Genomic DNA, 57,671 nt, shown 5'->3' with positions numbered 1-57,671 from the left:
ATCGCTACAACATTATTCTTGCCAACTCAGACCAACATGAAGATAAAGAGCTACAGCTGCTAGATACAATGCTAGGCAAACAGGTGGACGGTATTGTTATGATGAGTGATGAAGTAACAGAGAAAATGCAACAATCGATGGATCATTCGCCAGTTCCGATTGTTCTTGCAGGTTCTGTAGACGAATCACAAACAATTGCCACTGTGAATATTGATTATTTCCAGGCAGCGTATGAAGCGATTTCGTTATTGATTCAAAATGGACATAAACGAATTGGCTTTGTAACTGGCCCACTTACTTATACAATTAATGGCAAATTCAAGCTTGAAGCTTATAAAAAAGCATTGCAAGATGCAGGCTTAAGTATAGATGAATCACTAATTGCTGCAGAGGAATCTAGCTATGATATGGGCTTAGAGGCATGGGAAACGTTATCTGCTCTAGAAAATCCTCCAACTGCTTATTTTGCAGGAAGCGATGAACTCGCTATCGGATTGATTCATGGTGCGCAGGATGCTGGGAAAAATGTGCCAGAGGATATCGAAGTTATCAGTTTTGAAAATTCTAAGTTAGCTCGTATGGTGCGCCCTCAGCTTACAAGTGTAGCACTACCGCTATATGATATCGGAGCTGTTGCGATGCGATTATTGACTAAACTTATGAATAAAGAGCCTGTTGAGGACGAAGCGGTTATTTTACCACATCGCATTGAACAGCGACAATCTGTTAAAAGCAAATAACAAAAAACACGTAAATCTAATAGTAAGATTTGCGTGTTTTTTTATTGAAGTGAATTGTTTTAGAATTGTTTGGGTGACTGGCACCGCGGCTTAACTGCGCTTTTCAGTGCGAATAATATGTAGCGCTTTTTCTAACATTTGCGCGTTTTTTTCTTCAATTTCTGCCTTTCGTGGAATGGGCTCATAAAGAGGATTTGGGTCCTCCCATGTAGGAATAAACGGCACGGGTGCCTCTGGTTGCCAGCGCTCTAACCATGCTTGTGGTAAGGGACCTGATGGTTTTTCTTGATCGGTCATTTCTAACCATAGCATAGACCATGCGCGTGGTACAACCCGCCAAATATCGTAGCCTCCACCACCAACCGCAATCCATTTGCCATCACAATATTCGTGCGCTAGCTTGTGCGCTAACTTAGGAATTTCCTTATAAATATTCATTGTACCGTATAAATGTGTTAATGGGTCAAAATAATGTGCATCTGCACCGTTTTGCGTTAATACAACATCGGGTTTGAAAAATTCAAAGACTTCGCGCATTGCCTGTTCATATATGTCTAAGAAACTATCATCCTCGGTAAATGCATCGATTGGAAAGTTAAATGAAGTTCCATAGCCTTGCCCATTGCCTCGTTCAGTTATATTACCTGTTCCAGGGAATAAGTAGCGACCTGTTTCATGAATCGATAATGTACAAACATCGGGGTCATCATAGAAACTCCATTGTACGCCATCACCATGATGGGCATCCGTATCAACATATAGCACCCGCGCTTTGTATTTGTCCTGTAAATAACGTATAGCTACAGTACTATCATTATAAATACAAAAACCTGAAGCGCGCCCACGGAAACCATGATGTAGCCCACCGCCCAGATTTAGCGCATGTTCGGCTTTTCCTTCCATCACATAATCGACAGCAGTTAATGTGCCACCTACAAGTTGGGCACTTGCTTCATGCATATTTTTAAAGATAGGTGTATCCTCCGTGCCTATACCATAGCTTGCACATTGTGCCTCGCTGAGTTTACCATGCCCTGCATTTTTTACAATTTCAATGTATTTTGGATCATGTGCGAGCAAGAGTTCTTCTTCTGTTGCAATTCGTGCAGGAACGATATCAACATCATCGAGCGCCCCTATATTTTTTAGTAAATCCATCGTTAGCGTCAAGCGTTTGTGATTGAAAGGATGTGTATCTGAAAATTTATATCCGAGTTGTTCTGGCGAATAAACAAAGACAGCCTTTTTCATTATAATGAAACACCTGGTAGATTAGGCCATAACACGTCGAAACCTTCTTTGCGAAGATTCTCAATGATAGCAAGTGGGTTTAGTGTTTTTACTCGGACGCTTAAAATTTTATTTTGTGTATTTTCAGAATCAGGATATACTAAGACGCTTTGGACATTTGCATGATGCAGATTAAAAATCTTTGTAATTTCAAATAACACGCCCGGTGTATCACACACGCGTATTTCAATTTTAGAGCCGGGTTCAGTTGCACCGGTTAACTCAATATATGTGTAGAGCAAATCGGTTGTAGTGACGATACCGACAAGTTTTCCCCCAGAGACAATTGGTAAACAACCGATCTTCGTTTCATAAAAAGTGAGTGCAACTTCCTCTACAAAATCAAGAGGATGACCGACAAGTGGATTTTTTATCATAATATCTTCTACCTTGGCACTAAAGACAGGAGAATTCGGCTCATCCTTCAATGGCGAAGGCAGTGCTTCTTTAATATCTCGCTCTGTAATTACACCGAGAACGTGGTGTTCATTGTCTATAACAGGTAAATGACGCACCTTCTTCTCACGCATCAATTTCAGCGCTTCTAACACAGTATTTGTAGGAGCCAGTGTATAAGGCTCATCATTCATAATTTCTTCTACAATCATATACTCATCCCCTTTGTGTTGGTTTTAATACATGAAGCGATTTCTAAAACGGAGCCTATCGAATCTTTCCATCGTTTCAGGAGGCACTCGTTTGCCTTCCCGAGCCATTAGGCAGTTAGCTGGATGCGATGTAATTTCAGGATCATCTGTAGCAAAATATTCGAAACCAGCCGAGCTCATCATTCGTTCCATCATTTTGCGGTAATCCCATACATTTAACCCAGTCCCTTTTAAGTCCCAATGCCAATAATATTCAGTTGTAATAACAAGGTAATCCTCCATCTCATCCCCCATAAAGGACACCGAAAGCAAGGCTTTACCAGCCCCAGTCCCACGATAGTCAGGAATTACCTCAATGGCTCCTAACTCAATCATATTATCAATGCGGTCCTCTGCCCAACGTTCAAGCGGATCGGGATATAAATAGGTGACGTAGCCTACAATAATGTTGTCTTTTCGAATGATAATAATGCGACCTTCAGGAAGCCCTGCGATTTCTATAATGGCTTGCTGTTGTTGTTTAGGAGGTCTAAAGGCAACTAATCCCTCGTGGAATGTATACGTAGCTAATTTTTCTGGAGGAACAGGCCTTTCCACATAAACAGTACCATGCTTTGTCTCCTTTGTAACAGAAAAAAAAGTCTTTTTATGTTCCATAATTACACCACCTGAGTTTAATAATTCCATTATAGCTGATTTAAAGCCGAAAAACGCTTAAATTTGCGAAATATAACTACATTTTCGGAAAAATAAAAATATTGAGACATTCTTGAAAAATTCGTGTAAAATAGATGTATATTGCAACTGTTATTTAACAGATGAATGTTGTATTGTAAGCATTGTTCATATTTATAGCGCATAAACTGTTCTATAACAATTGCTACATAACGTATTTGTCTTTGGAGAAAGTAGCGAATTTTAATAGCATTCAGTAGCTGTTTTATATGGCGAAATTGTTTCAATTGCCATTATTAAATTTAATTTTCCATATGGGGATGGAGGTTCTCTTTTTATCCTTTATAAGAGGCTTCAAGGGAAATTATATTGCACGCAAGCAAAATGCAAACGATGTGACAGGCAGCTACGCGTACGTCAAGGCCTAATTGCTAGGGGTATCGTGAGTACGATTTGAAATTTGCTTACGAATGGACTAAAGCAAAAAAGGAAGGGGTAATTTCATGGGGATGAAAACAATGGAGAAATTGAAGGCAATACCAGGGCACTATCATTTGCCAAATTATGAGGAGGCAGCAGCGAATCATAATTGGGCAGAAACTGAAAAGGCATTTAGTTGGCATAAAACAGGATTAGTAAACATGGCTTATGAGGCTATTGATCGCCATACAGAAACGGCTAGAAAAAATAAAATTGCACTGTATTACACGGATGGAAAACGCAAAGAAGCCTATTCTTTTAATGAAATGAAAAGGCTGACAAACAAGGCTGCCAATGTTTTTAAATCAGCGACAAACTTAAAAAAAGGCGATCGCTTATTTATTTTTATGCCGCGTTCACCAGAGCTTTATTTTTCTTTATTAGGCGCATTAAAAATGGGGGTTATTGTAGGGCCTCTATTCGAAGCATTCATGGAAGGAGCGGTATATGACCGTCTTTCAGATAGCGATGCAAAAGTGTTAGTTACAACGCCTGAGTTACTGGGTCGAGTACCGTTAGATAAACTGCCTAACTTGCAACATGTATTTTTAATAGGGTCTGATATAGAAGAAACACCGCAAATTTTAGATTTTAATAAGCGTATGAAAGAGGCCTCTGCTACATTTGATATTGAGTGGATGGACCGTGAAGACGGTATGATTTTACATTATACTTCTGGCTCGACAGGTGCACCAAAAGGTGTGTTACACGTGCATAATGCAATGATTCAGCACTATCAATCTACACAATGGGTACTAGATTTAGGCGACAATGATATTTATTGGTGTACAGCAGATCCAGGTTGGGTAACGGGGACATCTTATGGCATTTTTGGTCCATGGTTAAATGGGGTGACTATGCTGATTGTTGGTGGTCGATTCTCACCACAAGCATGGTATCAAGCAATCGAGGATTATAGTGTTACAGTTTGGTATAGTGCGCCAACAGCTTTCCGTATGTTAATGGGAGCTGGTAGTGGAATGTTAGAAAATTATGATTTATCATCATTACGCCATGTATTGTCTGTTGGAGAACCCCTTAACCCTGAAGTGATACGTTGGGGATGTGACGAATTAGGGCATCGTATTCACGATACGTGGTGGATGACAGAAACCGGCGCGCATATGATTTGTAACTATCCAAGTATGGATATTAAACCGGGTTCAATGGGCAAACCATTGCCTGGCGTTTATGCGACAATTGTAGATGATGCGGGAAATGAAGTACCACCATTTACTATGGGCAATTTAGCGGTACGTCGAGGTTGGCCTACGATGATGCGTCAAATTTGGGGTAATCCTGAGCGATACGAATCATACTTCCTAAAAGGTGAATGGTATGTGTCGGGCGATTCAGCTTATATGGATGATGAGGGGTATTTTTGGTTCCAAGGTCGAGTAGACGATGTCATTATGACAGCTGGAGAACGTGTAGGACCATTCGAAGTAGAAAGCAAGCTACTAGAACATCCAGATGTCATTGAAGCAGGTGTAATTGGAAAACCAGACCCTGTTCGTGGAGAAATTATTAAGGCATTTGTATCTTTGCGTGAAGGTGTTGAACCATCTGATGCTTTAATTGAGAATATTCGCGAGTTTGTCAAAAGGGGATTATCAGCTCATGCGGCCCTGCGTGAAATTGAGTTTAAGGAAAAGCTACCGAAAACAAGAAGTGGTAAAATTATGCGACGTGTGTTGAAGGCATGGGAGTTAAATTTACCAACTGGTGATCTTTCGACGATGGAAGATTAAGAAGGGGCAATAGGCAATTTATTTTTATTCAATTAGAAAACATATAGAGGGTAGGAATTCATTCGACTATGAAAGAGTTCCTACCTTCTTTTTTCTGAATTTATCGTAGCCAATCTGTATTCCTGAAATTTATAACAGAAGATTAAGAAAATACTAGGATTAAATAAAAATTCAGTTGACTTAATATTTATGCAGACGTATACTATTTTTAACTTATTTTAGAGGTGAGTAGAATGAAAGTAGGAATTGTTGGTGCAACAGGTTATGGAGGGTTAGAATTAATTCGTTTTTTACATAATCATCCAGTGGTTGAACAGATAGATTTATTTACATCTTCTGAAGAAGGTGTCGTTTTTTCTTCGAAGTTCGGACATTTAGTAACAATTATAGATTCGCCATTGCAAAAAATAGATTATGAAGCATTATCGAAATTGGATGTCGTATTTGCAAGTACGCCTTCGGGTGTGACAAATGAGTTATTACCACCTTTAGTTGGAAAAGGTCCGAAGTTAATTGATTTATCAGGTGATTTTCGTTTAAAGAATCCAGCAAGCTATGAACAATGGTACGGGAAAAAGGCAGCACCACTAGAAATTATTGAGCAAAGTGTTTATGGCTTAACAGAGTGGAATGCGCATAATGTCAAAAATGCCTCTCTTATTGCGAATCCAGGATGCTATCCAACAGCTGTTCTGCTGTCGTTATTACCTTTATTAAAAGCGCAATTGATCGACCCGAATTATCTCGTTATTGATGCGAAAAGTGGTATTTCTGGTGCTGGCAATAAACCATCGCAAACAACGCACTTTAGTGAAGTGAACGAAAGCTTCTCCATTTATAAAACAAATACACATCAACATATTCCAGAAATTGAGCAAGCCATTTCAATGTTTGCCAATGTGGAGACGACCATTACTTTTAATACACATTTAGTTCCAATGACACGAGGTATTTTATCGACAGCGTATGCACCCGTAATGCCTGGCATTACTGAGGAACAATTAGTGACTTGCCTACAAACAACATATGAAAAACATCCATTTGTCCGAGTGATAACAGATATTAATAGCCTTACTACAAATCGTGTGAAGGGCTCTAACTATTGTGATATTTTCGTAAAAGTTGATAGCCGTACAAATCGAGCAACCATTGTTGCAGTTATTGATAATTTAGTTAAAGGTGCTGCTGGGCAAGCGATTCAAAATATGAATGTACAATTGGATTTACCACAAACAACAGGCCTATATGTCGTGCCATTGTTCATTTAAGTGCCAGTCACCTAAACTATTTTGAATATTTAGAATTGTTTTGGTGCCAGTCACCAGTCACTCTTGAAACTAAGGAGGAATTAGTTTATGACATTAACAGCGTCAACAAACGTTATGAAAAAATTATCAAGTAAAAACATCGTATCGCCCAAAGGGTTTAAAGCAGCGGGGTTACATTGTGGATTAAAGCATAAGAAAAAAGATTTAGCTATTTTAGTTAGTGACGTACCAGCAAGTGTAGCTGGCGTATTTACTACAAATGCGGTTCAGGCAGCACCATTAAAAGTAACGAAAGAAGTTGTTTACACAACAAAAAAAATGCAGGCAATGATTGTCAACTCCGGTAATGCGAATGCTTGTACGGGTAAGCAAGGTGTAAAGGATGCGCAAACAATGCAAGCTTTAACAGCTGAAAAGTTAGGGATTGCAGCAAATTTAGTTGGTGTGTGCTCAACGGGTGTAATTGGTGAAATTATGAATATGGAGCCAGTAGCTAGCGGGATATCGCAACTACAACCAAAAGATTGCTTAGAGAGTGCAATTGATTTTGCACAGGCCATTATGACAACTGATACTGTTATGAAAAATACAAGCTATAGCACAATCATTGATGGCAAAGATATTATTATTGCAGGTGTAGCGAAAGGTTCGGGAATGATTGAACCTAATATGGCAACAATGCTAGGTTTTATTACAACAGATGCGAATATTGAATCGCATGTATTACAAGCAGCTTTATCAGATATTACGAACCTAACATTTAATGCCATCACAGTGGATGGCGATACATCGACAAATGATACGGTCGTCGTGATGGCAAACGGTGTAGCTGGCAATAATTCTTTAACATCAGCACACCCTGATTGGCATAACTTCTACTATACCTTAAAAACCGTGGCACAAGACTTAGCCAAAATGATTGCAAAAGATGGAGAAGGTGCAACGAAACTAATTGAGGTGGAAGTAGAAGGTGCTATTTCAGATGACGAGGCACGTAAAATCGCGAAAACAGTAGTTGGGTCGCCACTTGTCAAAACAGCTGTATTTGGTTGCGATGCGAACTGGGGACGTATTATTGCAGCGGTTGGCTATAGTGGCGCGACAGTTGACCCTGACAAAATTACCATTCAAATTGGTGGCGCAACAATGGTTGAAAACGGAGAGCCAATTGCCTTTTCAGAAGATGAATTAATCCAAATTTTAAAAATGCATGAAGTTAAAATTCACGTGTCACTTGGCATAGGTGAAGGCAAAGGGCATGCTTGGGGATGTGACTTAACGTATGACTATGTTCAAATCAATGCATCATACCGCTCGTAAACGCATGGTGATTAAGCTAGGTGGTAGTACGCTTGAAGGCTTAAATGACGATTTTTTTGACAATTTTAAAAAGCTACAAGAGAGTGGCGTTGAACTTATTATTACACATGGCGGCGGCCTTGCTATTAATCGGGAGCTAGCTGCACGAGATATTGAATCTCATACATTAAATGGTATTCGCGTAACGAGTGAAGCAGCAATGGATGTTGTCCAGTCTACATTAATCGGGAATGTTAATCCTGCGCTAGTACACGAGTTAACAACAGCGGGGATTGCGGCAGTCGGTTTAAATGGCTTTGATGGGCAATTACTTGTAGCAGACTTTTTAGACAAGGACATATACGGCTTTGTAGGTGAGATACAATCCGTGAACACATCGCTGTTAGAAGCATTAATTGCTGCTGGAATTGTGCCAGTCATCGCGTGTGTTGGGGCGAATCTAGAGGGTCAAGCGCTTAATATTAACGGAGACACTGTGGCGAGTGAAGTAGCTCTCGCTGTGGGAGCGGAGAGTTTACTTCTTGTTACGGATGTCTCCGGTATTCGTATTCAAGGCGATTATCAAACAGAAGTAACGCCTTTATTAATAACACAGTGGATTGAGGAAGGGCATATTTACGGTGGAATGATTCCAAAAGTGCAAGGGGCAATCGATTGTCTAAATGCAGGAATTCCATCAGTGCAGATTGTTGGAGATACATTAGTAGGTACAACGATTTTGCCGTAAGGGGAAGGGATGGACGTCATGTTGTGGAGATGACGTCCTAAAAAATAACTTGGGGAGCTGATAGAATGAGTGCTTTATTTGGAAACTATGGCAAACGTCGTGCACAAATCGTAAAAGGGCAAGGAACTGTTGTGGAAGATGCTAGTGGCAAAAAGTATTTAGATTTCACAAGCGGCATTGCTGTTGTTAGTCTTGGGCATGCACATCCTGCTATTGTTAAAGCGATTCAAGAACAAAGTGAAAAACTTTGGCATATATCGAATTTATTTGATATACCTGGGCAAGAAAAAGTTGCTCAAAAATTAGTAGCAGATACACATTTGAAGTATGCGTTTTTCTGTAATAGTGGTGCTGAAGCTAATGAAGCGGTCATCAAACTAGCACGTAAGCATACTGGAAAACATCATATCATTACTTTTGAAAAATCATTTCACGGTCGCACGTTTGGCGCAATGTCAGCAACTGGTCAAGGTAAGGTACATAATGGATTTGGACCACTTGTCGATAAATTTACAACACTTCCATTCAATGATGTAGCGGCACTTGAGGCAACCGTTGACGATTCAGTTGCAGCCATTATGCTGGAGATGATTCAAGGTGAGGGTGGTGTTAATAGTGTAACGCCTGAATTTGCAGCTGCTATCGCCAAAATTTGCGAAGACAAAGGTGTTTTATTAATTGTCGATGAGGTGCAAACTGGTATTGGAAGAACAGGGACGCGCTATGCATATGAGCAAACCGTGTTACAACCAAATATTGTGACATTAGCAAAAGGCTTAGGCGGAGGATTCCCAGTGGGAGGAATGTTAGGTACAGCAGAGTTCTATGACACATTCGGTCCAGGGACGCATGGTACAACATTTGGTGGGAATCCATTAGCAATGCATGTTGCGGAAACGGTCCTTGATTATGTATTTGAGCCAAGTTTTTTAGAAAATGTGCAAGACTTATCTTCATATTTTGTGAAGCAATTGCAAGCCAATTTACCAACAAGTTATACGGTACAAGGGCAAGGATTATTACTTGGAATTGGTTGCGGTGAAGCAGAAGTAGCGCCTTATATTACAGCAGCGGAGGAAAAGGGGTTACTACTGGTAGGCGCAGGCTCAAATGTCATTCGACTTTTACCACCGCTTACAGTGACTAAAGCAGAGATTGACGAAGCTGTACAAATTTTAAAAACAATTTTACGATAATCTATCGTTGGCTTGTAAACTACTATAGATAAAACGAAAAAAGTGTTAGGTTGACTGCAATCAATCTAACACTTTTTTGCTTTGCTATCCGTTCTATGGCGGTTGTTTTCTGGAAGTTTTCCTAGCGATTCACTAGCAAGTGGAGCGATATTTTATTGGAGTTGTTTCACTAATGTCTTAACAAGACTCGGAAGCCAATCGTTTAAATGGCTGAATTTAAAGCCTGCTACTTCTGCTTTTGCATTCGACATATACCAATGTGTTGGAATGCCATAAGGTGATTGTGATGTTTCATCACCGCCAATAAGTGATACTTTGGCTTGTTTTCCTGTTTCCTGCTCAATAAGTGCAAGTAATGCCTGTAAGGAAATAGTACCTGTTGCTGTGGCGTTATACGGACCTTCAATCTGTGCAGTTCCAGCAAAATATAAAAATGCTGCTGCTTCATCGTCGGTAATATAACTCATTTTTGCTTCAATATTTGGCATGGATATTGGTTGGCCATTTAAAATGCGCTCAACATGGAAATGTAACCGACGAGTATAGTCATGCTCACCAAGGACAATTGGGAAACGTACAGCGACAACTGGAAATGTTGCTTCTTTAAAAAGGACAGCTTCTGCTTGCCGTTTGCCTTCACCGTATGTGAAATCATCTCTATCGCCCATACGAATCTCGTAGTCATACGGATTAAAATCAGTTTCAGATTTCATCTTTCCATCTGCTTCATACGTCGAGAGCGTTGAGGTAAAGACGAGCTTTTTAGTTTTATTTTGTAATATCTGCGCAATTTTCTGGGCTTCATTTGGAGAGTAACAAATATTATCGTAGACGATATCCCATGTTGTAGTAGCGAGTGCTTTTGTCAATGCTTCAACATCATTGCGATCAACCGAAAGCTGTTGAACTTGTGCTCCAAAAGGATTGCCACTTTGACCGCGAGTTAAAATCGTAACGTCATGGTTATTCTCAAGGCAAAGCTCCACCAATTTTTTACCGAAAAAGCGTGTGCCCCCTAAAACTAGAATGTTCATGTTATCTACCCCTTTGTTTAGTAGTCCTCTTAATAATGACAAAAAAATAGGCTTACTACAATTGAAATTTCAATGTAGTAAGCCTAAATGATTATTCTGTAGGTGGTTCTGTAGGTGGTGTCGTCTCTCCGTTATTTCCTCCAGTAGAGCCAGAGCCAGAGCCATTGCCACTAGAGCCGGAACCATTGTTACCATTAGAGCCGTTGCCACTAGAGCCAGAGCCATTGCCACTAGAGCCGTTGCCGCCAGAGCCAGAGCCATTGCCGCCAGAGCCAGAGCCATTGCCACTAGAGCCGTTGCCGTTAGAGCCAGAACCATTGCCACCAGAGCCATTATTGCCAGAACCATTGCCGTTATTCCCATTGACTGGTGGAATAGGAACGTCTGGCGTCGTTGGTTGTTCGCCTTTATCCTCTTCTTCTGGTTTTGTCTCACTACCACCTGTTGACGCAACATTTGACTGTGGTGAAGTTAAACCAGTAATATCAACTGCTACAACTACATACGCTTGTCCGCTTGCGACGGTTATACTTTGCGTTGCTTCTAGCACCGAAGTAACTAGTGTGTTACCACCATTTGTTACATTATAAATTCGATAGCCTACCACATCATTAGATGAGCCACTCCAAGATAGTGTATTGCCTGAAATGGATGCTGTTACAGCCGCTGGCGGACTACCATCTGCTGGGAAGTCGACAGCTGATACAGATGAATTTGATAGTGATGAATTTTTAGGAAGTAGGCTTGCAGGGTTCCCACCCAGTCTACCTAACATCCGTTTAATAAAGGCTTGGTTAATACCAGCGCCACTAGATTTTACAAATTCTGCTGGTGTGTTTGGATGTGCATTATACGTTTTACCTTTAATTGTTACGACGCTTGATGAAGCGAGGCTATCATCAGGTCGTGACGGTAAAAATACTTTCGCGTTAAATAAATCTGAGCGTACCAATCCTGCATTTGCACAAGCGGCAGAAGGTGCTAGACCAGAAATACCACAGAATGAAGCAGTCACAACATTTTTTGGTGCCTTAAAGTTTGAAGGAGCATCAATTAATTTAGGATCTACATCATACATGGAATTCATTAAAGTACCCCATAGCTTGTTAATACGTACACTTGGTTGTAAATACGTATTATTAAAGGCATTAAGTGAGCGTTGTTTATCGTAGCCCATCCATACACCAAGTGAAACATTTGGATTATAGCCTACTAACCAGACATCGTTATATTTTTGGGAAGTACCTGTTTTAGCTGCAAAATCAGAAGAGAATTTTAATGTATTTTTTGCAACTGTACCTGTTCCTTTTGTTAAAACATCTCGTAACATATCCGTTACGATATAAGAAGTCTCAGGGCTAAACACTTGTACAGGTTCAACTTTATGTTGGTAAATAAGATTTCCATCTTGGTCTTCGATTTTTTCAATCATATAAGCATCGATAAATTGACCGCCGTTTGCAAAAGTTGCAAACGCATTTGTATTTTCTTCAACAGTTGTACCTATTTGTAAAGCACCAATCCCTGTTGAAGGATTTGTATAGTCTTCAGGTTTTAATTGTGAGAAGTCCATTTTTGCTAAAAATTCAGCAGGACGTCTATTTAAAATATCATAGTATAAGCGTAGCGCTGAAATGTTTGTTGAGTCAGCTAACGCTTCACGTGCTGGAATAAGACCACGCTCATCGTTCGTCAAATAGTTCGTTGGACTCCAATCGCCAATAGAGAACTTGACGTCAACTAATGGACTTCCTGCACCAATTACGCCATATTCAATGGCTGGGGCATAGACAAGTAATGGTTTCATAGTTGAACCGTTCGAGCGGTAAGCTTTAGTAGCGTGGTTTAATTGATTTATTTTAAAATCACGACCACCTAGGAAGCTTAAAATTCGACCTGTGCTATTTTCGATTAAAATACTACCAACTTGAACAGGCATTTGCACATCGATTTCCTCACCTGTTACAGGATCTTTGCCTTTACCCGTATATGTCTGACCGTAGTATTTAAAATTATCGGCTGCTTTTTGCATAGCATCAAACATATCCTTGTTGATAGTGGAATAAATACGATAACCTTTTGAACGAATGTCTCGGTCTGCCAAAATCGAATATTTTTCTTGTAATTTTTCTTCCGTTTTTAAACGTTCTGAATCAATACCATCTTCATTGGCTAGTTTTTCAGCAATAATTTCTTTTGCTCGTTCCTCTAGCTCAAACGTTAACCATGGATAACGATCCTCTGGACGTGCTTCTGGTGTACGGAAGTCTGCTGTAATGTCATATGCGAGCGCATCTTCATACTGTTTTTCATTAATGTAGCCAGCTTCATTCATGCGGTAGAGCACCGTTTTCATACGATCGATGCCTAATTTTAATGCTTCTTCACTTTTTAGCACACCTGTATTTGTAAATGGTGTGTAAGTATACGGTGCCTGAGGAATACCAGCTATGTAAGCGGCTTGAGGAAGCGTTAAATCCTTTGCTTTCACATTAAAAATACCTTCAGCTGCTGTTTCAATACCTGCGATATTACGCCCTGTTGCATTTCGACCATAAGGAATAATATTTAAGTATGCCTCTAATATTTCTTCCTTTGTCATAAAGTGCTCTAAGCGCATGGCAAGTAGCAGTTCCTTCGCTTTTCGCTCATAGGAAACTTCATTTGTTAACACTTGGTTTTTAATAAGTTGCTGTGTTAATGTAGAGCCACCTGTCTGTGTGGCAGAGTTTGTAACGTCTTGCAGCAATCCTCGAATAACAGCTTTTGGAACAATTCCATTATGTTCACGGAAATATTCATCTTCCGTTGCGAGTACTGCATTAATTAAGTCAGGGGCTACTGCGCTAAGAGACGTTTCACGACGTTCTAAATCTGTACGCAATTTTCCCATATAAATATCGTTGGCAAAATAAATTTCACTTGTTTCCTCATAGTTGAAGATAAGGTTTCGTAACTCTTCTTTCGAACGTAAAGGTTCTTCTTGTACAAGTGAGGCAAAATAGCCGGCGCCAACAGAACCAACAAATACAGTGCCTACCAATGCAAAGACTAAAAATAGTAAAAATAAGTTCCAGACGACGCTGCCTGAAATACGTAATGTCTTCATCCATTTTTGTTCGAGAAATGCATCGATCTTTACATTGATTTTCTCAATCCAATCCTTCAAGGTATCGACCTCCTAAAATCTTGTTTATTATAGCATATAATGAATTGTCTCGAACATAGTTATTGACATTGAAAGAGAATCGTATAGAATAATGCTTATAGTTTTCTAGTGATGAAGAGTTTGCAGTAGTATCTATATTCCCTGTTTAGAGAGCCAGCGGTTGGTGAAAGCTGGTCATAATGTAGAGACGAATTACGTACTTGGAGCTTAGACGTGCGCGCCTGCGATAAAGGCGGCTGAATGAAGAGGAAGATGGATGACATCTTCAAGCTGGGTGGTACCGCGTTAGTTATTAACGTCCCTGCATGCAATTTGTTGCGTGTAGGGACTTTTTTGTTTCTACACGCTAAAAGATGACAATTTAGGAGGAAGAAACAATGACAAACGAATTATTACAAGATTTAGAATGGCGTGGATTGTTGTACCAACAAACGGATGCTGAAGGTATGGCAAAACTTCTAGCAGAACAGTCTGTTTCTCTATACTGTGGGGTAGACCCAACCGCTGACTCAATGCACATCGGTCACATCGTCCCTTTATTAACGCTTCGTCGCTTCCAAAAAGCTGGCCACCGTCCAATTTTACTTGTTGGTGGAGCAACAGGAATGATCGGGGACCCTTCTGGACGCTCTGAAGAACGTCAGCTTCAAACAGTGGAGCAAATTGACAAAAACGTGCAAGCCATTCGTGGACAATTAGAGCGTATATTTGAATTTGCACAAGATGGAAATGGCGCGCAACTTGTTAATAACCGTGATTGGATTGGGGATATTAGTACAATTGAATTTTTACGTGATTACGGGAAATTAATCAATGTTAATTACATGTTAGCAAAAGATACAATTGCTTCACGTCTTGATACAGGTATCTCATTTACGGAATTTGCTTATACATTAATTCAAGGTATTGATTACAATCACTTGTACAACAATTACAATTGTCGCATTCAAGTGGGTGGCTCTGATCAGTGGGGCAATATTACAACTGGTTTAGAAGTTATTCGTAAAACACATGAAGAAGAAACAAAAGCATTTGGTATTACAATTCCGTTAGTAACAAAAGCGGATGGTACGAAATTCGGTAAAACAGCTGGTGGTGCTGTATGGTTAGATAGCAAAAAAACATCTCCGTACGAATTCTACCAATTCTGGATTAATGCTGCGGATGCGGATGTTATTAAATACTTAAAAATCTTTACGTTCTTAACACGTGAAGAGATTGAAGCATTAGCTGTGTCTGTGGAAGAGGAACCTCATTTACGTAAGGCACAAAAAGCTTTAGCGGAGGAAATGACACGCTTAATCCATGGTCAGGAAGCGCTAGACCAAGCTATTCGCATTACGGCTGCATTATTCTCTGGCGATTTAAAAGCACTTTCAGCACAGGAAATGAAGGATGCATTTAAAGATGTTCCTTCTATTGAAATGGCTAAAGAGGCAAAAAATATCGTAGATTTACTTGTGGAAGCAGGGATTTCATCTTCAAAACGTCAAGCTCGTGAAGATGTGACAAACGGTGCCATTAGCATAAACGGTGAAAAAATCACAGATTTAGAATACAACGTCGATGCAAAAGACCGTTTAGAAGATGCCTTTAGCATTGTACGTCGCGGCAAGAAAAAATACCATATGGTCAAATTTGTTTAGGTGTCAGGCACTCAAACAATTTTCACACAATTCAACCTCCCTTCGAATGGATCACTTCGAGGGAGGTTTTTGTTTTAACATTGTAAGAAATTAGGTAGAGTGATTTGCTGATAGCTTTCAGGGTGTAGCAGTTGAGCAAGTTTAAGTGCACCTTCCACTAATCGAGGGGATGGACGGCAATACAACCATTCCTCCATTACGTACACCTGTTGCATTTGAACCGCTTGTAGCTCATTAGCACCTGGTCGCTTTAATAAATGAGCTGGTTTAATTCGCTCATAGGCAACACCTACCCACGCCATCAGTATATAATCTGGATTACGTCGAACAATTTCTTCCCACTCTGTTTGGACATTCGCTAACTCGAAATCGTGAAATAAATTTTGGCCTCCAGCAAGTTTGCTAATTTCGGTTAACCAATTAACTTGACCAGGTGTGAAAATAGGATTTGGCCACCATTCCCAATATAAAGTAGGGTGAGTGGAAACCGTTTGTGCCACCGCTTGAAGCTGGGCAATAAATTGTAAATATTCCGTTGCAACTTTTTGGGCGTGCTCCGTTACGCCACAAGCAGCACCTAGTGTTAGAAGATCTTGCGCAATTTCGTTTAACGAGTTGGCATTAAAAACAATGTGGGGAATGTTCCTTTCCTGTAATGCCTCTATATTTTTTTCCATGCCTGGTACACTTAATGAGGCAAGTACTAAGTCGGGCTGCAATGCTTCTAATGCATCCATATCAATTGATAAATCGGGACCAAGCTTTGGTAATGCCTGCACAGATGAAGGCCAATCTGAAAAATCATCAACACCTACAAGTTGATGGGTCAATCCTAAGTAAGCAACAAGCTCTGTGTTGCTTGGACAAATGGAAATTAAACGCATATGTTTCCCCCATATCTTTTTAAGAAAAGTATAGCTGTCACTAGGCACACATACAACAGGGGAATGTTTTTTGTTCCACAGAAAAAGGCATGCCTCAAGGAGACACGCCATTGTTATTAATATTTTAAGACAGTGCAACCGCTTCAAGTGACTCTGTTGGTTTTCCTACAGGTCCCATTGCAGCAGTAATAATTTGTTTAATGTCCTCTAATGTTGCTTTACGAGGATTCGTTGCTGCACAAACGTCTAGCATTGCATTTTTAGCTAAAATTTCAATATCTTCATCCTTCGCACCTAACGCATGGAAGCCACTTGGGATATTTAAATCTTTTGATAATTTTTCAATGGCAGTAATTGCTTTTTCAGCAGCATCACGTTTGCTAATCCCTTCAACATTTTCACCTAATAACTCAGCGATTCGAGCAAACCGCTCAGTACGTGCTGTTAAGTTGAAGCGGCAAACATGTGGCAGTAAAATCGCATTACATACACCGTGTGGTAAGTTGTAGAAGCCACCTAATTGATGAGCAATCGCATGTACATAGCCAAGTGAAGCATTATTAAATGCCATACCCGCTAAAAATTGTGCATACACCATTTGCTCACGTGCTTCTAAATCAGCACCGTTTGCGTAGGCACGAGGTAAAAATTCAGGAACTAGCTGAAGTACTTTTTCTGCACATGCATCAGTAATTGGTGTTGCATTAGTCGATACAAACGATTCGATTGCATGTGTTAATGCATCTACACCAGTTGCAGCTGTTAGAGCTGGAGGTAAGCCAATCATTAACTCTGGGTCATTAATCGATACAAGTGGTGTCACATGTTTGTCAACAATCGCCATTTTTACTTTCCGAGCTGTATCTGTGATGATTGTAAAACGTGTCATTTCGCTTGCTGTACCAGCAGTTGTATTAATCGCGATTAATGGCACCAGTGGGTTTTCTGATTTGTCAACGCCTTCATAATCATGAATGCGTCCACCATTCGAAGCAATAAGTCCGATACCTTTTGCTGCATCATGTGCACTACCGCCTCCAAGCGATACGATAGAATCACAGTTTTCGGCATGATAAACAGCAATTCCATCTTCAATGTTTTGATCTGTTGGATTTGGTTCTGCTTTAGGGAAAATTGCAACATCAATTCCAGCTGCTGTGATGATGTTAGCAATTTGTTCTGAGAGACCTAACTTGTGTAAGCCCTCATCTGTTACGATTAATGTCTTCTTCACTTCTAAATCATTTAAGCGCTTACCAACTTCTTGAATTGCTCCAGGTCCAAATAAGTTTGTTTTTGGCATTACAAATTGCTTTAGAACGTCTGACATATTTCCAACCCCTTTGAAATAATTGTTATTGCTTGAATGATGGCGAACCACCTTCCGAAATCCATATTATTCTATTTTTTTTGAAAGTTCAATACGTATTTTTATTAAAATTGTTAATTTTACCACTGTTATTATTTCACAAAAAAGTAAGTTTGGAATTGAGATAGTAAAAGATAATAAGGAGTAGGAAGGTTGATTTAAATATGTTTTAAGAAATGCTATCGTATAAAAATAAAATATATTTTTTGGTATTTTGTTCTATTTTACACCTTGCTTGAATAGTAAATAACTGATATTTGATTGTTAATATATTAATAGTGTTTACGTTGTTTGGTATGGGAATAATTGTTATTTTAATGTACGGAAAAATAAGTGCTTTTTATTTAATGTAATATTTAGGATGGAACAGTAAGTAAATCTCGGTGCCAGGCACGCAAACAATTCTGATAATTCACTTCAATTTATGAAAAAACATTGAGTGGGTTGTGGGGAAGAAAGTCGCAAGTGAGAGAAATCTGACTTGCGGCTTCTTTGTATTTTTACTGCTAAACGTACATTCGGCAATTATCAGGTACAATGGGGCTTACCGTTGTATCCAGTGCTAGGTACACAAACAAAGTAATAGTTTTATAAAAACGCTGATGCGGCAACACTTATGCTATTACGCAGCTATTTCTATGCACATGTTTCGCCAGCTAGTCCCATTGTAGTCCCAACTTGCCCCCAATTAATGTTATTTTGTGCTCGGAATTGCATGAATAGATAAAAATAAGAAAAGCCCTAGAAACCTTTGCAACAAGGTTTCTAGGGCTTTTTGTGTTGCTAAATGCAACGAAGGTTTATTAACGAGAGTAGAACTCTACGATGAATGCTTCGTTGATTTCAGCAGATAGTTCAGAACGCTCTGGAAGGCGAGTGAATGTACCTTCTTTTTTATCTGCATCAAAAGTTAAGTAGTCAGGTACGAAGTTGTTTACTTCGATCGCTTCTGTAACTACAGCAAGGTTTTGAGATTTTTCACGAAGAGAAATCGTTTGACCTGGTTTAACGCTGAATGATGGGATATCAACGCGTTTGCCGTCTACTAAGATATGACCGTGGTTTACTAATTGACGAGCTCCACGACGAGTGCGAGCTAAACCTAAACGGTAAACTAAGTTGTCAAGGCGAGTTTCAAGAAGGATCATGAAGTTTTCACCGTGAACACCTTTCATTTTACCAGCGCGGTCGAATAGAGTACGGAATTGACGTTCGTTCATGCCGTACATGTGACGAAGTTTTTGTTTTTCTTGAAGTTGTAAACCGTATTCTGATAATTTTTTACGTTGGTTCGGGCCGTGTTGACCTGGTGCGTAAGGGCGTTTTTCGATTTCTTTACCAGTACCGCTTAGTGAGATACCAAGACGACGTGATAATTTCCAAGATGGACCTGTATAACGAGACATATTGTTGTCTCCTCCTTTAAATTTGGTTTTTTTGTTGTAAAACAAAAACCAGTAGTACCCATTCTTATACGCATTTTATTTTCATGTATTTTCGCCTATGCAGCCGTTAGGTTACACAATACACCATCTATTTTGCCACTGAGAGTTTTTGTGTAGTAATACTCAGTAAAATTGAGGAATAAAATACAGTAATAAGCTTATACCACTGCTGCGTTTATTTTACACAAACTTCATTGTAACTGCTTAGAGCGTAGACGTCAATTATTAGTATGGCTATTTTTAAAAAGAACTATAGTAGGAATTTCCTTGAGAGGAATTTAACACTAATACGAAATGGTTATTGATGCGGTAGTAAATGTAAAATGTAAAAGTAAGGTAGAATTACATAGTCAAAATGACACAAATTATGTATAATACATTATAAGTTAATAGTAATTGATTTGTACGTTATATAGAAAAGGTGATTTCATGACAGACCATTTACAAACGCTGAAATATATAAAATCTGATGTTTTGAGCATTTGGGTGAGTTCGAATGGAGGACTAGTCAGTTTTAATGAGTATTTTTATTCATTTAAACAGTGTCTAAAGAAGCACTTGAAAATTGAAAATGCGGCTTTTCTTAGTTTTGAAGGGAATAGTTTAATACCTGTAGAAGAATTGGCCTCTTTGACAATTGAAACAAAACTAAATGCTGTGTCATGGCTAATGATAGAAGCTAGCTTTTACCAACAGAAAGTAGTAAAGCTTCCTTATATATTAAAAGAAAAAACAGCCTATAATATGATGACAGATATGGTGCTTTTCCAGACGGAGGGCAAAGAGCCTATGGGTGTGTTACTTGTTGAAGCCACCGATACTTGGACGGACTTTATGACTTCGGATTACGGTGAAGAGTGTGTAGAAACGCTTACAAAAGTTTTACAAATGCTGATTGAAAATCTCGAAGTAAAGTTAAATGAAGACCAATATAGAAAACTTTATAACATGACCGATTTATTTCACTCAACAATGGATATTGATTTGATTTTAGAAAACGTTTTAAAAAATATTCGCGATAATTTTCCAGAATTCAATGTGGAACTTATATTATCTAACGATCAAGATCGCCATACGACTATCGATATAAAACTTTTTGATTATCTGTCTGAAAGACCGGCTACTATCGAAGCTTTTGTATCAGGAGAATTGACTACTGAACTAGCTGGAGACTTGAATTGTCGTTTATTAAACGCCCCTATAAAAGGGAGACAAGCTATTTATGGCATTTTGCAAGTGAGTGCACCAACCACATATCTTTTTTCAGCAACGGAAAAAGACTTTGTGCGCATGTTAGCACAAGCATCTGGAAATGCGCTAGAAAATGCAAAATTATATCATCAATCGCATCGCCTCGTAAGTGACTTACAACTCATCAATGAAACTTCGCATCGATTAAATATGCGCATTGATATTAATGAAATGTTACTTTTCCTACAAAAACAATTAATGAAGTCTTTCCAACCAATGGAAGTTTGTTTCGCTTTTAAAGATCATGCTACCTATGAAGTGACAGATGCTAGCACATCGTTATTTAAATCAGAAGAAGGTAATACTTATATTAGACATGTTGAACAACATTTTGAGCATACAAATGATCCACTCTTTATAGCAGATTTTAGCCGATTAACCCCAAATCAAATAGAATATCGTTCAATTATGGCGATTCCTATCTTAATGGAGGAAAAAATAAATGGCTTTAGTATCGTACTGCACAAAGAGCCCTATTTCTTTTCATTTGATAGCTTTAAGTTAATGCAATCTTTAATCCATCATTCTTCGTTAGCGATTGCCAACTCTATTTTACGCAATCAGCTACAAGAAATGGTTGACCGCGATCATTTAACAAAATTATATGCACGCAGTTATTTAGATCAATATGTAGAAAAATCCCTGAAAAAAGATCAATCAGGTATGTTCTTGCTTATTGATATTGACAATTTTAAACGCATCAATGACACTTACGGCCATCAAACAGGCGATAAAATTCTTGTGCAAATTGCCGTGAAATTAGAAGAAACAATAGGTGCTAGCGGTATTTGTGCTCGCTGGGGTGGAGAAGAAATGTCGGTGTATGTACCAAATGTTGGTGAGCAAGATGCCATTGAGTTAGCTTCAACAATAGTTGAAGTCATTCCGAATGCTACTGACCCTAAAGTAACGATTTCAGCAGGTCTTATAACATGGGATCAATACTATCGACCAGCTTTCCAATCGGTTTTTCTACACGCCGATACAGCTTTATATGAAGCGAAAAACAATGGGAAAAATAGATTTTGTATCCATGATCGGACGTTACAAACAAATGCATAATAGATGGTTTACTATAAAATGCCCCGAAATGATATATTTATAATCCATTTCAGGGCATTTTTTAGTGGCTATAAGATAATATTGCGAAATATTAAATATGAAGAAGTAGTGTTTCTACAAAATGTTCTAAGCCGGTTTGATCTTCTTGTGAAAAGCGATTTTTAATAGGGCTATCAATATCAAGAACGCCAATCACCTTCTCTTGTTGAATAAGCGGAATGACAATTTCTGATTGAGAGGCAGCATCGCATGCAATATGCCCTGGAAATGCATGAACATCTTTTACGACAAGTGTCTCTTTTTTTGTTACAGCTGTTCCACACACACCGCGTCCAATTGGAATTCTCACACAAGCTGGTAAGCCTTGGAATGGTCCTAAAACTAGTTCATCCTCTTGTAAAAGGTAAAAGCCAACCCAGTTAATGTCAGTAAGAAATTGATTAAGCAAGGCAGATGCGTTGCCTAAATTTGCAATGCGATCGGTTTCGCCAGTGAGTAATGCATCTAACTGTTTTGCTAATGTCTTGTATTGATCTGCAATAGATCCTTCGTAATTAATTTGTGTAAACATATGAGCACCTCGTTTAAACGTTATTTGTCTGGAAATAGAGTTTTATAATGCTGATGTAAATCGACAGCAGCATGAGCATCTGAACCGAAAACGATAGGTAAACCAATCGTTTTACTATAATCGATAAAGGCAAATGGTGGATAGGGTTCCTGACAATATGTTTTACTTAAGCCAGCACTATTTAAATCTAACTCATATCCTTTTTGCTGCATAGTAGTTAATACTTCTTGGATGCGGTCAGTGTCATCAACTGGCTGATGATGGGCTAGCTGAAATTTATGAATAAGTGTTGGATGCCCGATGCGCTTAGGTTTGTATTGTCCTAAGTCAGCTTCAATAGATTGTAGGACAGTATCATAATATAAATGATAGAGACGTTCAACAGAACCTACTTTTTGGGCAAAATTTATAAAACTTTCAGCAGAAAAATCAATGCATTCATACGTATTCTGCCATTGTAAAAAATGAACAGATAAAATGGCATCGTCTAAAAAATGTCCATATGTATCAAGAAAATGACGTGTTTCTTGCTCGAAGCCGACAATATAGTCGATCTCTAAACCGATGCGAATGCGAATATCCTGTGCATATTGTTTTTGAAGTCGTTGTAAGTCTTCCAAATAAGGCATTAAAAAATCTGGGCGCATACCACTATCCTGTTCAGGTGTAGGATCTTGGAAATTAGAGGGTAATGGTGCATGTTCTGTAAATGTAATATCGGTAAAGTTTTCAGCAATTGCTTTTTCAATATATTGTGTAAATGAATCAGATGACCCATGTGGGCAATAGGGGCTATGGATGTGCCCGTCTCTTTTCATACATTTTACACTCCTTTAACTATTAAAATGATAAATACATATTTACGCTCTATGTTCAATGACATAGGGGAAGCTGTCAATATGTAGGTCGTGAATACACTTTTCTGAAAATCACTTAAATTTTAGTACAAAAGGCGAAAACATAGTATATAATAAATACAACTAGCCAATTCGTTTATTGTAGAATAGGAGGCTTACGATGGAGTATATCATCATTCCGATTATCCTACTATTAATTTTAGCCATAGTAGGATTAATGATGCGAAGAAAACATACAACAATTATTGCACAACTTGAAAATGAAAAATTACAAATACAAAACAATCCCATAAATGAAGAAATTTCTAAAGTTAAATCTTTAAACATGAATGGCGAAACAGAGGAAATGTTTGAACGGTGGCGTAATAGTTGGGATGAAGTCATCGACGTACATATGACAAAAATTGATTCGCTTTTATTCGATGCTGAAGACCAAATCAATCGCCTTCGTTTTAAAAAAGCAACGTTGATTGAGCGTGAAATAGAAGATTATATTCGTAAGTGTGAAAAAGATAAAGATAAAATCTTAGAAGAACTTAATGAATTAATTGGCAGCGAAGAAAAAAACCGTATTGAAATTGAACAGTTAAAAGAATATTATCGATCAGCACGTAAAACATTGCTTGCACATCAGCACTCATTTGGCGTAGCCCTACCAGCACTTGAACAAAAACTAGAAGTGTTTGTACAAAAATTTGAAGAATTTGATGTACTCACAAGCGAGGGCAATTATTTACAAGCGCGTGAAATAGTAATTAGCTTAAATAATGAATCTCAGCAAACGTTTGAATATATTAATGATGTGCCAACTATTTTAACCGAACTACAAGTAAAATTACCTGGTGCAATTCAAGAATTACGCAATGGTCAGCGTGAAATGGAAGAACAATCTTACTACTTGCATCATTTAGAACTTACAGAGGCTTTGGACAAACTGGAAGAAGAGTTTGCTTCGTTAAAAGAAGAACTAGCAGAGCTGAAATTAACATCTGTGAAACCTCGTGTTGCTGAAATAAATGAAGAAATAGACCGTTTTTATGACTTGCTTGAAAAAGAAGTGATTGCTAAAAACTATGTCGACCAAAATTGTGAGCGCTTATTAGGATCGATTACGAATGTTATTAACTCCACTCGATTAGTAAGTGATGAAGCAACATTTGTCCAACAAAGCTACCACTTGAATGAAAAAGATGCAGAAATTCCAAAAGCGGCGCTAAAACAATTAGAAGCATTACAACGTCGCTATGATTTATTGGCGATGCGTGTGTCAGAGGAAAAATCGGCTTATTCAAGCTTACAAGAGGAATTAATTGAAATTAGTGAAGAACTGGAGCGCATACACGAAGAGCAAGGGCATTTATCGAATACAATGAAAAAACTTCGCATTGATGAAAATAAGGCTCGGACACAAGTGGACAACTTGAAAAAAACGTTACAAGAAACAGATCGTCTGTTAAATAAGGCGAATATTCCAGGTATTCCTGAAGAGATGGATGCGCGATTAGATGAGGCAGCGGAGCATATTTACGTTGTGATGCAAAGTCTACAAGAGGTACCGCTCAATATGGGAACTGTCCATAATAACTTAAATGCAGCGACACTTTGTGTTGAGGATGTTCACGCGAAAGCACATGAATTGATTGAAAACGTCATGCTTATCGAACGTATTATTCAATATGGCAATCGCCACCGTGCAACAAATCCAAAGTTAAATGCTCGTTTAAAAGAAGCAGAAGAGGCATTTCATCAATTCCGGTATGCAAAGGCTTTAGAAGAAGCAGGGACTGCAGTGGAGGAAATGGAGCCAGGTGCTTTGAAACGCATTGAGGCCATTGTTGCCGAAGAAGCGTTCACAAAGTCATAAAAGCTTTATGACAGTAACAAATAGACAATAACAAATGAATTAGCTGCCTAAAAAGTGAAGTGATCTTTTTAGGTAGCTTTTTTTACGACCGTACTCTTTTACTTGAACATTTTACTGGTTGTTTTGGGGATTTTATCCTAAATAAATGTTTTCCAAAATATTTTTCTATGGTGTGAAATCAGCTGAAATTCACAGCATATTCGCAATAAATAAGCGATGCTAAGCGGACCTAAAATGACGAAATTAGAATAATTAGTAGTCAATTGCGACAGATTGCGTTATGATAAATACCGTTAAATCAACGTTTTGAAAGTGTGTGAAAAATAATGAAAGCTAATACAATTTATCTTGATAATAGTGCTACTACAAAGCCTTATCAAGAAGTGATGCAAACATTTATGGCAGTAAATGAGCAATATTATGCAAATCCTGCATCAATCCATGCCATGGGTGTAGAATCAAATGCATTATTAATGCGTGCACGGGAGCAAGTAGCAGATATTTTGAAGACTGAAGCAAAAAATGTGCTATTTACTTCAGGTGGAACCGAATCGAATAATACAGCCATTTTAGGTTTCGCACGCGGTAATACGCATAAAGGAAAACATGTTATAACAACGGAAATTGAGCATCTTTCTGTGTTAGAGTCAGTCAAGCAGCTTGAAAAGGAAGGCTTTGAAATAGAATATTTACGTGTCAATAAACAAGGTGTTATTTCATTGGATGAGCTAAGAGCCAAAATACGGAAAGATACGATATTGGTTAGCATAATGCATGTCAATAATGAAATGGGAGCAATTCAACCTATTTCTGAAGCGGCTGCTATCGTTCATGCAGAAAGTAGAGCGGCATTTCATGTGGATGCAGTCCAAAGCTTTGGAAAACTTCCATTAACGTTTAAAGGTGAAGATGGGACAGATTGTATTACGATTTCTGGACATAAAATCCATGGCTTTAAAGGTTCTGGTGTCTTAGCTTTTCGTAAGCCAATGCAATGGCAACCTTATGCTTTTGGTGGTGGACAGGAATTCGGCTTACGTAGTGGCACAGTGGCTGTACCTCAAGCAGTAGCATTGGCAAAAGCGGCTCGTATGGCAGTCGAAACAATGGATGAACGTTCTGAAAACTACCGTAATTGGCAACAGCAATTACGTGCAGCACTAGCGCATTTTGGTGATATTGTGCATATAATATCTACTCCAGAGTGTGCAGCTCATATTTTATCGTTTAGTGTACGTGATATAAAAGGCGAGGTACTGATCAATGCTTTGCAAAAACATGGCGTGATTGTATCGACTTCGAGTGCTTGTTCTTCCAAACAAACAAAGACAAGCCATGTTGTCGAAGCCTTAAATATTGATGAACATTTTAAAAAAGGTGTTGTTCGTGTTAGTTTTGGTGCACATGTAACATCGGACGATATAACCCAATTAATACAAGTTATTAATACAGTATTGAAGGAACTTAAAGGAGAACTATTATTATGATTTGGAAAGAAATTTTAATTCGATATGGCGAACTATCGACAAAAGGACGTAATAAAATGGACTTTATCCGCCGTTTACGTGAAAATATTCGCTATGCATTTGCAGATTTAGGTCATTTACACATCCGCACAGAACGCGACCGAATGTTTATTGCCATTCAAGATGAAGCACAGATGGATGTTTTATTAGCAGGCTTACCGAAAATTTTTGGAATTCAATCATTTAGCCCAGTTGCTGCATGTGAAAAAGATATGGATGCCATGAAGCGACTTGCGCTTACAATCATGGACACATTTAAAGATCAACAGCTAACATTTAAAGTTGAAGTGAAACGTACAGATAAAACATTCCCATTAGATTCTCACAGCATTCAACGCGAAATTGGTGGGCATGTTTTACCACAATATCAAAACTTATCAGTAAAAGTGAAACATCCAGATGTAGAATTACGAGTGGAAGTACGCCACGATTCAACATATATGATGGCGCAAGTGATACCAGGCGCAGGTGGTATGCCAGTTGGCTCTAACGGCAAATCATTATTAATGCTGTCAGGCGGTATTGATAGTCCTGTTGCTGGGTATTTAATGATGAAACGCGGTGTACGTTTAGAAGCAATTCATTTCTTTAGCCCACCGTATACAAGTCAAAATTCATTGGAAAAAGTAAAAGTACTTGCAAATGAACTAACAAAATTTGGTGCAAGTATTCGCCTGCATGTTATTCCATTTACAGAAATCCAAGTACTTATTAAAGACAGAGTGCCGTCCAATGTGTCAATGACAACAACACGTCGCATGATGTTAAAGGTGGCAGATAAAGTACGTGAGGAAATTAATGCACTGGCCATTGTAACAGGTGAAAGTCTTGGACAAGTAGCAAGTCAGACGCTAGAAAGTTTAACGGCGATTAATGCTGTAACGAATACACCAATTTTACGTCCGCTTATTTCAAATGATAAATTAGAAATTATTGATATTGCAGAAAAAATCGGCACATATGAAACGTCAATTCAGCCATTTGAGGATTGCTGTACAATTTTCACCCCAGCTAGTCCGAAAACAAAGCCAAAGCTTGAAAAAGTAGAGCATTATGAAAGCTTTTCTGATTTTGATGAACTAATCGAACGTGCTGTGATAAACCGTGAAGTGTACATTTTCCCGAAAAAAGAACAGCCTAAAGATAAATTTGCAGATCTTTTATAAAAAATTTACGGATTTAAACTAAAAAGAATGTTCTTTTCTTATAAAGACCAATAACGACATTATAATAAGAAGGAAACCGTCTCAAATTTGTAATTTGGGACGGTTTTTTTATATTTTCTAGTCTTTTTCCTTTAGAGTTACATTTTACCTTTAAAATTTTCGTATTAAAAATCGAATATCGCACATTCTATATTCACAAGGAGGTGAGAGACATGACAAACAACAACAGTTCAAACAAGCTTGCAGTACCTGGAGTACAACAAGCGCTTGATCAAATGAAATACGAAATTGCACAAGAATTTGGTGTTCAATTAGGAGCTGACGCTTCAGCTCGTGCTAACGGTTCCGTTGGTGGTGAAATCACTAAACGTCTTGTACAAATGGCAGAATCTCAATTAAAAGGTATGCCAAAACAATAATTGCAAAAAAGCATTTATTGAACTTAAAACCAGTGACCGTAAAAGGCACTGGTTTTAGTTTGTTTATTTTTACTTTTTTTATGACTAGCGTAACTCGAATTATTCAATCAATACGATTTAAAGGTCTCAACGGTTTGGTGAATATTATGACTTTCACAAATTGCGGAAATAACTGCTACACCGTCTGCACCAGCTTTTAATACAGTTTCTGCATTCTGACAGTTAATGCCACCAATTGCTACAATCGGCAACTCGGGATAATGACGGCGTGCTTGTTGTAAAAATTCAGTACCACTTGGCGCTTTGGCATCGTTTTTAGAAGTGGTGGCAAATATGGGACCAATCCCTACATAATCTGCGCCATTTTCTATGGCGATTTGTAATTCATCCGCTGTATGAACCGAAACACCAAGTATTATTTCCTCACCAATTTTTTCTCTTACTAGTGAGATGGGACAATCATCTTGTCCAATATGAATACCGTCTGCCTTGAGCTTTAAGGCAAGCTCAATATCATCATTTACGATAAATGGAACATTGTAGTGATGACATCGTTTTTGGCATTGACGGGCAAAATGTTCATAATGTTCATCAGTTAGTGCATCTGTTCCTTTTTCTCGAAATTGGAACATCGTAATACCAGCTTGCAATGCTTCTTCTAGTATTGCTAATGGTTGTTTGATTTTGGCATTCGCTGTACCCATTATAAAATAGAGCTGCAAATCACTGCGTTTCACCTATGGTCACCTCGCAACTTTCTTTAAATTTTTGGTAAGCAAAATGATTTGTTGGTCCATTACCATGACCAATCGATAAGTTATGAGTAATTGCTAGTTGAATGAATTTCTTAGCCTCAATAATGGCTTGCTCTATCGGCATTTGACGGCCAATAAAAGCTGTTAATGCGGCAGAAAATGTACACCCTGTACCGTGTGTATTTTTGGTCGCAATTCGATTAGATTGCATTGAGAATGATTTGCCATTTTTAAAAAATACATAATCTACAGCAAAATCTTTGTTCGCTAGATGGCCACCTTTGATAATCACGCATTGAACACCTAGCTGTAGTAACGAATGCGCCGCAAGTCGAATGTCAGACACGGTTTCGATTTTTCTTGCAGCTAATGTTTCAGCTTCTGGAATATTTGGCGTTACAATCGTGGCAAGTGGTAATAAATTGTTTCTTAATGCCTCCACAGCTTCTTGTTGTAATAAAGTTTCACCGCCCTTTGCAATCATGACAGGATCAACAATAAGAGGGATGGTTAAATTCGTCATAGCTAGCGCAATTGTACGAATAATATCAGAGGAAAAAAGCATGCCAGTCTTAATGGCGCTAATTGGAAAATCCTCTAAGAGAGCATGAAATTGTTTATTTATAAAGGCTTTTTCAATGGGTAGCACATCCATGACACCTTGTGTGTTTTGGGCAGTTAAAGCTGTAATTACGGACGTTCCGAATACATCTAATTCTTGAAATGTTTTTAAATCTGCTTGGATACCTGCACCGCCACCGCTATCAGAGCCCGCTATTGTTGTAACAATGTGCATCAAATATCACCGTCCTTCGATAAACGATGCAATTCGTTTAAGACTGCTACAGCAAAATCACCATTGTATTGAGCAGCCGAATGAGCATGTTCAGCAATTTTTTTATAGCTCGTTAATGTTTCGCATAATTGAGAAAAAGGCTCATTGCCCGCCATATATGCAGCACAACAAATTGCGCTTAATAAACAGCCAGTACCTGTCACTTCTGTCATTCGAGTATGACCACCAGCAATCCATTGCGCAAGGTTCCCATCGGTTATAAAATCTTTTTCACCAGTTACAATCACGATGCAATTAAATTTTTTTGCTATTTCTTTTGCTTTATCCTCAACAGACATGGAACCAGTACCACTATCAACACCTTTTTGTTGCCATTGTACATTAGCAATCGCGGCAAGTTCGCCAACATTACAGCGGATAACAGCAAAATGAATCGAATCTAATAACTGTAGTACCGTTTGTTTGCGGTATGCTGTAGCGCCAGCAGCTACTGGGTCCAAAATTACTGGTATACCAAGGGCATTCGCTTTTTTTCCTGCAAGTAACATAGACTCTTTTGTTCGTGTAGTAAGCGTTCCGATATTGACTAATAACGCTGATGCGATGGATACCATTTCTTCGACTTCCTGCGGATCATCCGCCATTACCGGTGATGCACCAATTGCTAGTAAGCCATTTGCTTGAAAATTTGCCACTACATAATTGGTTATGCAGTGAATCAACGGTTGTTTTTTACGAATCGTTTGAAAAACCATTGTAGTCCTCCTCTTTTGGTGGACGTAAGCATGCAAAAAAAGCTCTTTTTTATTCGGGCACAAGGCACACGTAAAAAGAGCTTTTCATCAATAATAAGATGTGTATTGCTCCCTACGTCAGTATTAACTAACAGGTTCAAAGGGTCAGGTTTTACCTTCTCAACTCACAAGAGTCCCCCTGCAATCATGAAAATTTTAGTTGACCAAAATGTAACATACCTTTTCATAGTATTCAATAGCATTTTATCATTATTTGGAAAGCAGTGACTGATGCCATATACTAGACCATGATAATTGTCATGACTTTTTTAAAATAGGGTCCTTCCATTGAAAATCGTAAAAAATGAGTTTTATAATGAACCTAGTATTAAGGAGGAAGTTATGATGAAAAGACAGGATTTAATTGCACCAGAATGGTATAACATTGTGGAGGAAATTGAAAAGTATGCTCAAGATCCATCTAAAAATGCATTAATAGTTTATAATGACAACGAAGAAATTCAATATATTACATACGCAAATTTACTGGAAAAGGCGAATCAGGCTGCCCATGTATTTACTTCGCAGGGTTTAACGAAGGGCGATGTGCTATTAGTGATGGTTCCAAGATCTGTCGAAGCTTATATTGTTTACATAGCGGCACTGAAAGCGGGTTTAACTATTATCCCTAGCTCTGAAATGTTACGTACAAAGGATATTGAATATCGTATTACACATGCCAATGCCAAAGGTATTATCGCCTATGAGCCATATATTGAGCAATTTGACGACGTAACAAATTTAAAAGGAATTATGCAATTCGTTATTGGTCACGCGCATGCACCATGGCAACCATTGCTTGAAAAAATGAAGGAACATCCTACAAATTATACAAACCCTACACCGACAAAAAGTACAGATCATGCCTTTTTAGCTTATACAAGTGGGACAACAGGGAATCCTAAGGCAGCTGTTCATACACATAGCTGGGGTTATGCGCATTTACGTACGACAGCACCGAATTGGTTAGGTGTCCAAGAAAATGATATAGTTTGGGCTACTGCCGCACCCGGTTGGCAAAAATGGATTTGGAGTCCGTTTTTAGCAACTTTAGGTAGTGGAGCAACAGCATTTGTCTATAAAGGAAAATTTGATGCTTCGACTTACTTGTCATTGCTAGAAAAATTTAAAGTAAATGTGTTATGTTGTACCCCAACAGAATATCGCTTTATGGCCACACTTAACAATCTACAGGACTATAATTTAAGTGCCATCCGTCAAGCTGTATCAGCGGGTGAGCCGTTAAATAGTGAAGTCGTTAAAGTGTTTTCAAAAACGTTTCATATTCAAGTGCGTGATGGCTATGGCCAAACAGAAAATACATTACTTGTTGGGACACTAGTTGGCATGGATGCTCGCGTCGGCTCTATGGGTAAACCGACACCAGGCAATACAGTCGAAATTATTGATGATTTTGGAAATCCTGTTGCTGATGGCGTTGTTGGAGATATTGCCGTTCATCGTCAAACCCCAGCACTGTTTAAAAAGTATTTCAAGGACCCAGAACGCACTAGCATGCAATTCCGTGGAGATTGGTATATTACAGGTGACCGAGCATACAAAGATGCAGATGGCTATTTTTGGTTTGAGGGACGTGGTGATGATGTCATTATTTCGTCAGGCTATACAATTGGGCCATTTGAAGTGGAAGATGCCTTAATGAAGCATCCTACTGTTAAAGAAGCTGCTGTTGTGGCAAGCCCTGATGAAGTAAGAGGAAATATTGTGAAAGCCTTTATCGTCTTGCGTGAAGGAGTGACAGGTGATGATACGCTTATTCAAAAGCTACAAAACCATGTGAAGCTGATGACAGCACCTTATAAATATCCACGGGCAATTGAATTTGTTGAAGCATTACCAAAGACTGCATCTGGAAAAATCCGTCGTGTCGAATTACGACAACAAGAAAAAGGCCATTACACACACCAATAATTATTTCCTAGGAAATAATGTCGAAAAATCAAAGTTCATGCTTTATGATGAACTTTTGATTTTTTTTGTACATCCCTATTTCGTTTATGGCAAAATAATAGATGTGGGAAAAACTTTTACATAAAAATCACTTAAAAGTGAAACGTTTTGGACATTTAGACGTATAACGTGAAGAGGAGGCGATTAGATGAATACAAAAAGGTGGATAGCCTTAGCAGTTGCAGCTGTATTATTAGTGTTTTCATTAGGACTTAACACAATTATGGCGATTTTTAAATCAGATTTCTTTAGTAATTTTGATAGCGTGATGGCTGGCAAAAATTTAGATGTATACGAAACGATTATTGAAGGTGAAGATCATACTAAACGTATCGCATATTTGAAAGTGGATGGGACGATTCAAGATGTTGGATCGAATACATTATGGCAATCCATTGCTTACGATCATCAGTTTTTCTTAAATCAATTGGATAATATTTTAGCTGATGATACAGTACAGGGGATTGTACTAAGTGTGAATACTCCAGGTGGTGGAGTAAAGGAATCGGCAGAAATTTATAAGAAATTGTTAGAAATTAAAGAAGAGCGTCAAATTCCTATCTACGTGTCGATGGATTCTATGGCAGCGTCGGGTGGTTACTACATTTCAGCACCAGCAGATAAAATTTATGCACATCGTGATACAATAACAGGTTCTATTGGTGTCATTATGCAATCTATTAATTATCAAGAATTAGCCGAAAAAGTTGGCGTGAAATTTGAAACGTTTAAATCAGGGCAACATAAAGATATGCTAAGCCCTACGCGTGAAATTACTGCAGAAGAACGTGCTATGATGCAAGATATGATTAATGAATCTTATGAAGAGTTCGTTGATATTGTTGAAAAAGGACGAAATATGTCTGAAGAGGATGTAAAAAAGGTAGCTGATGGTCGAATTCTTGGCGGTACAAAGGCACTTGAAGCAGGCTTAATTGACGAAATTGGCGATGAGCAAGCAGCAATTGCAGCTTTACGACAAGATTTTGGATTAGAGGATGCAGTTCTTTTCGAATACTCGTATAATCAAGGAGGCTTACCGTCATTAATTGGCATGAAAGTAGGTTCACTATTTGGTCCTTCGGCTGAAGAAAAAATGTTGATGAAAATTATGACGGAATACAAGGCACCAAAAATGATGTATTTATATGGTGAATACTAAGGAGGGCATACCATGACAAACAATGATTTCGTTTTGCAAGGGACACCCTCGATAAGCCAAGAATTGCTAGATAAAACAGTGACGCCTACAGTGATGACAAACTATGAATTGAAGACCGCAGGATTTTGGGTACGTTTTTGGGCATTTGTCCTGGATGGATTAATTATTTCTGCAATAATAGGAATTGCTGTTAATCCAATATTTTACTTAATGGACTGGTCATTATCAGAATCAGTGTGGTATGCACCTATTTCAATTATTTCAGCTGTTCTTTATTATTGTTACTTTGTTTTGATGACGAAATTTTTCGGGCAAACTTTAGGGAAAATGGCATTGGGGTTACGTGTAGTATCGCTGAAACATGATAAACTCCAATGGTCAGATGTGCTGTTCAGAGAATGGATTGGTCGCTTAATCAGTAATATCTTTACGCCGCTGTATATTTTAGTTGCGATTTTACCTGACAATCAAGGTATACATGATTATTTTGCGGAGACTACGGTTGTTCATGAAAAAGTGTATATAGCAAAAGAATCTGTGCAAGCAACAGTACAAACGCCAGCAACTATTCAGGAAACTGCTAAAGAGCCTGAAAACTTGGAGGAGAAGCCTGAGGAATAATCAGCAGGCAAAACATCACTTTGAGTGACTTGACAAAGAGATGTAAATTTTTGATATGTAAAATGTTAGATGATTACAGTCATCTAACATTTTTTTGTAATTATCTTCAAAAATGTGTGTGAACAGTGTAAATAGGAGTGGTAGCTGACAAGCCATCACAATAATTGCATGAAGATAAGTTGTCCTAGTTGCAATTATTTCCCTACATTTAGTAAGATTATGTACATATGATGATTAGGAGGCGTTAACATGGCACAAATTACATTTAAAAAGGGTCCAGTAACACTAATAGGTAATGAAGTAAAGGTTGGAGACCAAGCACCGGATTTCACAGTATTAGCAAATGATTTATCACCTGTTTCTTTAAAAGATTCAGAAGGTAAAATTCGCTTGTTTAGCGTAGTCCCATCATTAGATACAGGTGTATGTGATGCACAAACGCGCCGTTTTAATGAGGAAGCTGCAAATTTAGGCGATGATGTAGTAATTTATACAGTATCAGTTGACCTGCCATTTGCACAAAAACGTTGGTGCGGAGCTGCAGGAATTGATGCTGTTCAAACAGTTTCAGATCATCGCGACCTGTCATTTGGTGAAGCATATGGCGTATATATTAAAGAATTACGCCTTCTAGCACGTGCTGTTTTTGTGGTAGATGCAACTGGCAAAGTGACTTATGTCGAGTATGTACCTGAAGCTACAGATCATCCAAACTATGAAGCAGCAATTGCAGCAGTGAAAGCACTAGCATAATTTGCTTCTTTTAGGCTAAGATAATACTAGACAAAAGGGCTGTGACAGGTTTTGTCACGGCTCTTTTCTGCGTGAAAGGAAGTTGTGTATGGAAAAAATTGAAAAACTATTTGGGATGCTGAATGAGCATGCAGAAAAAATAGAAAAAGAGCAAGATGCGACATTGCTTGAAGGTGTGCTTGATGGGCTAGAAGCATGGCTTGATGGAGAAGTAGATTTCTCCCAACAAGGAGCAACGAAAGAAGATGTGCGTAAATCTATTCAAATTGCGATTTTAAAAGGGATGCGTAAAGGTTCCCAGCCAAATCATCAAATGACGCCAGATACGCTTGGTTTATTAGTTGGTTATTTTGTTGAACAAATTTTTGCGGATCGATTAGAGAAAGAAAAGCTGACAATCATGGACCCAGCAGTGGGAACAGGTAATTTATTGTTAACAGTTATGAATTTACTTGATGGAAAATTAGAAGCATCAGGCGTGGAGGTAGATGAATTACTGATCCAATTAGCTGCAGCAACAGCAGATTTAACAGAGCAACCAGTTTCTTTATATCGCCAAGATGCGTTGCAAGACTTATTGGTGGATCCTGTAGATGCGATTGTTTGTGATTTACCAGTCGGATACTATCCGAATGAGGAAGTAGCACTAGATTATGAGCTTTGTGCTTCTGAAGGCATGAGCTATGCTCATCATTTATTTATTGAGCAGTCTATCAATTATACGAAAGACGGAGGCTATTTATTTTTCTTAGCGCCAACACATCTTTTTGAATCAGAACAGTCGAAACAACTGCATAAGTACATCCAAAAGCATGCTTGGATTCAAGCGATTATTCAATTGCCAGAAACAATGTTTGCCAATAAAGCACTTGAAAAAAGTATTGTGATTTTACAAAAGCAAGGGGAAGCTTTTAAAGCCCCGAAAGAAGTATTATTGGCAAAAGTACCAAATATGCAAAATAAACAAGCGCTTGCACTGTTTTTTGAGAAAGTGAAGATGTGGCAAGAAGGAAAATAAAATAATAAAAAAGGTATCCGAATTAGGATACCTTTTTATGTATTGCGATTAAGCTTCTGGTGTACGGATAACAAGTACGTCACAATTTGCAGAACGTACGATTGCTTCAGATACTGAACCGATTAGGAAGCGTTCTACTGCATTTAAACCAGTAGCGCCACAGATAATTAAATCTGCATCAACGATTTTAGAAAGCTCTTTTGTAATAATATTTTTAGGAGATCCATACTCGATTACAAGGTTTACGTTTGTTAAGCCTTCTTCTTCAGCTTGTTTTTTGTAACCATTTAATAATTCTTCAGAGAAAGCTTGTGCACGCTCTGCAATGGAACGGTCATATGCTTCAATAGCAGCGAATGAACGTGTATCAATAACATTTACTAGGTTTAAAACAGCACCTTCGTTACGTTTAGCAACGTCGATTGATTTACGAAAAGCGTACTCTGCCTCTTTAGAACCGTCTACTGCAACTACAATGCTTTTATAATGATTAGCCATTTGTATTACCTCCCTATTTGTATAATGATATTATATCAAATGATTTTCTAAAGGAAATACTTTCCGAAGAAAATTTGTGAAAAAGTGAAGGCATTTACTGTACAATGACTCGTATATCTTTAATAGTCTTACTATTTGATATTTTATAAATATTGTAAATTTAATTAGTATTTGCTTTAATTAAAGCATTTTTTGCACATGTTTGGTAAGATGGAAATGCAAGGGGTGCATCATTTACGATGAAACGTATTTTGATGAAAATTGCTTAGTTCATAGGTTATGAAAGGGGATTGGAAATATGAAGATTGGTATTCCAAAGGAAATTAAAAACAACGAAAATCGCGTAGCAATGACACCAGCAGGAGTTGTATCCTTAACGCATGCTGGGCACGAAGTGTATATTGAAACAGGAGCTGGTATCGGTTCAAGTTTTACAGATGCAGATTACGTAGCAGCAGGTGCACATATCGTTGCATCGGCAAAAGAAGCGTGGGCTCAAGAAATGATTTTAAAAGTAAAAGAACCCGTAGCATCGGAATACGATTACTTTTATGAGGGACAAATCTTATTTACCTACTTGCACTTAGCGCCAGAGCGTGAATTAACGCAGGCATTAATAGATAAAAAAGTTGTAGGTATTGCCTATGAAACGGTTCAACTTGCAAATGGTTCACTACCTTTATTAACACCAATGAGTGAAGTAGCTGGTAAAATGGCAACACAAATTGGTGCGCAATATTTAGAGAAAAATCACGGTGGTAAAGGGATTTTACTAGGCGGTGTATCAGGTGTACAACGCGGTAAAGTAACAGTAATTGGTGGCGGAATCGCCGGAACAAACGCTGCGAAAATCGCAGTTGGTATGGGAGCAGACGTAACAGTTATTGATTTAAGTCCAGAACGTCTACGTCAATTAGAAGATATGTTTGGTCGCGATGTTCAAACATTAATGTCTAACCCGTATAATATTGCAGAATCTGTGAAACACTCAGATTTAGTTGTCGGTGCTGTTCTAATTCCTGGTGCAAAGGCTCCAAAGTTAGTTTCGGAAGAAATGATTCAATCGATGCAACCAGGTTCTGTTGTTGTGGATATTGCGATTGACCAAGGTGGAATTTTTGCGACATCTGATCGTGTTACAACACATGATGATCCAACGTATGTTAAACATGGGGTAGTCCACTATGCTGTTGCCAATATGCCAGGGGCTGTGCCACGTACTTCAACGATTGCTTTAACAAATAATACAATTCCATATGCGTTGCAAATTGCCAATAAAGGCTATAAGCAAGCATGTATTGACAATCCTGCATTGAAAAAAGGTGTGAATGCATTAGAGGGGCATATTACTTATAAAGCGGTAGCAGAAGCACAAGGCTTGCCATATGTGAATGTGGATGAATTAATCCAATAATAATGAATAACTAAAATTAATATATCCTGTGGTTGCTATTCGTTACGTATGAATACATCTGAACCATGAAATGCCAAAAGAAGGACAGAAATATCCATTTATGTTGGATTAGCAATTCTTCCTTTTACAATAAATAAAAATATTGAAGCTAGCATTAGTTGTTGACGTAGGCGCTGACTCCTGCTCAGAACAAACATCATGTAAGACGCGGGCATTCCGAGCAGAAAGCATCGCCATAACGGACAACAAACGATAAAGAAAAAGTGTTAGATTGACTTTAGTCAATCTAACACTTTTTCTCTTTTGTGACTGTAAAAGAATCCAGAGAAACTGTGCTATCTTCTACATCGTATTTCCAACTGTAAAATACCTTGTCTTACAGTACGATTAAGTCTTTAGGGAATTTTGTTAATACTTCCACACCATCTTTTGTAACCACGACATCATCCTCAATACGGACACCTGTCACATCAGATTTGTAAACACCAGGTTCGATTGTGAATACCATGCCTTCTTCCATCATCATGTCATTTGTTCCTGTAATAGATGGGAATTCATGAACGGAAATGCCAAGCCCATGGCCAAGTCGATGTGTGAAATATTCACCAAATCCTGCGTCTGTAATAGTATCGCGCGCAATTTTATCTAAATCCATTGCACGTACGCCAGGCTTTACAGCTGCAATGGCATTGGTATTAGCCGCTAATACAGCATTATAGATTGCCTTTTGTGGAGCAGATGGTTCACCAAAAGCTACTGTACGTGTAATATCAGAGCAATAACCATCGTAAATTACCCCTAAATCAAATAACACCATATCGCCTTTTTCGATTTTACGTGAACCAGGTTTACCATGTGGTGAAGCCGATTTTGGTCCACTTAATACCATTGTTTCAAAGGACATTTTACAGCCTTTTTCTTGAATAGCACTTTCAATAGCAGTTAAAATCTCCATTTCAGTTTTACCTTCAGCAATTTCTTTGCAACCTACTTCAATCGCATAATCGGCAAGTTGAGCCGCTTTGCGTAACTTATTTAACTCATTTTCATCTTTAATCACACGCATTGCATTAATTTTTTCATCAAGGCGTACGAATTGAGCTTGTGGAAATGATTGTTGTAAAGCTTCTAAACGTTCTACGATAAGCTGTGCTTTTTCAATCGCAAATGTTGATGGATTTACATTGCGCTTATGAATCGCTTGTGCAAGAACATCCATAGCATTATCTGTATCTTGATGACCGATTACTTCATATGACCAGCCGGCAGCTTGTGCATCTGGAATTTCCATTTGTGGACAAATTAAAAAAGGTTCTGCTTCTTTAAAAATCATCACACCTAGTAATCGTTCGTGGGGATTACTTTTAAAACCTGATACGTAATAGACATTATCGGGAGTCGTTACGAATGCGGCATCAATTTGATTTTTTTGTAAATAGTTTTGGATTTCTTGTACTTTTGACATCATCCATTTCCTCCTCATATTGCACCTAGTTTTTTTCGATGTTAATTTAAAACATCATCTTTCAAGTGGCTTCATTTTTAGGTATAAGCAATGCAATGCTTACGTTTATTTGGAGCACCCGCAGCGCGGTTATAACAAAAAATGATTTAGCACGATGGTTCTTTTCTCGGCATATACATGTCAAAGGAAAAGCTAGCACTATAGCACTTTTCATATCCTGTACAAGCATATCAAAAAAAGGGAAAAAGCGCATGGATAGCGAATTAAAAGATGGAGCAAATATTATGGTATTGGGAGGAACGTTTTTATGCAAATTAGTTATCATGGTCATTCTGTCGTTAAAATTCAGACAAATGATAAAACAATTTTAATTGACCCCTTCATTAATGGAAATAGCCAAACCGATTTGAAGGTTACAGATGAGGCGCCGGATATTATTTTACTTACACATGGGCATAATGATCATGTAGGGGATACGGTGGAACTTGCTAAGAAAAAGGACGCGCTAGTTATTGCACCAAATGAATTAGCAAACTGGATTTCATGGCAGGGTGTGAAAGCGCATCCAATGCATATTGGTGGAGCAAAACAGTTCGATTTTGGGAAGGTGAAGTTTACACAGGCTTTCCACGGCTCCTCTTATATAACAGAAAACAATGAAATCATTTACATGGGAATGCCTGCCGGTGTGCTATTATTTATCGAGGGATTAACGATTTATCATGCGGGGGATACAGCACTATTTAGCGATATGAAATTAATTGGTGAACGTCATCCAATTGATATAGCGTTTATACCAATTGGAGATAACTTTACGATGGGCTCTGAAGATGCTGCATGTGCTGTAGAATTTTTAAAACCAAAAATTGTTGTACCGATACATTATAATACATTCCCTCCGATTGAGCAGGATCCGCAAATTTTTGCAAATTTAGTGCAAAATGCAGAGGTTCAAATTTTAAAAGCTGGTGAAAAAGTAAACTGTTCCTAATCATTTAAGGTGCTGTACTATAATAATTGACACCACGTGCGTAGTTGAAATAATAGGAAACGTTAAACATTTTACACCTTTATACTCAATATTTTCGCAAAAAATATGGTACACTAAGAACAGAATTCATTGCTTGAGAAATAGGTGATATTTTGTCAACAAAACATGAGAAGATTTTACAATACATCGAGTCACTACCCGTGGGCGATAAAATTTCAGTACGACAAATTGCAAAAGAAATGCAAGTTAGTGAGGGAACGGCTTACCGCGCTATAAAAGAAGCGGAAAATCGTCGCTTAGTAAGTTCTATTGAGCGTGTCGGAACAATTCGTATTGAAAAGAAAAAGAAAGAAAACATCGAACGGTTAACATTTGCCGAAATTGTTAATATTGTAGATGGCAAAGTATTAGGTGGTAAAACAGGTCTACATAAAACATTAACAAAATTTGTAATAGGTGCGATGCAATTAGAAGATATGATGCGTTATACAGATGCTGGTAGCTTACTTATCGTCGGAAACCGTATAAAAGCGCACGAAAATGCGCTACGTGCAGGTGCTGCTGTATTAATTACCGGTGGCTTTGACACAACAGATGACAATAAGCAACTTGCCGATGCACTGGATTTACCGATTATTTCTACTAGCTACGATACTTTTACTGTTGCCACGATGATTAACCGTGCTATTTATGACCAGTTAATTAAAAAAGATATTTTATTTATTGAGGATATCTATGTACCAATGGTTGAGACATCTGTGTTACGCAATGATGAAACGATTCATCATTTCCACAAGTTGAATGAGCGTACAACACATGGTGCATTCCCAGTAGTAACTGCCAACAATAAATTGGTCGGAATGATCACTGTTAAAGACGTTATTGGTAGGGAAGAAGACGAGCTGATTGAAAAGGTTATGACGAAAAATCCAATCGCTGGTTCAATGAAAATGAGCGTCGCGTCTGCAGGGCACCGCATGATTTGGGAAGGAATCGATTTACTACCAATTGTCAATGACGATAATGTTCTACAAGGTGTAATTAGTCGTCAAGATGTGCTGAAAGCATTGCAACTTGCACAAAGACAGCCTCAGCACGGTGAAACAATTGATGATTTAGTAAAGAATGAGATGAAAGTGCTAGGCGATGAAGATTTAATCGTTGAGTTTAAAGTGACACCGCAAATGACAAACCAATATGGGGCTATTTCTTACGGAGCATTTACAACTTTACTAGCCGAAGTTGGGTCATTTGCATTAAAGCGTCGAAAACGTGGCGATGCAGTGGCAGAAAACATGACGATTTATTTCATTAAGCCTGTTCAAATGGAGAGCACACTTACTGTTAAGCCCCGCATTTTAGATATGAGTCGGAAGTTTGTTAAGATGGACTTCGAAGTATTTAATGAGCAAATGCTTGTCGGTAAGGCAATGATGATGTTCCAGCTATTGGAGCGTTAAGTACACAAAAAGGGATACTCTAGTGCAAATACTAGGTCATCCCTTTAATCGTTATGTTCAATGATATGTGCCCTGCAATTAGAAATTATCGGTTGATACGATATTCTTCATCTACAAATTGACCATAGTGGCGAGCTTTTTTAATATTTTCTACAATAACAAAGATGCCTAATATCACAAGAATTGCTACAATGATAAATGTAAACATTCCAGGGAATAAGTAAGCTTGGTTTAAAGAAAATGCAAGAATAAAGGAACCGAAGCCTATATTCGCCTTACTTTTGTACCAATTTTTAGCAATAGGTAATGGAGAACGGAACTGTTTTGTTTTAAAATAAAAATAAAAGACAAATGATATGATAATTGCGAAGACAAAAATTAAATTGAGCATAGTAAACCTCCTAGCATAACTAGACATTATTGTAACGATTATTGAAGAAAAATGCTAACGGTTATTACTATCATTTTGGGGGAAATCATTTTGAAAAGACAAATCATCGACACAATTGCTGCATATGAGACAATCGTTATACATCGCCATGTGCGTCCGGATCCGGATGCGTACGGATCACAATTAGGGTTAAAAGAATTGATTTTAGCCAATTATCCTGATAAAAAAGTGTACGCTGTAGGCCAGCACGATACGTCTTTGTCGTTTTTAGCAGAGCCCGATCAAATTGAGGATGCTGTTTATGAAAATGCTTTAGTTATTGTGACAGATACAGCGAATACGGAGCGTATTGATGATCAACGCTATACAAAAGGTAAGATGGTTGTAAAAATTGATCATCATCCGAATGATGACCAATACGGAGATTTATTGTGGGTAGATACAACAGCAAGTTCGTGCAGTGAAATGATTTACGAGCTTTTTGAAACAGGTAAAGAAACATTGGATTGGCAACTATCGGATGCCTCTGCTAGATTATTATTTGCTGGAATTGTAGGAGATACAGGGCGTTTCCAATTCCCAAGTACGACCGTAAAAACATTTAGAGTGGCAGCAGAGCTCATTACATATCATTTTGATCGAAATCAAATTTTCGATGGGATGTATGAAATGGAACAAAAACTGTTAACTTTACAAGGTTATATTTATCAAAACTTCATAATGGATGAACATGGAGCGGCGTATGTTAAACTGACTAAGGAATTACTTGCAGAATTTAACGTTGTGCCATCAGAGGCATCTTTATTAGTCGGTTGTTTAGGCAGTGTAAAGGGAATTTGTGCTTGGGTTATTTTCATAGAAGAGGAAGACCAAATTCGAGTTCGTCTCCGTTCTAAAGGTCCGATTATTAACACATTAGCAAAAGAATTTAATGGTGGGGGACACCCTCTTGCTTCAGGGGCAACCGCCTATTCATGGCAAGAAGCAGAGCGTGTCACTGCACGTTTACAAGAAATTTGTCAATCATATCATTCATAATTGAAAGGCGGGGATTCTTTTGACACATGTATATACACAAATGCATACGAGCGCGGATTTATTGCAAAGCACGATTCGGCTTGAACAATTGATCCCTTTTTTACAAGAGCAAAATACGCATACATGTGCAATTGTCAATTCGAAATTGTACGGGCTTTTGCCTTTTTGTCAAGCGATGCAGCAAGCAAATATTCATGCGGTAATAGGGCTTACAATAAAGGTCCAGTGGGATGAAAAAACAATTCCGCTTGTGCTGTATGCGCAAACACAGGAAGGTTATCAGCATCTACTAAAGATTAGTAGTGCTGTTTCTATTCGACAAGACGAGGTATTGCCTTGGAAATGGCTTGAAGGCTATGCGGCAGGATGTATAGCGCTACTGTCGACGGTTGAAATAGCCGATAGAGCAGAGTGGCAAGCAATGACAAGTGCGCTACAGCAAGTGTTTGGAAAACGTCTATATGTAGGGATCGCAAGACCAGGAGGAATAAGAGCAGACAATGAAGCGATGATTGCGCAGTGGTGTGAAGCCGAAAATATTGCCATTGTAGCCACGCAACGTTGCTATTTTTTACGACCAGAAGACCATTTTGCTTATGAAGTGGCTAGAGCAATCGATACAGGGGAAAAGCTTCAAAACACGATGCTAACAGCGCATTTAGAACACTATTTTGTACCAACAGAGGAACAGTGGAAAGGTTGGTTTGGAGATCGTTTAGAATGGCTTGAAGCAAGTGCCAGCATGCTTGCTAGCTGTGTTGCAAAAATTCCAGAAACGCATGTTCAAATGCCTACATTCCCTGTACAAGAGGGAGAAACAGCCGAAGACTTGCTTGTCAAAGAGGCATTTTTAGGCTTAGCTGCACGTTTGAAGGTGGCTGAGCTACCTGTAGCATATCGAGAGCGACTCCAATATGAGCTTGGAATCATCTGTTCAATGGGCTATGCTGATTATTTTTTAATTGTTGCAGATTTTATGCATTTTGCCAAAGAACAGCGTATTTTAACTGGGCCAGGTCGTGGATCTTCCGCAAGTTCACTCGTTGCTTTTAGTCTCTCTATAACACAGGTCGACCCACTCGCCTATGGTTTATTATTTGAACGCTTTTTAAATCCTGAGCGTGTTACACTGCCAGATATCGATATTGACTTTGTGGACAGTAAACGACATCAAGTCATTCAATACGTCGTACAAAAATACGGCAAGGCTAATGTTGCACAAATTATTACTTTTGGTACTTTGTCTGCGAAAGCAGTAGCAAGAGATGTGGCGCGTGTTTTTGGGTTTGAGGCTGAAGTGATGGAAAAAATATCGAAAATGATCCCCAATAAACCAGGGATGACATTGCACAGAGCGGTGGCAGAATCACCAAACTTTCAAACTTGGTTAGCGGAAAATGATTACCATCAACGTTGGTATGAAGTGGCATTAAAACTAGAAGGCTTGCCGAGAAATTCTTCTACCCATGCAGCGGGTGTTGTGTTAGCACCGACACCTTTAGTGAATACAATTCCAATAGAAGATGGTCATGATGGTGTGTATATTACGCAGTGGCCGATGGGGGATGTGGAGGCGCGTGGGCTTGTAAAGATGGACTTTTTAGGGTTGCGCAATTTAACAATTTTAGAGCAAGTACGTTGGTCTATTTATAAAACTGGAGGGCCATGGATAGAATTTGACCTTATTCCAATGCATGACGAGCTGACGTTCCAGTTGCTTCAAAAGGGTGATACAGTTGGTATTTTTCAGCTAGAATCGGAAGGGATGAAACAAGCATTACGTGATATTCATCCGACCCATTTTTTGGATATTGTAGCTGTCAATGCACTTTACCGTCCAGGCCTAATGGAATTTATCCCTGTGTACGCTAGACGGAAAGTAGGCAAGGAACAAGTAACGATGCCCCATCCGTTGCTGGAACCAATTTTACGCGAAACATTTGGTGTTATTGTTTATCAGGAGCAAATCATGCACATTGCTGCAACGATGGCAGGTTTTACAATGGGGCAGGCGGATTTATTGCGTCGTGCGGTGAGTAAGAAAAATCGTGATATTTTAGACGAGCAACAAGCCGCCTTTGTCAATGGGGCATTGAACCAAGGTTTTGATCGACATATTGCAGAAGATGTCTATGCGCTAATTGTCCGCTTTGCAGACTATGGCTTCCCAAAAAGTCATGCTGTTGCCTATAGTGTCATCTCGTATCAAATGGCGTATTTAAAAGCACATTATCCGCAAAGTTTTTATGCTGCTTTATTAACAAATGCAACGGGAAATACGGAAAAAATTCAGCAACTTGTAGCGGAAGCGAAAGATAAAGGAATTCCATTTTATCCACCTTCGCTGTTGCACAGTACAAAATTCTTTTTAGTTGAAAAGGATGGAATTCGCTTTAGTTTATCCGGCGTTAAAGGTGTGCCGCACACGTTTATAGAGAAGGTAATGGCAGTACGCAAAACAAATCCAGCTGCTTTTCATAATTTATTTGATTTGGCAGTCGCTTTAAGTGCACAACATTTCAAACCGAAAGTAATGGAAACTTTAGTTTATGCAGGTGTGCTCGATTATCTAGGTAAGGATCGTGCGGTGCTCGTAGCTACTTTAGAGGCGGCGCTAATGCATGCAGAACTATTGCGTCCAACAGAAGATGTAGATATAGAAACGGCAACTGCGTTTACTTTTGGGAAACCAAAGTATATGCAAGCAGAAGCGATGCCCCAGAAGGAAAAACTCCAGCATGAAAAAGAAAGTCTAGGCTTTTATATATCAGCTCATCCTGTTTCAGAAGTAAGAAATTACTGGGCAGATGTGAATATTACATGTGCAGAACTGAAGCATGCACGTGAGGGAATGTATGTAAAAATGATTGGACTGATTGAAGAAGTAAAAAAAATCCGAACGAAAAAAGGAGAGCAGATGGCTTTTGTCCAACTTCAAGATGAGTTTGGTACAGTATCTGTGACATTATTCCCGCAAGTATTTCAACTCGTACAGGAAATGTTGCTGGAAGATGGGTTACTCTATATTGAAGGCACGCTGGAAAAACGTTTTGGGAAACCACAAGTGAAAGTAAAACATGCACAATCGACTGAAAAATTATGAAATTAAACAAGAATTTAGAAACTGCATAGCATCATATGCAGTTTTTTCTTTACTTTTCAAAAGTTATTTTGTAAGATATAGTCAATGCTAAAAAGTGGTCAGACCACTTTTGATAACGGGAGTTAATCATATGGATAAACAAACCGAACAAAAAAAAGTGTTTTTAGAAATCGTTCAGCAATTGCGTCAACTGATTCGAATGGAAAAAATTCAAGCTGGAGAAAAGCTTCCTTCTGAACGTGTATTATCAGAAAGGTTAGGTGTTGGGCGATCCTCTGTAAGGGAGGCACTGCGCAGTTTAGAGTTACTTGGACTCATCGAGACACGCCATGGTGGAGGTACATTCCTTGCCTTAACACATAAGCATCAGCTTGTAGAAGTACTGTCGATGTTTATATTAGAAGATGAAAAATCAAAAAAAGATGTCGAATTAACGCGACAAATTCATGAAAAGGAAGCAATTCGCGTAATAAGTTGTACAGAGATTCTTCGTACACTACCTGTGTGGGACAGTTTTTTTGTGAAGCTGGAGATTGAAGGAACAGTCAATTGTCGCGATGTGTTACGAGAAATAATCATTACATCAGGCAATCGGCTTTCGCTGAAAATCTGGTTTCAACTTGCAGCTTATGACGGTGACCGTTTAAATCGAAACTCAACGGAAGATGAAAAACTTATCCTTCAAACAATGTTGAAATCGATGCAGCTTGGTTATGAAAAAGAAGCTTTACGAGCTTACGAGCAGTGGATGGGTACTGGTCAAACTTTTTAGACAACAAAGGGGGAGTCAAACATGGCAATACGCGACATATTTAGCGCAAATCGAAAAAAGAAACAGGATGGTCAAGAAAAGGCATTTCCAGAAGGACTCATGACAAAATGTCCAGAATGCCGCCATATCCAGTTAACAAAAGAATTAGAGAAGCATCACAAAGTATGCACGAAATGTGGTCACCATTTTAAAATGACGGCACAGGAGCGTGTAGCAGACTTTTTAGATGAAGGTTCGTTCGTTTCGATGGACGATCATTTACAAACAAGCAATCCACTAAATTTCCCTGCCTATGTAGAGAAAATTAATGCGGATCAACAAAAAACAGGCCTAAATGAAGCGGTATTGACAGGGTTAGGTACACTGGATGGGAAAGAGATCGTCGTTGCCATTATGGATTCGCATTTCCGTATGGGGTCAATGGGCTCTGTTGTTGGAGAAAAGATAACACGCGCTGTTGAAAAAGCAACAGCATTACGTGTACCATTTATTATTTTTACTGCAAGTGGTGGCGCACGAATGCAAGAAGGTGTTTTATCGTTAATGCAAATGGCAAAAACGAGTGTGGCGTTAAAACGTCATAGCGATCAAGGGCTATTATTTATTTCGATTTTAACGCACCCAACGACAGGCGGTGTTTCTGCAAGTTTTGCCTCAGTGGGGGATATTAATATTGCGGAACCTCAAGCACTAATCGGCTTTGCTGGTAGACGTGTAATTGAAGAAACAGTAAGAGAAAAACTACCAAATGATTTCCAAACAGCAGAATTTTTATTAGAACATGGTCAACTAGATGCCATCTTCCATCGCAAAGATTTACGTAAACAAGTGGCTGTGCTTGTAAAAATGCATACGAAGGGTGGCGTACAACATGTCTAAAAATTTAGCCTTTGAAGAACCAGTAGTACAATTACGTGAAAAAATTGATGAATTAAAAACGATTGCAGCCGATGCGGATGTAGATATGACTGGTGAGATTGAAAAGCTGGAAACACGTTTAACGCAATTGGAGCAATCAATCTATGCCAATATGAAGCCGTGGGATCGAGTGCAAGTGGCACGTCATCCAGAACGACCAACAACGTTACAATATATTGAAGCGATGTGCGAAAACTTTATTGAACTACATGGTGATCGTACGTTTGGTGATGATGCCGCGATACTTGGTGGGATTGCTCTTTTTGAAGGACAACCTGTCACTATCATCGGTCATCAACGTGGCAAGTCCACAAAAGAAAATATTCGCCGTAATTTCGGTATGCCACATCCAGAAGGTTATCGTAAGGCGTTACGCTTAATGAAACAAGCTGAAAAGTTTAATCGTCCAATCATTTGTTTTATTGATACAAAAGGTGCTTACCCAGGGAAAGCAGCAGAAGAACGTGGTCAAAGTGAAGCGATTGCTCGTAATCTAGTAGAAATGGCAGGGTTATCAGTACCAGTCATTAGCATTGTTATAGGAGAAGGCGGTAGTGGCGGTGCTTTAGCATTAGGTGTAGCAAACCGTGTATTCATGTTAGAGAACTCTACTTATTCGGTTATTTCTCCAGAAGGTGCGGCTTCAATTCTATGGCGTGATGGTAGTCTTGCAAAGCAGGCGGCTGAGGCAATGCGCATTACCGCACCTGATTTAAAAGAGCTTGGTGTTATTGATGGGATTATTCCTGAAATCACTGGCGGTGCTCATCGCAATGTAGCAAAGCAAGCTATGTATATAAAGGAATGTATTAGTGACACACTAAAAGCATTAAATTCTTTAAATGGTGAGCAACTAATTGAAGACCGCTATGAAAAATTTAAAAAAATTGGACAATATACAGAAGTGTAGACTAAACACATAACAAAGCGCTGACTAGCTAATCGTTAATTTATAACGAAGAATTTTTTAAAAATGTTAAATTTTAGATGCTTTGTGATGGGAAGAATGTGTGAAAGCGCATTCTTTTCATTTTTTATGTAAAAGTTATGTTTTTCTAACGTCAGAACCCTTACATAGTTTGTTTTTTCGTGTTAATGTGAATAATATTAGATAACACTGCAGGAGGTTGTTCGACAATGAAAAAAATTGCCGTATTAACAAGTGGTGGAGATGCACCTGGCATGAACGCAGCCATTCGAGCAGTCGTTCGTAAGGCAGCTTATCATGGACTAGATGTTGTTGGCATTAAGCATGGCTATGAAGGTTTAATTAAAGGATCTTTTGAGCTACTTGATTTAGGCTCTGTAGGTGGCATCATTCAAAGAGGGGGTACGAATTTATTTTCAGCTCGTTGCCCTGAATTTAAAGAAGATGCTGTCCAACAACAAGGTATTGCTAAAATGCGAGAAGCAGGTATTGAAGGTTTAGTTGTTATCGGGGGTGATGGTTCCTATCGAGGTGCTATGGACCTTGTGAAAAAAGGGTTCCCAGTTGTTGGTGTGCCTGGAACGATTGATAACGATGTTCCTGGAACAGAATATACAATTGGCTTTGATACCGCGCTTAATACAGTCGTTGAATCAATCGATAAAATTCGTGATACGGCGACTTCCCATGAAAACTCTTTTATTGTTGAAGTTATGGGGCGTGATGCTGGTGATATCGCATTATGGGCAGGGCTTGCAGCAGGTGCTGAAACCGTCTTAATTCCCGAGGAAGATTATGATTTAGACGACATCATATCGCGTCTAGAGCGTGGTGAAGCACGAGGGAAAAAGCATAGTATCATTATTGTAGCAGAGGGTGTAATGTCAGGAAGCGATTTGGCAAAACTACTAAAAGAAAAGACGGGGAAAGAGACGCGTGTTTCAGTTCTTGGTCATATTCAACGCGGTGGTTCTCCAACGGCACGTGATCGTGTCCTCGCAAGTCAATTTGGTGCACATGCAGTAGAATTATTAATGGAAGGTAAATCTGGTCGAGCTGTAGGCATACGCAACCATACAGTAATTGACTATGATATGCCAGAAGCTTTTGAAAAGCATCATGAGTCAGATGTAAGCTTGTATACTTTAATGAAAGAACTATCAATATAATTTGGCGTAAAACGGAGTGGGCAGAAAATGAGAAAAACAAAAATCGTATGTACAATTGGTCCAGCAAGTGAGTCACCGGAAGTTTTAGAGAAACTAATTGAGGCAGGTATGAATGTAGCCCGCTTAAATTTTTCACATGGTTCACATGAAGAACATGAAGTGCGCATTAATTTAATTCGTGAAGTTGCAGATAAGTTAGGAAAACCAGTAGGGATTTTGCTCGACACAAAAGGACCTGAAATTCGCACGCATAATATGCAAAATGGAGAACTGCATTTAACAGCAGGACAAGTAATCGATATTTCGATGACGGAAGTAGAAGGAACAGAGGCAAGCTTCTCTGTTACGTATGACCGACTAATTGAAGACGTAGAACAAAACTCCATTATTTTATTGGATGATGGGTTAATTCAATTACGTGTGTTAGCAACAGATACGGAAAAAGGGCTTATCCACACAATAGTAGAAAATGCTGGGGTCTTAAAAAATAAAAAAGGTGTTAACGTCCCTGGCGTTTCAGTGCAATTACCAGGTATTACTGAAAAAGATGCACAAGATATATTATTTGGTATTAAGCAAGGTGTCGATTTTATTGCCGCTTCATTCGTTCGTCGAGCGAAAGATGTATTAGAAATTCGTGAATTACTTGAGCAAAATGGTGGTAGTCATATTCAAATTATCCCGAAAATCGAGAACCAAGAAGGTGTCGATAATATTGACGAAATCATTTTAGTATCAGATGGATTAATGGTAGCACGTGGTGACCTTGGTGTAGAAATTCCAGCCGAAGAGGTACCTTTAGTTCAAAAGAAATTAATTCTAAAATGTAACCAAGTTGGTAAACCGGTTATTACAGCTACTCAAATGTTAGACTCAATGCAACGTAATCCTCGTCCAACACGTGCTGAAGCAAGTGACGTTGCGAACGCCATTATTGATGGAACGGATGCGATTATGCTATCTGGTGAAACAGCAGCAGGAATTTACCCAGTGGAATCTGTACAAACGATGAATAAAATTGCACAGCGCACTGAAAATTCATTGGATTATAAAGCAATCGTTTCGACACGTAGTCGTGAAAAAGAAGCGAATATGACAGAGGCTATTTCTCAGGCAGTAGCTTATACTTCGATAAACTTAGGCGTGAAAGCGGTATTGGCACCAACGGAAAGCGGAAATACAGCGAGAATGATTGCAAAATATCGTCCTGGTGTACCAATTGTTGCTGTTACGGGCTCTGCAAATACAGCCAATACACTAACGCTTGTATGGGGTGTCTATCCGGTAGTATGTCAACGTGTTACAACGACAGACGAAATTTTAGAGCTGGCAGTAGACGAAAGTTTAAAACATGGCTATGTTACGCATGGTGATGCAGTTGTTATTACGGCTGGAGTTCCTGTTGGTGAAGCAGGTACTACAAACTTAATGAAAGTTCACATTATTGGTGATTTACTGGCTCGTGGTCAAGGAATCGGCAAAGCATCAGTAATCGGTAAGACAGTTGTAGCAAAAAATGCAGCAGAGGCATTAGCATATGACACAGATGGCTGCATTTTAGTAACATTAGGTTCGGATCGCGATATGATGCCAGCGATTGAAAATTGCATCTACTTTATTACAGAGGAAGGCGGACTGACTAGTCATGCTGCTGTTGTAGGACTAAGCCTTGGTATCCCTGTAATCGTCGGCGTAAAAGAGGCAACAACATTAATTCGTCACGGTCAGGAAATAACAATGGATGCTGAAACAGGTGTTATTTATAAAGGACATGCAAGTGTACTTTAATAAATAATAACAAGGCTCTAGTAGGGGGAACCGTACTAGAGCCTTTTACATAACAAGTGAAAAATAGTATTTACATGTATTTGTTTTTTAGATGAAACTTATTGGGCTATAATAACGTATAGAAGGTATAGCTTTTTCAATAGAAAGGAGAAAAATATGAAAAAATTTTTTCTTAGTTTTGTTGTATATGCATTAGCCGAACTGGCGTTATTAATAGTTATTGGTCAAAATATTGGCGTTTTCAATACATTATTACTTGTTGTCGCAACGACAATTATTGGTATTTATATAGCGAAAAATAAAGGTATTAATTCCGTGAAAAACGTAAAACATATGGTAGCACGAGGAGAAGCTCCGGGACCTGCATTAGTCGATGCCATGTTGAATTTTAGTGGCGGTGTACTTTTAGCACTACCAGGTTTTATAACAGATGTTATCGGGTTGTTATTGCTGTTACCAATAACACGAAAATTATTCCAACCGCTCGTATTTTACTGGATGCGTAAAAAAATGAAAAAAGGACAATTTATCATTGTTCAAAAATAGATTTTTCTTTCAGCTTAACAGCTAAAAATAAAAATAATGGGCTTAGTAAAATACCATAAAAGCCGAATAATAAAATGGAGGCAGCACTGATGAAAAATGTGTGAAATGTTCGTAATTGCAGTGTATTCGACCAAAGCATAGATTCAGCTAGCTGCCTTGTAAGTTGGACAAACAAATACAATAGTAAAATGGCAACACATAAAAAGGTATTACCATTAAAATAAAAGTAAATGCTCATTGGGACAAGAAAAACACCAATGCCGAAAAAAGGTAGTACATCTGCAAAAGCAACAATAAATGCTTTCGTAATAGCTTGGTCAAATTGGAACATCATAAAGCCTGCACAAAGAATGAGCAGTGTAATCGTAAATAACTGAAATTCCACGAATACAAAGTAATGAAACAGTTGCATAACTTTGGAAAAATGAGATTGCCATTCATGTCTATACTTTTTCGGGACATATTGGAAAAACCAATAACGAGATTTCCTTGTTTCTAATAATGCAAAATAATATGCAACAAGAAAGATAAAAACTTCAATGACGTGCTTCATAAATATTTGAAATAAATTTGCTGTATAAACGACGATTGAATCAAAAATAGACAGCGATTTCTCCTGTAAAAACTGCATGAAAATGGATTCATATTCAGTGAATAATGGGAAGTTTTGGAGTGTGTCTCGTATTTCTGGAAAGATGAGTATAATGCTGTTTATTGATATAATAATGAGGAGAACAATGCAAGAAAGTATCAATATTTCAACGATAATTGCAGCAATCCAATAAGCGATTTTACAGTACTTATGAAGAAAATTTATTATAGGATATGTGGTAAATGATAAAAATATAGCAAGAGACACAGGTAATACTAACCAAAGAATTACTAAATAGAAAATAAACCAGAAAATATTAATAGTTCTTTCGTATGAAAAATATTTAATATTCCTCATTTTTACAAAATCACCCCGATTCAAATGAAAAAATATTGTCAAAATATACAAAACACCCTCTTTAGTACGCATATATAGTCGCTCGTCCGACTTTTTCTTTATTTAAAGGATTTTCATTCACAAAGCTGTCAAAAATGATTATAATAGCAATGTAAGCGATTTACTTAATGGTTCATGTGAGCAAAAAACGTAAATGCTATGTTTGAAAAAGCGTTTACAATAAAAATTATTAGTATGAGGGAGCGATAATTTATGTCAGCAACAAAAGGTTTAGAAGGTATCGTAGCAGCGGAATCTAAAATCAGTTCAATTATCGATGACACACTTACATATGTTGGTTACAACATTGATGATTTAGCAGACAACGCATCATTTGAAGAGGTTATTTACCTACTATGGCACACTCGTTTACCTAAAGCGGACGAGCTTGCTGAGTTAAAACAACAATTAGCAGACAACATGTCTATTCCACAAGCAATTGTAGACCAATTCAAAACGTACCCACTTTCAACTGTACATCCAATGGCTGCACTTCGTACGGCAGTATCTTTACTTGGTGTATTCGATGAAGAAGCGGATGTGATGGATCCAGAAGCTAACTACCGTAAAGCTATCCGTCTACAAGCTAAAATTGCAACAGTTGTGACTGCATTTGCACGTGTACGTAAAGGCTTAGAGCCAATCCAACCAAAAGCAGAGCTTAGCTATGCAGCGAACTTCCTATATATGTTAAAAGGCGAAGAGCCAGCAGCAATCGAAGTAGAAGCGTTCGATAAAGCATTAGTATTACATGCTGACCACGAATTAAATGCCTCTACATTTACAGCACGTGTATGTGTAGCTACATTATCAGATGTTTATTCTGGCGTAACTGCAGCTATCGGTGCATTAAAAGGACCACTTCATGGCGGTGCAAATGAGCAAGTTATGAAGATGTTAACTGAAATTGGTTCACTTGAAAACGTTGAATCTTACATTCAAAATAAATTAGACAACAAAGAAAAAATCATGGGCTTCGGTCACCGCGTATACCGCAAAGGCGACCCACGTGCACCACACTTACGTGTAATGTCACAAAAGTTAACTGAACTAACTGGTAAACCAGAACTTTATCAAATGTCAGTTAAAATCCATGACATGATCGTTGAACAAAAGAAATTACCTGCTAACGTAGACTTCTTCTCTGCATCAGTGTACGATTCTTTAGGTATCGATCATGACTTATTCACACCAATTTTTGCAGTTTCACGTACTTCTGGTTGGGTAGCACATATTCTTGAACAATATGCTAACAACCGCCTAATCCGTCCACGTGCAGAGTATGTTGGACCAGGCATGCAAAAATATGTTCCAATCAGCGAGCGCTAATTTGGAATTTATGCTAGAATATTTGGGACTGTGTTACCTATAACACAGTCCTATGATTATGAATTTAGGAGGCAACATCAATGTCAAACAAAATTGTAGTTGAAAACGGCGTACTTAATGTACCAAACAACCCAGTAATCCCATTCATCGAAGGTGATGGAATCGGTCCAGATATTTGGGCAGCAGCATCTCGCGTAATTGACGCAGCTGTAGAAAAAGCTTATAACGGCGAAAAGAAAATCGAATGGTTAGAAGTTTTAGCTGGTGAAAAAGCATTCAACCAAACAGGTGAATGGTTACCACAAGATACTTTAGACAAAATTAACGAATACCTAATTGCAATCAAAGGTCCTCTTACTACACCAATCGGTGGTGGTATCCGCTCTCTAAACGTAGCATTACGTCAACAACTTGATTTATATGTTTGCTTACGTCCAGTACGTCACTTTGACGGAGTACCTTCTCCAGTTAAACGTCCAGAAGACGTTGATATGGTTATCTTCCGCGAAAACACAGAAGACATCTACGCAGGTATCGAATTCGAATCAGGCTCTGAACAAGCTCAAAAAATCATCAACTTCCTACAAACTGAATTTGGTGTTAACCAAATCCGTTTCCCAGAAACTTCAGGTATCGGTGTAAAACCTGTATCTAAAGAAGGTACTGAGCGTTTAGTACGTTCTGCTATCGAATATGCAATTAAACATAACCGTCCTTCTGTGACTTTAGTTCACAAAGGAAACATCATGAAATTCACTGAAGGTGGATTCAAAAAATGGGGTTATGAATTAGCTGAAACTGAATTTGCTGATCAAACATTCACTTGGAACCAATATGATGCAATCAAAGCTGACCAAGGTGAAGAAGCAGCAAACAAAGCACAAGCTGAAGCTTTAGCAGCTGGTAAAATCTTAGTAAAAGATTCAATCGCTGATATCTTCTTACAACAAATTTTAACTCGTCCAACTGAGTTTGATGTAGTAGCTACAATGAACTTAAATGGTGACTATATTTCTGATGCATTAGCTGCTCAAGTTGGTGGTATCGGTATCGCTCCAGGCGCGAACATTAACTACGTAACTGGTCACGCGATCTTTGAAGCTACTCACGGTACAGCTCCAAAATATGCTGGCTTAGATAAAGTTAACCCATCTTCAGTATTACTTTCAGGTGTATTAATGCTTGAACACTTAGGATGGCAAGAAGCGGCTGATCTAATCACTAAATCTGTAGAGAATACAATCTCTTCAAAAGTTGTAACTTATGACTTCGCTCGTTTAATGGACGGCGCTACAGAAGTGAAATGTTCAGAATTCGCTAACGAACTAATTAAAAACCTATAATTTTTACGAAATAGCGTAAAAATGATCACTGTAACAATCCGGAATGTGTCAACAGACGTTTGTTTCATGTAAAATTGGTTTGCTACAGTAATATTAGTACCTGGTTTAATCGAGGGAGAGAGAATTTATTCTCCTCCCTTTTTTAGCATATATCCTAAAATAAAAGGAGCGTATTCAAATGACTTTGAAACGTAAAAAAATCTCAGTAATCGGTGGCGGATTCACCGGCGCAACTGCAGCTTTTTTAGCAGCACAAAAAGAACTTGGCGATGTTGTATTAGTCGATATCCCACAAGCTGAAAATCCAACAAAGGGTAAAGCTTTAGATATGTGGGAAGCTGCGCCAATACAAGGTTTTGATTCTTTTGTAAAAGGTACTTCTAACTATGCAGATACTGCTGATTCTGATGTAGTCATCATTACTGCAGGTGTCGCACGTAAACCTGGCATGAGCCGTGACGACTTAGTTCAAATCAACCAAGGCGTTATGAAAACTGTTTCAAAAGAAATCGCTGTTCATTCACCAAACGCAACCATTCTCGTATTGACAAATCCTGTTGATGCGATGACTTACACAGTATTTAAAGAAACGGGCTTTCCAAAAAACCGTGTAATCGGACAATCAGGTGTACTTGATACCGCTCGATTCTGTGCTTTTGTAGCTGAAGAGCTAAACATCTCTGTAAAAGACATTACTGGTTTTGTATTAGGTGGTCATGGTGATACAATGGTACCACTTACTCGTTATTCTTTTGCTGGTGGTATTCCTTTAGAAACTTTAATCGCTCCAGAACGTTTAGCAGCAATTGTAGATCGCACGCGCAATGGTGGTGCAGAAATCGTCAACTTACTTGGTAACGGTTCCGCATACTATGCTCCAGCAGCTGCACTTGTTGAAATGGCTGAAGCAATCATTAAAGATCAAAAGCGTATACTTCCATCTATCGCCTACCTAGAAGGTGAATATGGTTACAATGATATTTATTTAGGAGTACCAACATTACTTGGTGCAAACGGTATTGAAAAAATCTTTGAACTGGCATTAACGGATGAAGAAAAAGCTGCATTAGATAATTCTGCTGACGCTGTCAAAGCAGTTATGAAAGTTTTAGCTTAATCAAAGTTTATGAAATCGAGTAAGATTCATTCTTACTCGATTTTTTTTTATGCAGAAAAATATTAAAAAAAGCCACTTTTGTACTTTATACTATGCCTAGTTATAAAATGGTTATTCTGCTTTTCGTTGTACTTTTAGAATAAAATTGATACTATGAAGGTAGTATGATAGAAAAGGGGTTGGCGTATCTTTGCTTCAAAAGAACAGTAAGCTTGGTCTCACTAT

General features: G+C 38.4%; 49 protein-coding genes, 1 riboswitch and 1 other annotated feature (2 of these 51 cut by a window edge). Of the genes, 32 read left to right on the top strand and 17 right to left on the bottom strand.

The window, feature by feature from the left end; all coding sequences use genetic code 11:
• A protein-coding gene (ccpA, locus tag LO754_RS17640) for a catabolite control protein A (protein ID WP_024363760.1) crosses the window boundary here: on the top strand, positions 1–740 show its 3' portion. The gene continues 265 nt to the left of window position 1, outside the view; the window shows 740 of its 1,005 coding nt (coding positions 266–1,005); its start codon lies off the left edge, out of view; the stop codon is at positions 738–740.
• Between the two features lie 90 nt (positions 741–830).
• Here the strand turns inward: ccpA and LO754_RS17635 are convergent, their stop codons facing one another.
• From LO754_RS17635 to LO754_RS17625, 3 genes are read right to left on the bottom strand one after another with little or no spacing between them, the layout of a single operon-like run.
• A complete protein-coding gene (locus tag LO754_RS17635) occupies positions 831–1,991 on the bottom strand; it encodes an acetoin utilization protein AcuC (protein ID WP_024363761.1) in 1,161 nt (386 codons plus the stop codon).
• Positions 1,991–2,638, bottom strand: a complete 648-nt coding sequence (locus LO754_RS17630; RefSeq protein ID WP_024363762.1) for an acetoin utilization AcuB family protein — start codon at positions 2,636–2,638, stop codon at positions 1,991–1,993. The genes LO754_RS17635 and LO754_RS17630 overlap by 1 nt, the downstream gene beginning before the upstream one ends.
• Positions 2,639–2,662: 24 nt before the next feature.
• On the bottom strand, positions 2,663–3,295 hold the full coding sequence (locus LO754_RS17625) for a GNAT family N-acetyltransferase (RefSeq protein ID WP_231784926.1): 633 nt from the start codon (positions 3,293–3,295) through the stop codon (positions 2,663–2,665).
• A 521-nt stretch (positions 3,296–3,816) separates the two neighbouring features.
• On the opposite strand from LO754_RS17625, the gene acsA reads away from it, so the two are divergent.
• The 5 genes from acsA (at position 3,817) to argD (ending at position 10,055) form a co-directional block, all read left to right on the top strand.
• Positions 3,817–5,544, top strand: coding sequence for an acetate--CoA ligase (gene acsA, locus LO754_RS17620; RefSeq protein ID WP_435892040.1), 1,728 nt, complete (start codon positions 3,817–3,819; stop codon positions 5,542–5,544).
• 233 nt (positions 5,545–5,777) lie between these two features.
• Complete coding sequence (argC, locus tag LO754_RS17615) at positions 5,778–6,812, top strand: N-acetyl-gamma-glutamyl-phosphate reductase (protein WP_231784925.1); 1,035 nt, start codon at positions 5,778–5,780, stop codon at positions 6,810–6,812.
• 87 nt (positions 6,813–6,899) lie between these two features.
• Positions 6,900–8,132 (top strand): bifunctional glutamate N-acetyltransferase/amino-acid acetyltransferase ArgJ, encoded by a 1,233-nt coding sequence (argJ, locus tag LO754_RS17610; protein ID WP_231784924.1) that lies wholly within the window; start codon positions 6,900–6,902, stop codon positions 8,130–8,132.
• Positions 8,095–8,859, top strand: a complete 765-nt coding sequence (gene argB, locus LO754_RS17605) for an acetylglutamate kinase (RefSeq protein WP_231784923.1) — start codon at positions 8,095–8,097, stop codon at positions 8,857–8,859. Before argJ ends, argB begins: the two co-directional genes overlap by 38 nt.
• A gap of 65 nt (positions 8,860–8,924) precedes the next feature.
• Positions 8,925–10,055: an acetylornithine transaminase gene (gene argD / locus LO754_RS17600; RefSeq protein ID WP_231784922.1), complete on the top strand. Its 1,131-nt coding sequence runs from the start codon at positions 8,925–8,927 to the stop codon at positions 10,053–10,055.
• A gap of 152 nt (positions 10,056–10,207) precedes the next feature.
• On the opposite strand, the gene LO754_RS17595 is transcribed toward argD, so the two are convergent.
• Positions 10,208–11,089, bottom strand: coding sequence for an NAD-dependent epimerase/dehydratase family protein (locus LO754_RS17595; RefSeq protein ID WP_231784921.1), 882 nt, complete (start codon positions 11,087–11,089; stop codon positions 10,208–10,210).
• Between the two features lie 91 nt (positions 11,090–11,180).
• Positions 11,181–14,258 (bottom strand): transglycosylase domain-containing protein, encoded by a 3,078-nt coding sequence (locus LO754_RS17590; RefSeq protein WP_231784920.1) that lies wholly within the window; start codon positions 14,256–14,258, stop codon positions 11,181–11,183.
• Between the two features lie 102 nt (positions 14,259–14,360).
• Positions 14,361–14,564, top strand: a binding site (T-box leader).
• A gap of 71 nt (positions 14,565–14,635) precedes the next feature.
• Here LO754_RS17590 and tyrS point away from each other — a divergent pair.
• Positions 14,636–15,904, top strand: a complete 1,269-nt coding sequence (gene tyrS, locus LO754_RS17585; RefSeq protein ID WP_025220319.1) for a tyrosine--tRNA ligase — start codon at positions 14,636–14,638, stop codon at positions 15,902–15,904.
• A gap of 74 nt (positions 15,905–15,978) precedes the next feature.
• On the opposite strand, the gene LO754_RS17580 is transcribed toward tyrS, so the two are convergent.
• The 3 genes from LO754_RS17580 to rpsD form a co-directional block, all read right to left on the bottom strand.
• Complete coding sequence (locus LO754_RS17580; RefSeq protein ID WP_108029968.1) at positions 15,979–16,788, bottom strand: cobalamin-binding protein; 810 nt, start codon at positions 16,786–16,788, stop codon at positions 15,979–15,981.
• Positions 16,789–16,912: 124 nt separating this feature from the next.
• The gene (locus LO754_RS17575; RefSeq protein ID WP_231784919.1) at positions 16,913–18,118 is read right to left on the bottom strand and encodes an iron-containing alcohol dehydrogenase; all 1,206 of its coding nucleotides are present in this window, start codon (positions 18,116–18,118) and stop codon (positions 16,913–16,915) included.
• Between the two features lie 842 nt (positions 18,119–18,960).
• Positions 18,961–19,563, bottom strand: coding sequence for a 30S ribosomal protein S4 (gene rpsD / locus LO754_RS17570; protein WP_024363774.1), 603 nt, complete (start codon positions 19,561–19,563; stop codon positions 18,961–18,963).
• A gap of 468 nt (positions 19,564–20,031) precedes the next feature.
• Here rpsD and LO754_RS17565 point away from each other — a divergent pair, with 468 nt between their 5' ends.
• The gene (locus LO754_RS17565; RefSeq protein ID WP_231784918.1) at positions 20,032–21,915 is read left to right on the top strand and encodes a GGDEF domain-containing protein; all 1,884 of its coding nucleotides are present in this window, start codon (positions 20,032–20,034) and stop codon (positions 21,913–21,915) included.
• Positions 21,916–22,006: 91 nt separating this feature from the next.
• On the opposite strand, the gene LO754_RS17560 is transcribed toward LO754_RS17565, so the two are convergent.
• Together LO754_RS17560 and hisJ are read right to left on the bottom strand one after the other, a co-directional pair.
• Entirely contained in the window at positions 22,007–22,486 is a 480-nt protein-coding gene (locus tag LO754_RS17560) for a GAF domain-containing protein (protein WP_024363776.1), read from the bottom strand.
• A gap of 20 nt (positions 22,487–22,506) precedes the next feature.
• Positions 22,507–23,304, bottom strand: coding sequence for a histidinol-phosphatase HisJ (gene hisJ, locus LO754_RS17555; RefSeq protein WP_024363777.1), 798 nt, complete (start codon positions 23,302–23,304; stop codon positions 22,507–22,509).
• Between the two features lie 199 nt (positions 23,305–23,503).
• Between hisJ and ezrA the strand changes: the two genes are divergently transcribed.
• The 4 genes from ezrA to LO754_RS17535 all read left to right on the top strand — a co-directional run bounded on the left by ezrA (position 23,504) and on the right by LO754_RS17535 (position 28,318).
• Entirely contained in the window at positions 23,504–25,207 is a 1,704-nt protein-coding gene (ezrA, locus tag LO754_RS17550) for a septation ring formation regulator EzrA (protein WP_024363778.1), read from the top strand.
• Between the two features lie 326 nt (positions 25,208–25,533).
• Positions 25,534–26,694 carry a cysteine desulfurase family protein gene (locus LO754_RS17545; RefSeq protein WP_231784917.1) on the top strand — a complete coding sequence of 387 codons (1,161 nt, stop codon included), beginning with the start codon at positions 25,534–25,536 and terminating at the stop codon, positions 26,692–26,694.
• Positions 26,691–27,899, top strand: a complete 1,209-nt coding sequence (gene thiI / locus LO754_RS17540) for a tRNA uracil 4-sulfurtransferase ThiI (protein ID WP_231784916.1) — start codon at positions 26,691–26,693, stop codon at positions 27,897–27,899. Before LO754_RS17545 ends, thiI begins: the two co-directional genes overlap by 4 nt.
• Before the next feature lie 212 nt (positions 27,900–28,111).
• Positions 28,112–28,318, top strand: a complete 207-nt coding sequence (locus tag LO754_RS17535; RefSeq protein ID WP_024363781.1) for an alpha/beta-type small acid-soluble spore protein — start codon at positions 28,112–28,114, stop codon at positions 28,316–28,318.
• A 107-nt stretch (positions 28,319–28,425) separates the two neighbouring features.
• On the opposite strand, the gene thiE is transcribed toward LO754_RS17535, so the two are convergent.
• From thiE to thiM, 3 genes are read right to left on the bottom strand one after another with little or no spacing between them, the layout of a single operon-like run.
• Positions 28,426–29,055, bottom strand: coding sequence for a thiamine phosphate synthase (thiE, locus tag LO754_RS17530; RefSeq protein WP_255702584.1), 630 nt, complete (start codon positions 29,053–29,055; stop codon positions 28,426–28,428).
• Positions 29,042–29,869, bottom strand: a complete 828-nt coding sequence (gene thiD / locus LO754_RS17525) for a bifunctional hydroxymethylpyrimidine kinase/phosphomethylpyrimidine kinase (protein ID WP_231786351.1) — start codon at positions 29,867–29,869, stop codon at positions 29,042–29,044. Before thiD ends, thiE begins: the two co-directional genes overlap by 14 nt.
• Complete coding sequence (thiM, locus tag LO754_RS17520) at positions 29,869–30,624, bottom strand: hydroxyethylthiazole kinase (protein WP_231784915.1); 756 nt, start codon at positions 30,622–30,624, stop codon at positions 29,869–29,871. The genes thiD and thiM overlap by 1 nt, the downstream gene beginning before the upstream one ends.
• A gap of 92 nt (positions 30,625–30,716) precedes the next feature.
• Positions 30,717–30,814, bottom strand: a riboswitch (TPP riboswitch).
• A gap of 194 nt (positions 30,815–31,008) precedes the next feature.
• On the opposite strand from thiM, the gene mbcS reads away from it, so the two are divergent.
• The 5 genes from mbcS (at position 31,009) to LO754_RS17495 (ending at position 36,188) form a co-directional block, all read left to right on the top strand.
• Complete coding sequence (gene mbcS / locus LO754_RS17515; protein WP_231786350.1) at positions 31,009–32,595, top strand: acyl-CoA synthetase MbcS; 1,587 nt, start codon at positions 31,009–31,011, stop codon at positions 32,593–32,595.
• A gap of 187 nt (positions 32,596–32,782) precedes the next feature.
• Entirely contained in the window at positions 32,783–33,796 is a 1,014-nt protein-coding gene (sppA, locus tag LO754_RS17510; RefSeq protein ID WP_231784914.1) for a signal peptide peptidase SppA, read from the top strand.
• Between the two features lie 12 nt (positions 33,797–33,808).
• Positions 33,809–34,417: an RDD family protein gene (locus LO754_RS17505; RefSeq protein WP_231784913.1), complete on the top strand. Its 609-nt coding sequence runs from the start codon at positions 33,809–33,811 to the stop codon at positions 34,415–34,417.
• Between the two features lie 249 nt (positions 34,418–34,666).
• The gene (tpx, locus tag LO754_RS17500; protein ID WP_024363789.1) at positions 34,667–35,170 is read left to right on the top strand and encodes a thiol peroxidase; all 504 of its coding nucleotides are present in this window, start codon (positions 34,667–34,669) and stop codon (positions 35,168–35,170) included.
• A gap of 88 nt (positions 35,171–35,258) precedes the next feature.
• Positions 35,259–36,188, top strand: coding sequence for a class I SAM-dependent methyltransferase (locus LO754_RS17495; protein ID WP_229387374.1), 930 nt, complete (start codon positions 35,259–35,261; stop codon positions 36,186–36,188).
• 48 nt (positions 36,189–36,236) lie between these two features.
• On the opposite strand, the gene LO754_RS17490 is transcribed toward LO754_RS17495, so the two are convergent.
• Positions 36,237–36,686 (bottom strand): universal stress protein, encoded by a 450-nt coding sequence (locus tag LO754_RS17490; RefSeq protein WP_024363791.1) that lies wholly within the window; start codon positions 36,684–36,686, stop codon positions 36,237–36,239.
• A gap of 298 nt (positions 36,687–36,984) precedes the next feature.
• Between LO754_RS17490 and ald the strand changes: the two genes are divergently transcribed.
• A complete protein-coding gene (gene ald, locus LO754_RS17485; protein ID WP_024363792.1) occupies positions 36,985–38,100 on the top strand; it encodes an alanine dehydrogenase in 1,116 nt (371 codons plus the stop codon).
• Between the two features lie 376 nt (positions 38,101–38,476).
• Here ald and LO754_RS17480 read toward each other — a convergent pair whose 3' ends face one another.
• On the bottom strand, positions 38,477–39,565 hold the full coding sequence (locus LO754_RS17480; protein WP_024363793.1) for a M24 family metallopeptidase: 1,089 nt from the start codon (positions 39,563–39,565) through the stop codon (positions 38,477–38,479).
• Positions 39,566–39,872: 307 nt separating this feature from the next.
• Here LO754_RS17480 and LO754_RS17475 point away from each other — a divergent pair, with 307 nt between their 5' ends.
• Positions 39,873–40,556, top strand: a complete 684-nt coding sequence (locus LO754_RS17475) for a metal-dependent hydrolase (RefSeq protein ID WP_231784912.1) — start codon at positions 39,873–39,875, stop codon at positions 40,554–40,556.
• Between the two features lie 152 nt (positions 40,557–40,708).
• Positions 40,709–42,016, top strand: a complete 1,308-nt coding sequence (locus tag LO754_RS17470; RefSeq protein ID WP_231784911.1) for a DRTGG domain-containing protein — start codon at positions 40,709–40,711, stop codon at positions 42,014–42,016.
• An 85-nt stretch (positions 42,017–42,101) separates the two neighbouring features.
• On the opposite strand, the gene LO754_RS17465 is transcribed toward LO754_RS17470, so the two are convergent.
• Positions 42,102–42,407 (bottom strand): YtpI family protein, encoded by a 306-nt coding sequence (locus LO754_RS17465; protein ID WP_024363796.1) that lies wholly within the window; start codon positions 42,405–42,407, stop codon positions 42,102–42,104.
• Between the two features lie 90 nt (positions 42,408–42,497).
• Here LO754_RS17465 and LO754_RS17460 point away from each other — a divergent pair, with 90 nt between their 5' ends.
• The 8 genes from LO754_RS17460 to LO754_RS17425 all read left to right on the top strand — a co-directional run bounded on the left by LO754_RS17460 (position 42,498) and on the right by LO754_RS17425 (position 52,669).
• Positions 42,498–43,445 (top strand): DHH family phosphoesterase, encoded by a 948-nt coding sequence (locus tag LO754_RS17460; protein WP_024363797.1) that lies wholly within the window; start codon positions 42,498–42,500, stop codon positions 43,443–43,445.
• 19 nt (positions 43,446–43,464) lie between these two features.
• Positions 43,465–46,548, top strand: coding sequence for a DNA polymerase III subunit alpha (dnaE, locus tag LO754_RS17455; protein ID WP_231784910.1), 3,084 nt, complete (start codon positions 43,465–43,467; stop codon positions 46,546–46,548).
• Between the two features lie 130 nt (positions 46,549–46,678).
• A complete protein-coding gene (locus tag LO754_RS17450; RefSeq protein WP_024363799.1) occupies positions 46,679–47,320 on the top strand; it encodes a FadR/GntR family transcriptional regulator in 642 nt (213 codons plus the stop codon).
• Positions 47,321–47,341: 21 nt separating this feature from the next.
• Positions 47,342–48,199 carry an acetyl-CoA carboxylase, carboxyltransferase subunit beta gene (gene accD / locus LO754_RS17445; RefSeq protein ID WP_231784909.1) on the top strand — a complete coding sequence of 286 codons (858 nt, stop codon included), beginning with the start codon at positions 47,342–47,344 and terminating at the stop codon, positions 48,197–48,199.
• Positions 48,192–49,148: an acetyl-CoA carboxylase carboxyltransferase subunit alpha gene (locus LO754_RS17440; protein ID WP_024363801.1), complete on the top strand. Its 957-nt coding sequence runs from the start codon at positions 48,192–48,194 to the stop codon at positions 49,146–49,148. The genes accD and LO754_RS17440 overlap by 8 nt, the downstream gene beginning before the upstream one ends.
• 227 nt (positions 49,149–49,375) lie before the next feature.
• Positions 49,376–50,335, top strand: a complete 960-nt coding sequence (pfkA, locus tag LO754_RS17435) for a 6-phosphofructokinase (protein ID WP_024363802.1) — start codon at positions 49,376–49,378, stop codon at positions 50,333–50,335.
• A gap of 27 nt (positions 50,336–50,362) precedes the next feature.
• On the top strand, positions 50,363–52,123 hold the full coding sequence (gene pyk / locus LO754_RS17430) for a pyruvate kinase (RefSeq protein ID WP_231784908.1): 1,761 nt from the start codon (positions 50,363–50,365) through the stop codon (positions 52,121–52,123).
• A 156-nt stretch (positions 52,124–52,279) separates the two neighbouring features.
• Entirely contained in the window at positions 52,280–52,669 is a 390-nt protein-coding gene (locus LO754_RS17425) for an FxsA family protein (protein ID WP_024363804.1), read from the top strand.
• Here the strand turns inward: LO754_RS17425 and LO754_RS17420 are convergent.
• Complete coding sequence (locus tag LO754_RS17420) at positions 52,653–53,618, bottom strand: AI-2E family transporter (RefSeq protein ID WP_231784907.1); 966 nt, start codon at positions 53,616–53,618, stop codon at positions 52,653–52,655. The genes LO754_RS17425 and LO754_RS17420 overlap by 17 nt on opposite strands.
• 252 nt (positions 53,619–53,870) lie before the next feature.
• Here LO754_RS17420 and citZ point away from each other — a divergent pair, with 252 nt between their 5' ends.
• From citZ to LO754_RS17400, 4 genes are all read left to right on the top strand, one after another.
• Entirely contained in the window at positions 53,871–54,986 is a 1,116-nt protein-coding gene (citZ, locus tag LO754_RS17415; RefSeq protein ID WP_024363806.1) for a citrate synthase, read from the top strand.
• An 80-nt stretch (positions 54,987–55,066) separates the two neighbouring features.
• Positions 55,067–56,329 (top strand): NADP-dependent isocitrate dehydrogenase, encoded by a 1,263-nt coding sequence (gene icd / locus LO754_RS17410; protein ID WP_024363807.1) that lies wholly within the window; start codon positions 55,067–55,069, stop codon positions 56,327–56,329.
• Positions 56,330–56,507: 178 nt separating this feature from the next.
• Positions 56,508–57,446 (top strand): malate dehydrogenase, encoded by a 939-nt coding sequence (mdh, locus tag LO754_RS17405; RefSeq protein ID WP_231784906.1) that lies wholly within the window; start codon positions 56,508–56,510, stop codon positions 57,444–57,446.
• Positions 57,447–57,636: 190 nt separating this feature from the next.
• Positions 57,637–57,671, top strand: partial view of a MaoC/PaaZ C-terminal domain-containing protein gene (locus tag LO754_RS17400; protein ID WP_024363809.1) — the 5' portion only. 406 nt of this gene lie beyond the right edge of the window; the window shows 35 of its 441 coding nt (coding positions 1–35); the start codon lies at positions 57,637–57,639; its stop codon lies off the right edge, out of view.

This window comes from Lysinibacillus sp. GJ-1 (assembly GCF_021166035.1).
In the GTDB taxonomy this organism is placed as follows: domain Bacteria; phylum Bacillota; class Bacilli; order Bacillales_A; family Planococcaceae; genus Lysinibacillus; species Lysinibacillus sphaericus.
This window is presented reverse-complemented; position numbering and strand designations above follow the sequence as displayed.

Excerpts from the sequence above, each read along its gene's own strand:
- thiM (WP_231784915.1), bottom strand. The coding sequence starts at position 30,624 with ATGGTTTTTCAAACGATTCGTAAAAAACAACCGTTGATTCACTGCATA.
- sppA (WP_231784914.1), top strand. The coding sequence starts at position 32,783 with ATGAATACAAAAAGGTGGATAGCCTTAGCAGTTGCAGCTGTATTATTA.
- tpx (WP_024363789.1), top strand. The coding sequence starts at position 34,667 with ATGGCACAAATTACATTTAAAAAGGGTCCAGTAACACTAATAGGTAAT.
- LO754_RS17425 (WP_024363804.1), top strand. The coding sequence starts at position 52,280 with ATGAAAAAATTTTTTCTTAGTTTTGTTGTATATGCATTAGCCGAACTG.
- argJ (WP_231784924.1), top strand. The coding sequence starts at position 6,900 with ATGACATTAACAGCGTCAACAAACGTTATGAAAAAATTATCAAGTAAA.
- LO754_RS17535 (WP_024363781.1), top strand. The coding sequence starts at position 28,112 with ATGACAAACAACAACAGTTCAAACAAGCTTGCAGTACCTGGAGTACAA.
- argD (WP_231784922.1), top strand. The coding sequence starts at position 8,925 with ATGAGTGCTTTATTTGGAAACTATGGCAAACGTCGTGCACAAATCGTA.
- pfkA (WP_024363802.1), top strand. The coding sequence starts at position 49,376 with ATGAAAAAAATTGCCGTATTAACAAGTGGTGGAGATGCACCTGGCATG.
- LO754_RS17420 (WP_231784907.1), bottom strand. The coding sequence starts at position 53,618 with ATGAGGAATATTAAATATTTTTCATACGAAAGAACTATTAATATTTTC.
- acsA (WP_435892040.1), top strand. The coding sequence starts at position 3,817 with ATGGGGATGAAAACAATGGAGAAATTGAAGGCAATACCAGGGCACTAT.
- LO754_RS17490 (WP_024363791.1), bottom strand. The coding sequence starts at position 36,686 with ATGGCTAATCATTATAAAAGCATTGTAGTTGCAGTAGACGGTTCTAAA.
- LO754_RS17635 (WP_024363761.1), bottom strand. The coding sequence starts at position 1,991 with ATGAAAAAGGCTGTCTTTGTTTATTCGCCAGAACAACTCGGATATAAA.
- accD (WP_231784909.1), top strand. The coding sequence starts at position 47,342 with ATGGCAATACGCGACATATTTAGCGCAAATCGAAAAAAGAAACAGGAT.
- argB (WP_231784923.1), top strand. The coding sequence starts at position 8,095 with ATGACTATGTTCAAATCAATGCATCATACCGCTCGTAAACGCATGGTG.
- LO754_RS17480 (WP_024363793.1), bottom strand. The coding sequence starts at position 39,565 with ATGTCAAAAGTACAAGAAATCCAAAACTATTTACAAAAAAATCAAATT.
- LO754_RS17575 (WP_231784919.1), bottom strand. The coding sequence starts at position 18,118 with ATGTCAGACGTTCTAAAGCAATTTGTAATGCCAAAAACAAACTTATTT.
- LO754_RS17495 (WP_229387374.1), top strand. The coding sequence starts at position 35,259 with ATGGAAAAAATTGAAAAACTATTTGGGATGCTGAATGAGCATGCAGAA.
- LO754_RS17630 (WP_024363762.1), bottom strand. The coding sequence starts at position 2,638 with ATGATTGTAGAAGAAATTATGAATGATGAGCCTTATACACTGGCTCCT.
- LO754_RS17625 (WP_231784926.1), bottom strand. The coding sequence starts at position 3,295 with ATGGAACATAAAAAGACTTTTTTTTCTGTTACAAAGGAGACAAAGCAT.
- pyk (WP_231784908.1), top strand. The coding sequence starts at position 50,363 with ATGAGAAAAACAAAAATCGTATGTACAATTGGTCCAGCAAGTGAGTCA.
- thiI (WP_231784916.1), top strand. The coding sequence starts at position 26,691 with ATGATTTGGAAAGAAATTTTAATTCGATATGGCGAACTATCGACAAAA.
- ezrA (WP_024363778.1), top strand. The coding sequence starts at position 23,504 with ATGGAGTATATCATCATTCCGATTATCCTACTATTAATTTTAGCCATA.
- citZ (WP_024363806.1), top strand. The coding sequence starts at position 53,871 with ATGTCAGCAACAAAAGGTTTAGAAGGTATCGTAGCAGCGGAATCTAAA.
- LO754_RS17565 (WP_231784918.1), top strand. The coding sequence starts at position 20,032 with ATGACAGACCATTTACAAACGCTGAAATATATAAAATCTGATGTTTTG.
- LO754_RS17595 (WP_231784921.1), bottom strand. The coding sequence starts at position 11,089 with ATGAACATTCTAGTTTTAGGGGGCACACGCTTTTTCGGTAAAAAATTG.
- LO754_RS17450 (WP_024363799.1), top strand. The coding sequence starts at position 46,679 with ATGGATAAACAAACCGAACAAAAAAAAGTGTTTTTAGAAATCGTTCAG.
- LO754_RS17505 (WP_231784913.1), top strand. The coding sequence starts at position 33,809 with ATGACAAACAATGATTTCGTTTTGCAAGGGACACCCTCGATAAGCCAA.
- icd (WP_024363807.1), top strand. The coding sequence starts at position 55,067 with ATGTCAAACAAAATTGTAGTTGAAAACGGCGTACTTAATGTACCAAAC.
- LO754_RS17465 (WP_024363796.1), bottom strand. The coding sequence starts at position 42,407 with ATGCTCAATTTAATTTTTGTCTTCGCAATTATCATATCATTTGTCTTT.
- LO754_RS17475 (WP_231784912.1), top strand. The coding sequence starts at position 39,873 with ATGCAAATTAGTTATCATGGTCATTCTGTCGTTAAAATTCAGACAAAT.
- argC (WP_231784925.1), top strand. The coding sequence starts at position 5,778 with ATGAAAGTAGGAATTGTTGGTGCAACAGGTTATGGAGGGTTAGAATTA.
- LO754_RS17545 (WP_231784917.1), top strand. The coding sequence starts at position 25,534 with ATGAAAGCTAATACAATTTATCTTGATAATAGTGCTACTACAAAGCCT.
- thiD (WP_231786351.1), bottom strand. The coding sequence starts at position 29,869 with ATGCACATTGTTACAACAATAGCGGGCTCTGATAGCGGTGGCGGTGCA.
- LO754_RS17440 (WP_024363801.1), top strand. The coding sequence starts at position 48,192 with ATGTCTAAAAATTTAGCCTTTGAAGAACCAGTAGTACAATTACGTGAA.
- LO754_RS17580 (WP_108029968.1), bottom strand. The coding sequence starts at position 16,788 with ATGCGTTTAATTTCCATTTGTCCAAGCAACACAGAGCTTGTTGCTTAC.
- tyrS (WP_025220319.1), top strand. The coding sequence starts at position 14,636 with ATGACAAACGAATTATTACAAGATTTAGAATGGCGTGGATTGTTGTAC.
- ald (WP_024363792.1), top strand. The coding sequence starts at position 36,985 with ATGAAGATTGGTATTCCAAAGGAAATTAAAAACAACGAAAATCGCGTA.
- rpsD (WP_024363774.1), bottom strand. The coding sequence starts at position 19,563 with ATGTCTCGTTATACAGGTCCATCTTGGAAATTATCACGTCGTCTTGGT.
- LO754_RS17560 (WP_024363776.1), bottom strand. The coding sequence starts at position 22,486 with ATGTTTACACAAATTAATTACGAAGGATCTATTGCAGATCAATACAAG.
- mbcS (WP_231786350.1), top strand. The coding sequence starts at position 31,009 with ATGAAAAGACAGGATTTAATTGCACCAGAATGGTATAACATTGTGGAG.
- mdh (WP_231784906.1), top strand. The coding sequence starts at position 56,508 with ATGACTTTGAAACGTAAAAAAATCTCAGTAATCGGTGGCGGATTCACC.
- hisJ (WP_024363777.1), bottom strand. The coding sequence starts at position 23,304 with ATGAAAAGAGACGGGCACATCCATAGCCCCTATTGCCCACATGGGTCA.